At 67.7% G+C, this 57,671-nt stretch carries 40 protein-coding genes and 1 pseudogene (1 of these 41 running past the window's edge); 29 read left to right on the top strand and 12 right to left on the bottom strand.

The genetic code is table 11. The features are described 5' to 3' along the window. Nucleotides 1–107, top strand: a 107-nt coding sequence (locus ASD79_RS24990; protein WP_235524368.1) for a hypothetical protein, incomplete at its 5' end; no start/stop codon positions are given. 22 nt (nucleotides 108–129) lie between these two features. On the opposite strand, the gene ASD79_RS08050 is transcribed toward ASD79_RS24990, so the two are convergent. Together ASD79_RS08050 and ASD79_RS08055 are read right to left on the bottom strand one after the other, a co-directional pair. After that, complete coding sequence (locus tag ASD79_RS08050; RefSeq protein WP_056720521.1) at nucleotides 130–2,466, bottom strand: glycoside hydrolase family 127 protein; 2,337 nt, start codon at nucleotides 2,464–2,466, stop codon at nucleotides 130–132. A 9-nt stretch (nucleotides 2,467–2,475) separates the two neighbouring features. Next, entirely contained in the window at nucleotides 2,476–3,777 is a 1,302-nt protein-coding gene (locus ASD79_RS08055; RefSeq protein ID WP_056720522.1) for a sugar MFS transporter, read from the bottom strand. Between the two features lie 308 nt (nucleotides 3,778–4,085). On the opposite strand from ASD79_RS08055, the gene ASD79_RS08060 reads away from it, so the two are divergent. The 6 genes from ASD79_RS08060 (at nucleotide 4,086) to ASD79_RS08085 (ending at nucleotide 16,339) form a co-directional block, all read left to right on the top strand. Then, nucleotides 4,086–5,642 (top strand): alpha-N-arabinofuranosidase, encoded by a 1,557-nt coding sequence (locus ASD79_RS08060; RefSeq protein ID WP_056720523.1) that lies wholly within the window; start codon nucleotides 4,086–4,088, stop codon nucleotides 5,640–5,642. A 550-nt stretch (nucleotides 5,643–6,192) separates the two neighbouring features. Next, complete coding sequence (locus ASD79_RS23785; protein WP_156400414.1) at nucleotides 6,193–6,552, top strand: hypothetical protein; 360 nt, start codon at nucleotides 6,193–6,195, stop codon at nucleotides 6,550–6,552. A 168-nt stretch (nucleotides 6,553–6,720) separates the two neighbouring features. Then, nucleotides 6,721–9,774, top strand: coding sequence for a TonB-dependent receptor (locus ASD79_RS08070; protein WP_056720525.1), 3,054 nt, complete (start codon nucleotides 6,721–6,723; stop codon nucleotides 9,772–9,774). A gap of 131 nt (nucleotides 9,775–9,905) precedes the next feature. Next, nucleotides 9,906–12,461, top strand: a complete 2,556-nt coding sequence (locus tag ASD79_RS08075; protein ID WP_056720526.1) for a GH92 family glycosyl hydrolase — start codon at nucleotides 9,906–9,908, stop codon at nucleotides 12,459–12,461. 16 nt (nucleotides 12,462–12,477) lie between these two features. Continuing rightward, entirely contained in the window at nucleotides 12,478–13,752 is a 1,275-nt protein-coding gene (locus tag ASD79_RS08080; RefSeq protein WP_056720527.1) for a histidine-type phosphatase, read from the top strand. Nucleotides 13,753–13,816: 64 nt separating this feature from the next. Further along, the gene (locus ASD79_RS08085; protein ID WP_056720528.1) at nucleotides 13,817–16,339 is read left to right on the top strand and encodes a glycosyl hydrolase 115 family protein; all 2,523 of its coding nucleotides are present in this window, start codon (nucleotides 13,817–13,819) and stop codon (nucleotides 16,337–16,339) included. A gap of 99 nt (nucleotides 16,340–16,438) precedes the next feature. Here ASD79_RS08085 and ASD79_RS08090 read toward each other — a convergent pair whose 3' ends face one another. From ASD79_RS08090 to iolG, 5 genes are all read right to left on the bottom strand, one after another. Beyond that, nucleotides 16,439–18,724: a GH92 family glycosyl hydrolase gene (locus ASD79_RS08090; RefSeq protein ID WP_235524363.1), complete on the bottom strand. Its 2,286-nt coding sequence runs from the start codon at nucleotides 18,722–18,724 to the stop codon at nucleotides 16,439–16,441. Nucleotides 18,725–18,764: 40 nt separating this feature from the next. Continuing rightward, entirely contained in the window at nucleotides 18,765–19,784 is a 1,020-nt protein-coding gene (locus ASD79_RS08095) for an ABC transporter permease (protein ID WP_082584849.1), read from the bottom strand. Further along, a complete protein-coding gene (locus ASD79_RS08100) occupies nucleotides 19,781–21,328 on the bottom strand; it encodes a sugar ABC transporter ATP-binding protein (protein ID WP_056720530.1) in 1,548 nt (515 codons plus the stop codon). Before ASD79_RS08100 ends, ASD79_RS08095 begins: the two co-directional genes overlap by 4 nt. Nucleotides 21,329–21,348: 20 nt before the next feature. Then, a complete protein-coding gene (locus tag ASD79_RS08105) occupies nucleotides 21,349–22,332 on the bottom strand; it encodes a sugar ABC transporter substrate-binding protein (RefSeq protein WP_056720531.1) in 984 nt (327 codons plus the stop codon). Nucleotides 22,333–22,536: 204 nt separating this feature from the next. After that, a complete protein-coding gene (gene iolG / locus ASD79_RS08110; protein ID WP_056720532.1) occupies nucleotides 22,537–23,523 on the bottom strand; it encodes an inositol 2-dehydrogenase in 987 nt (328 codons plus the stop codon). A gap of 205 nt (nucleotides 23,524–23,728) precedes the next feature. Between iolG and ASD79_RS08115 the strand changes: the two genes are divergently transcribed. The 12 genes and pseudogenes from ASD79_RS08115 to ASD79_RS08165 all read left to right on the top strand — a co-directional run bounded on the left by ASD79_RS08115 (nucleotide 23,729) and on the right by ASD79_RS08165 (nucleotide 37,049). Then, nucleotides 23,729–24,607: a MurR/RpiR family transcriptional regulator gene (locus tag ASD79_RS08115; protein WP_056720533.1), complete on the top strand. Its 879-nt coding sequence runs from the start codon at nucleotides 23,729–23,731 to the stop codon at nucleotides 24,605–24,607. 116 nt (nucleotides 24,608–24,723) lie between these two features. Beyond that, a complete protein-coding gene (iolC, locus tag ASD79_RS08120) occupies nucleotides 24,724–26,649 on the top strand; it encodes a 5-dehydro-2-deoxygluconokinase (protein ID WP_056720534.1) in 1,926 nt (641 codons plus the stop codon). After that, nucleotides 26,649–28,496, top strand: coding sequence for a 3D-(3,5/4)-trihydroxycyclohexane-1,2-dione acylhydrolase (decyclizing) (iolD, locus tag ASD79_RS08125; RefSeq protein WP_056720535.1), 1,848 nt, complete (start codon nucleotides 26,649–26,651; stop codon nucleotides 28,494–28,496). Before iolC ends, iolD begins: the two co-directional genes overlap by 1 nt. 4 nt (nucleotides 28,497–28,500) lie before the next feature. After that, entirely contained in the window at nucleotides 28,501–29,400 is a 900-nt protein-coding gene (gene iolE / locus ASD79_RS08130) for a myo-inosose-2 dehydratase (protein ID WP_056720536.1), read from the top strand. Nucleotides 29,401–29,433: 33 nt separating this feature from the next. Further along, nucleotides 29,434–29,539, top strand: a pseudogene (locus ASD79_RS24570) (hypothetical protein); the annotation flags it as partial. Nucleotides 29,540–29,557: 18 nt separating this feature from the next. Next, complete coding sequence (gene iolB, locus ASD79_RS08135; RefSeq protein ID WP_056720537.1) at nucleotides 29,558–30,364, top strand: 5-deoxy-glucuronate isomerase; 807 nt, start codon at nucleotides 29,558–29,560, stop codon at nucleotides 30,362–30,364. 80 nt (nucleotides 30,365–30,444) lie between these two features. Further along, a complete protein-coding gene (locus ASD79_RS08140) occupies nucleotides 30,445–31,947 on the top strand; it encodes a CoA-acylating methylmalonate-semialdehyde dehydrogenase (protein WP_162252345.1) in 1,503 nt (500 codons plus the stop codon). Between the two features lie 104 nt (nucleotides 31,948–32,051). Next, complete coding sequence (locus tag ASD79_RS08145; RefSeq protein WP_056720538.1) at nucleotides 32,052–34,382, top strand: alpha-N-acetylglucosaminidase; 2,331 nt, start codon at nucleotides 32,052–32,054, stop codon at nucleotides 34,380–34,382. Next, nucleotides 34,379–35,497, top strand: coding sequence for an acyltransferase family protein (locus ASD79_RS08150; protein WP_056720539.1), 1,119 nt, complete (start codon nucleotides 34,379–34,381; stop codon nucleotides 35,495–35,497). The genes ASD79_RS08145 and ASD79_RS08150 overlap by 4 nt, the downstream gene beginning before the upstream one ends. A gap of 159 nt (nucleotides 35,498–35,656) precedes the next feature. Further along, nucleotides 35,657–36,094: a CBS domain-containing protein gene (locus ASD79_RS08155; protein ID WP_056720540.1), complete on the top strand. Its 438-nt coding sequence runs from the start codon at nucleotides 35,657–35,659 to the stop codon at nucleotides 36,092–36,094. Between the two features lie 212 nt (nucleotides 36,095–36,306). Continuing rightward, nucleotides 36,307–36,684, top strand: coding sequence for a PRC-barrel domain-containing protein (locus ASD79_RS08160; RefSeq protein WP_056720541.1), 378 nt, complete (start codon nucleotides 36,307–36,309; stop codon nucleotides 36,682–36,684). A gap of 176 nt (nucleotides 36,685–36,860) precedes the next feature. Beyond that, nucleotides 36,861–37,049, top strand: coding sequence for a DUF3008 family protein (locus ASD79_RS08165; protein WP_056720542.1), 189 nt, complete (start codon nucleotides 36,861–36,863; stop codon nucleotides 37,047–37,049). A 40-nt stretch (nucleotides 37,050–37,089) separates the two neighbouring features. Here ASD79_RS08165 and ASD79_RS08170 read toward each other — a convergent pair whose 3' ends face one another. Together ASD79_RS08170 and ASD79_RS08175 are read right to left on the bottom strand one after the other, a co-directional pair. Further along, nucleotides 37,090–37,539, bottom strand: a complete 450-nt coding sequence (locus ASD79_RS08170) for a VOC family protein (protein WP_056720543.1) — start codon at nucleotides 37,537–37,539, stop codon at nucleotides 37,090–37,092. Between the two features lie 48 nt (nucleotides 37,540–37,587). Continuing rightward, nucleotides 37,588–38,313, bottom strand: coding sequence for a glycosyltransferase family 2 protein (locus ASD79_RS08175; RefSeq protein ID WP_162252344.1), 726 nt, complete (start codon nucleotides 38,311–38,313; stop codon nucleotides 37,588–37,590). Nucleotides 38,314–38,726: 413 nt separating this feature from the next. Here ASD79_RS08175 and ASD79_RS08180 point away from each other — a divergent pair, with 413 nt between their 5' ends. Next, entirely contained in the window at nucleotides 38,727–39,980 is a 1,254-nt protein-coding gene (locus ASD79_RS08180) for an MFS transporter (RefSeq protein WP_056720545.1), read from the top strand. Between the two features lie 13 nt (nucleotides 39,981–39,993). Here the strand turns inward: ASD79_RS08180 and ASD79_RS08185 are convergent, their stop codons facing one another. After that, nucleotides 39,994–41,670 carry an FAD-binding dehydrogenase gene (locus tag ASD79_RS08185; RefSeq protein WP_056720546.1) on the bottom strand — a complete coding sequence of 559 codons (1,677 nt, stop codon included), beginning with the start codon at nucleotides 41,668–41,670 and terminating at the stop codon, nucleotides 39,994–39,996. A gap of 864 nt (nucleotides 41,671–42,534) precedes the next feature. Here ASD79_RS08185 and ASD79_RS08195 point away from each other — a divergent pair. From ASD79_RS08195 to ASD79_RS08220, 6 genes are all read left to right on the top strand, one after another. Then, nucleotides 42,535–45,489, top strand: a complete 2,955-nt coding sequence (locus tag ASD79_RS08195; RefSeq protein WP_056720548.1) for a TonB-dependent receptor — start codon at nucleotides 42,535–42,537, stop codon at nucleotides 45,487–45,489. Nucleotides 45,490–45,686: 197 nt separating this feature from the next. Next, nucleotides 45,687–46,169 carry a hypothetical protein gene (locus ASD79_RS08200; RefSeq protein WP_056720549.1) on the top strand — a complete coding sequence of 161 codons (483 nt, stop codon included), beginning with the start codon at nucleotides 45,687–45,689 and terminating at the stop codon, nucleotides 46,167–46,169. Between the two features lie 116 nt (nucleotides 46,170–46,285). Then, a complete protein-coding gene (locus tag ASD79_RS08205; RefSeq protein ID WP_235524364.1) occupies nucleotides 46,286–46,951 on the top strand; it encodes an ABC transporter ATP-binding protein in 666 nt (221 codons plus the stop codon). After that, complete coding sequence (locus ASD79_RS08210) at nucleotides 46,948–48,129, top strand: ABC transporter permease (protein ID WP_056720550.1); 1,182 nt, start codon at nucleotides 46,948–46,950, stop codon at nucleotides 48,127–48,129. The genes ASD79_RS08205 and ASD79_RS08210 overlap by 4 nt, the downstream gene beginning before the upstream one ends. A gap of 37 nt (nucleotides 48,130–48,166) precedes the next feature. Further along, complete coding sequence (locus ASD79_RS08215; protein ID WP_235524365.1) at nucleotides 48,167–49,624, top strand: TolC family protein; 1,458 nt, start codon at nucleotides 48,167–48,169, stop codon at nucleotides 49,622–49,624. Beyond that, the gene (locus ASD79_RS08220; protein ID WP_056720552.1) at nucleotides 49,600–50,889 is read left to right on the top strand and encodes an efflux RND transporter periplasmic adaptor subunit; all 1,290 of its coding nucleotides are present in this window, start codon (nucleotides 49,600–49,602) and stop codon (nucleotides 50,887–50,889) included. Before ASD79_RS08215 ends, ASD79_RS08220 begins: the two co-directional genes overlap by 25 nt. A gap of 33 nt (nucleotides 50,890–50,922) precedes the next feature. On the opposite strand, the gene ASD79_RS08225 is transcribed toward ASD79_RS08220, so the two are convergent. Continuing rightward, entirely contained in the window at nucleotides 50,923–53,004 is a 2,082-nt protein-coding gene (locus ASD79_RS08225) for a TonB-dependent siderophore receptor (RefSeq protein WP_056720553.1), read from the bottom strand. 143 nt (nucleotides 53,005–53,147) lie between these two features. On the opposite strand from ASD79_RS08225, the gene ASD79_RS08230 reads away from it, so the two are divergent. From ASD79_RS08230 to ASD79_RS08240, 3 genes are read left to right on the top strand one after another with little or no spacing between them, the layout of a single operon-like run. Beyond that, nucleotides 53,148–53,882 carry an ABC transporter ATP-binding protein gene (locus tag ASD79_RS08230; protein ID WP_156400416.1) on the top strand — a complete coding sequence of 245 codons (735 nt, stop codon included), beginning with the start codon at nucleotides 53,148–53,150 and terminating at the stop codon, nucleotides 53,880–53,882. Then, nucleotides 53,879–55,318, top strand: coding sequence for a DUF3526 domain-containing protein (locus ASD79_RS08235; protein WP_056720555.1), 1,440 nt, complete (start codon nucleotides 53,879–53,881; stop codon nucleotides 55,316–55,318). Before ASD79_RS08230 ends, ASD79_RS08235 begins: the two co-directional genes overlap by 4 nt. Next, nucleotides 55,315–56,673 (top strand): DUF3526 domain-containing protein, encoded by a 1,359-nt coding sequence (locus ASD79_RS08240; protein WP_056720556.1) that lies wholly within the window; start codon nucleotides 55,315–55,317, stop codon nucleotides 56,671–56,673. The genes ASD79_RS08235 and ASD79_RS08240 overlap by 4 nt, the downstream gene beginning before the upstream one ends. Before the next feature lie 84 nt (nucleotides 56,674–56,757). Here ASD79_RS08240 and ASD79_RS08245 read toward each other — a convergent pair whose 3' ends face one another. Further along, nucleotides 56,758–57,671, bottom strand: partial view of a TonB-dependent receptor gene (locus ASD79_RS08245; RefSeq protein ID WP_056720557.1) — the final stretch only. The gene runs 1,912 nt beyond the window's last position; the window shows 914 of its 2,826 coding nt (coding positions 1,913–2,826); its start codon lies beyond the right edge, outside the window — the gene reads right to left on this strand; it ends in the stop codon at nucleotides 56,758–56,760.

The raw sequence follows: 57,671 nt of genomic DNA on the forward strand, positions 1-57,671 counted from the left end.
TCCAGCGGACCATCGTCGGCCAGATGGAGACCGGAGCGGTGCTGGAACCAGCGGTCAAGTACCAGCGCATCGCCCAGACCAAGGGCCTGCCCAGGGATAACCACTAGGACTTGAGACGGGGCGCGCTGGTCAGCGCGCCCGGTTTTGCCTGACTAGTCTAGCCTCGAAGATGGCCGTCCACTGGTCGGAGACCATCTGGAACCGCACGGTGACCTTGCCCCGACCGTTGGTCAGGGCCTGGGGCAGGGGATAGCTTCTAACGTTCAGGGTCGAGGTCCGATCGCCCGCCAGCACCTCGCGCGCCACCTCCTGGCCGTCGACCAGGATCGCGAAGGTCTTCCCCCGCGCCGCACCGTCATAGGTGACCTGCAAGGTCAGCGGACCCGGCGCGGTCGCCATCTGGAACGCGATGAAGCCCTTGTTCAGTATGCGGCTGCGGACGGTCAGATTGCCGCTGTCCTGGGTGCCGGGACTGGCCTTCAGGGCGTGATCGACCTCGGGCTGCTGCTCGCCAAAGCGGATGATATCGGCCGTGCGGTCCTGGATGTCGGCGCGGGCCCTGGCGTCGGCGACCAGAGTCGGTTCGAGCGTCGTCCATTGCGCCTGGGTCAGACGGCGGAAATAGACCGCCGTGCGATTGTGGTGCTGCTCAAAATAGGGACGCAGCACCAAGCCCTGAGGCCGGCCGTGGTCGGCTAGGGCGAACCGCTGTGGCGCGCCGACCGGAACCAATGGCGGGGTGCTCGCCGCATCGACGACCACGGGATCAAAACTGTTCCATGGCTGGTCGGCCGGGCCGAGGTCAGCGGCCAGAACCAGGGGGCCGTTCAGAAAGGCGATCAGGTCTGGATCGTCAGGCATCGCTTCGGTTCGAAGCGACATGGGCAGGGCCAGCGTCAGGCGATCACCGGCGCGCAGGGTGAGCTTGATGTAGCCGCCCTCCGGTGTAGCGGCGCGATCGAGGCCGTTGACCTGCACCGCCGGCTTGGCGCACCAGCCTGGAACCCGCAGCGAAATCGGCGTGGCCGAGCGCGCTTTTGTCACCGTCAGGGTTACTTGGTCGTCGTATGGGAAATCGGTGTCGATCTCGAGCTTCAGGCCCTTCTCGGTCCAGTCCAGGGTGGACGGATAGTAGAGATTGACCAGGACCCGTTCGCCGTCGCGCCAGAAGATGCTGTCGCCCAGCTTGGAATAGTTCTCCATGCCCGTCCCGACGCAGCACCAGAACGAGTCCGTCGGCGTCGAGTGGCCCCGCGCGTAGCCCGAAGCCAGCGGCGAGAAGTAGGTGAACATCCCGGTGTCGGGGTCCTGCTGCGACAGGATATGGTTCAGGTGGGCGCGTTCGTAGACGTCGAAATACCGCGCCTCGCCCGACCAGGCGTAGAGCCGCCGGGTAAGTTTCAGCATGTTGTAGCTGTTGCAGCATTCGCAGGTCTGTTGGCCCAGGCGCGTCGAGAGCTTGCGGGGCGGGCCGAAATGCTCGAACTCCGAATTGCCGCCGATGACGTAGGAGTGGTCGGCGACAACCGTTTCCCAGAAGACCATCGCGGCCTTGGCGGCTCGAGCGTCGCCGCCGGTTTCGTAGAGGCGCGCCTCGCCGATCAGCTTGGGGATCTGGGTGTTGGCGTGCTTGCCGGCCAGGTCGTCGCGGCCCTCGGCCAGCGGACGCACGATGTCCTCGTGCTGAACGCGGCGAGCCAGATCCAGCCAGCGCGGCTGGCCGGTACGGGCGTGGAGTTCGGCGAAGCTCTCGACGATGCCGCCGTGTTCGACGCGCAGCACCGTCTGGACCTGCTGGTCGTCCAGCGCGTCGAACATCCGACCCAGATAGTCAGCCAAGCCGATGGCCACTGTCAGGGCCCCGGGATCGTCGCACAGGACGTGGGCGTCGAGCGTGCCGGCCAACACCTTGTGATAGGTGTAGATCGGCACCCAGCCGCCGTTCAGTCCGCCGGAGGCGTCGATCTTGCCCGCGCGGATTTCCTCATAAACGACCTTGCCGTCGACCGTCTTGCCGTCGCGCTCGACCGTCGTGCCGCCGGCGTAGCCATCGCCGTTCGCGGCCTGGCAGGCGGCCAGCTCCTCGACGATATAGGCCGCGCGCCGCTTGAACTCGGGCTGGCCGGTCTGGGCCCACATCAGCGAGACGGCCGACAGGTAATGACCCAGGCTATGGCCGGCGATGCCGAGGCTCTCCCAGCCGCCGTAGACCGCGCCCTTGGGCGTCAGGCCCGCGCCGGCGCGGAAGTTGTGCAGCAGGCGGTCAGGTTCCAGCGACAGCAGGTAGCGCTGGTTGGTCTCCTGCGCCGTCAGGAAGCGCGATGGCTTCAACCGCACCTGGGAGAGCGGGAAGCTTGTCAGCTTGCCCGCGCTGTCCGTGGCGCGCGCGAGGGTGGGGGCGGGCAGGCCCGCCGCGCCGACCGCGGCGCTAGCCTTCAGAGCCGTTCGACGCGACAGTCCGGTCATGGCGCGCCCTTAGTCGACGTGCTGGTCGGGGAGGGCGTGGGTCGGCTTGGAGCCCCACAGCGCGTAGAACAGCACGTACACCTCGCAGGCCGCTGTCAGCAGGAACGACCGCTGCAGACCGAAGGTGTCGGCCAACCAGCCCTGGACGATGACCAAGGCGCCGCCAGCGATGGCCATGATGAGCAGACCCGAACCTTCCTCGGTCAGCGGCCCCAGGCCCCGGATGCCCAGGGTGAAGATGGTCGGGAACATGATCGAGTGGAAGAAACCAACGGCGATCAGCGACCACATGGCCGCCGGGCCATCGACGAAGGTGGCGATCAGCATCACCGTGAATGCGCCGATCGAGAAGGCGGCCAGGACGTGCTCGGCGGCGAAGCGGCGCATCAGCACGCTGCCCAGGAAGCGGCCGACCATCATGCCGCCCCACAGGATAGCCAGATAGCGCGAGGCCTCCTCGTGGGTGATCGCGGCGATATTCGGTTGCGAGACGAAGTTGATGAACAGATTGGCCACGCCGATCTCGGCGATCAGGTAGATGAAGATCGCCGGCACGCCCCAGACAAGATTGCGGTGCGACCAAAGCGAAAGGCCCTTGCGGGCCTCGCGGGACGCGCGCTGAGTCGCCTGACCGATGGTCGGTAGGCGCACGCGGCCCATGACCACGGCCAACGCCACCAGGGCGATCGCCACGATGACATAGGGCAGGACCACGGACTGAGCGTCGGCGTGGCGCTCCGCGGCGGTCAGGGCGACGCTGGCCTGGGCCGTGCCGCTCTTGGAACGTCCCAGGATCAGGTAGCCGGCGAACAGCGGGGCCAGGGTGGTGCCAAGCGAATTGAACGCCTGCACCAGGTTCAAGCGGGAGGACCCGGTCTCGGGTGGTCCGAGCACCGCGACATAGGGGTTGGCGGCCACCTGGAGCAAGGTGATGCCGCTGGCGATCACGAAGAGCGCCGTCAGGACCAGGGCGTAGGAGGTCAAGATCGCCGCCGGAACCATCATGGCCGCGCCAACCGCCATGCCCAGCAAGCCGACGACGATGGCCTTCTGGTAGCCGATCCGCTCGATCAGCTTGGCCGACGGAAGCGAGGCTACGAAATAGGCGATGAACCAGACCGACTCGATCAGGGTCGTGCGGGTGTAATCCAGCACGAAAACGCTGCGCAGATGCGGCAGCAGCGTGTTGTTGATGACCGTGATGAAGCCCCACATGAAGAACAGGCTGGCCAGCAGGCTCAAGGCCGAGCCGTAACGCTGGTGCGGGGTGTCGGCGGCCACGGTCGGCGCGCTTTGCGGAATGGCGGGCATCGTTTCCTCTTCGTCGAGCGCGGTCGCGCAACTCAGGCGGGCTTGTGCCTGCTCTTAATATTTTGTCCGAGTATATGGTCTCCGTTATTTCGTCAACGCGCGTGGCGCACGCTCAGCAAAGAGCGGGTTTCGGTCAGCAGTTGGGTCCGCGACAAGCTAGGCAGTCCCGAAATAGCGCTTGGCACTTGGTTATTGTAGGACAAAATTAGGCCTGCTACCAAATCACGCCGTGAAGCCTCGCATTGCGATCTGGCGTGCGGCGGGAAGTCCGGGAGCGATCTCCCGCAAAATCAATTGGGGATGAGACCATGGCGAAGGCCAAGACAATCGTGGGCGCGGCAGTCGCGCTTCTGGCAATGGCCGCGAGCGCGCAAGCCGCCGAACTGGCCGCCACAGCGACGCTGAAGGCCGACCAGCCCGGCGCGCCGATTTCCCGCTACGTCTACGGGCAGTTTTCCGAGCACCTGGGCGCGGGCGTCTATGACGGCGTCTGGGTCGGGCCGGACTCGAAGATCCCCAACGTTCGCGGCATCCGTAGCGACGTGGTCGGCGCCCTTAAGGATCTCAAGGTTCCGGTGATCCGCTGGCCCGGCGGCTGCTTCGCCGACGAATATCGTTGGCGCGACGGCGTCGGCGAGCGCGCCAAGCGTCCTTCGCGCAAGAACAACTGGTGGGGCGGCTCGCCCGAGAGCAACGCGTTCGGCACCCACGAATTCATGGACTTCGCCGAGCAGATCGGTGCGGACCCCTACCTCTCGATCAATGTCGGCTCGTCCGATCCGACCGAGATGCGCGAGTGGATCGAGTACATGACATCGCCGGGCGACGACACCCTGGCCCAGGAGCGGCGCGCCAACGGCCGCGACAAGCCGTTCAAGGTGCCGTTCATCGGCATCGGCAACGAAAGCTGGGGCTGTGGCGGCGAGATGACCCCGGAATACTACGCCAATGAGTACCGTCGCTTCTCGGCGTTCTTCCACAAGAACAAGGACAATCCGGCCGTGCGCGTCGGCTCGGGAGCCAACGCCTTCGACACCAATTGGACTGACGTGGTGACCAAGAACGCCGGCCGGTTCATGGACGCGATCTCGTTGCACTACTACACGCTGCCGACCGGCAAGTGGGACAAGAAGGGTGCGGCCACCGGCTTCGACAAGGCCGCCTGGGGCCAAACCTTTGCTCAGACCCTGCGGATGGAGGACCTGCTCACCCAGCACATCGCCGTGCTCGACAAGAACGATCCGGACAAGCGCATCGGTCTCTTCGTCGACGAATGGGGCACCTGGTACGATGTCGAGCCGGGCACCAATCCCGGCCATCTCTATCAGCTCAACACCCTTCGCGACGGCGTGTTGGCGGCGGCGAACTTCAACATCTTCCACCATCACACTGACCGTGTGAAAATGACCAACATCGCCCAGACCATCAACGTTCTGCAGGCGATGATCCTGACCAAGGGCGACCAGATCGTCCTGACGCCGACCTATTACGCGTTCAAGATGTACACGCCGTTCCAGGACGCCACGGCCGTGCCGCTTGAAGTGCAGGCGCCCAAGATCACCATCGGAACCACGACCATCCCGGCGTTCAACGCCTCGGCCGCCAAGGGCAAGGACGGAAAGACCTACATCGGCGTGGCCAACATGTCGCCGGACGACAGCATCAAGCTCAGCGTGTCCCTCGGCGGATTCAAGGCCAAGTCTGTTTCTGGCCAACTGCTGACCGCCGACAAGATGGACGCGTTCAACGCCTTTGGCGCCAAACCCGTCGTCGCTCCGGTTCCCTACAAGGGCGGGCGTCTGGTCGGTGACAAGCTCACTCTCGACATTCCGGCCAAGTCGGTCGTCGTCGTCGCGGTCGAATAGATCGCCTTTGGATATTCTGACGTCTGAGGAAGAGGAAGGAAGTTCGGTCGCCAGCGTCCCGTCTCGATAGGTCTTGTCGAGCCCGGCGTGAACGAACAGGTCCGCCACCCGGACGGTTGGGGGCGGTCTTCAGATGGACTGACCGCCACGCGCCGGAAGTCCTGGTCCTCCAGATAGCCGCCGCCTGCTCAGTGGCGGATCTGGATGGCCACGAGGTTCTCACCCGGCTTCACAAGCCGGGTGAGGCCGACCTTTCTGAGCAGCTTGGAGTGTTGCGAATAGCCGGCCTCGTGGCCATTGATCCAGGCGGGGAGGCCGCGCCGACCTGCAGAATCACGTCCTGGCCGCTCTACCCGGCGGGGATCTCGAAAGTCCGGCGGTAAGAGCCGGCCGGATTGGTCGTGTGGGATCAGCGGCCGGGACCTTGATCGTCTTCCAGGCCGAGGCGTCGCAATTCGGCTTTTCGAAGTCGTCGGGCGTGGCGTCGGACGAAGGCGAGAAGTGAAAAGCCCACTGTCCGTCCAGGAACAGGTAGCGCTCGGACCGGGTCATGTCACCGCTCCAGGGCGGCGCCGGCGGACAGCCTGCCGCGGGCGTTGACCGCCGGGTTTTCCCAGTCGGGATGCGATGGATCGACCTGCACCGGATCGACGCGCGGCGTTTCTTCCGCCTGGGCGGCGAAGCCGATCGCAAGTCAGGCCATGCTCGCCGTTATGCTTCGCTTCATTCGATCCTCCCCTTCATTCAACCCGTGGTTGGCTTGCGCCTGCTTTCCAGGCTCAACGTCAGGCCGAGGCCTTGGCCATCACCGGTTGTGATCCCGTATTTTGGCCAGGCCAATTCGAAATTTCGAAAAAGAATTTCTAGATTGTCTCTGGAAAATAATATACAAAACAAATTGCATATATAAAAAATGACATTGATATCAATGTCTTGGTTGATGATTTAGATGGTGTCGTACGGAGGGGGCTCCCGATGGCATCGATCTAACCGGCCATTCAGGCCGGTTAGTATCGCGAAGAGGTCAGGCCAATAAATCGCCACTTAAGGCGGCGGCCGCAAATGAGGAGGGAACGAATTGCACTCGAAAATCAGCCCAGCGCGCGTCCTGAAGGTCGCGCTCCTGTCGGCCACCTTCATTGGGGGTTTGCCGGCCATCGCCGTGGCGCAGCAAGCCGCCGCGCCCCAGACCGATACGCTCGACGCCGTCGTCGTGACGGGTTTCAAGCAGAGCTACGCCAACGCGGTCCGCGCCAAGAAGACCGCCATCGAAATCACCGATGGGATCTCGTCGGACGGCCTGGGCCGCTTTCCGGACCTGAACGTGGGTGAAGCGCTGCAGCGCATCCCGGGCGTCCAGATCAACCGCGAGGCCGAAGGCCGCGACGCCACCATCAATCTGCGCGGCATGCCGGGTGAGTACGCCCGCACGACGCTGAACGGCCAGTCGTTCGCCTATCCGCCGCTGCTGCGCGACAACCAGGGCACGCCGCTGGGCGCTTTCAACTCCGACATCTTCTCGGCCTTCGTGATCCAGAAGTCGCCGATGGCCAACACCGTGTCGGGCGGCCTCAGCGGCAACGTCGACATGCAGATCGCCCCGGCCCTGTCCCGTAGGGACGGCGGCATCGTGAAGGCGTCGTACGAGTACAACGACCTGGGCGACCTGGGCGCGCCCGCCGCCACCCTCGGCTACAACAAGCACCTGTCGGACAATCTCGCCGTCTTCGGGACCATCGCCTATAAGAAGGAAAAGTTCCGCCGCGATACGGTCCGCCTCAACAGCTACGACTATCTGACGTCGGCGATGACGGGCCTGACGCCGACCCAGTTCAACAGCACCTACGGCCAGTACTTCTCGGCCGCGGCCTGCCCGACCAGCGCGACGTCGTACTGCCGCTCGCTAGGCCAGGCCCTGGGTCTGTCGCAGACGCTGGCCACGCCCTTCATCACCAGCAACACCGGTTCGACCAGCGCCAACGGCATCTGGGCCAACAGCCAGATCCGCCAGTACACCCGCATGAACGTCGGCAAGGTCTGGTCGGGCTCGGCGGGTGTCGAGTGGAAGCCGAACGACAACACCAAGATCGGCCTGATCGGGTTCTCGACCGATCGCGACCTGCCCGACACGACCCAGTATTTCCTGATCAATACCGTCCTGCCGTCGTCCACGGCCGGCGCGGGTACGGTGATCACGCCGACCGGCGCGCCGATCAAGACCAGTGACGGGCGCTATCTGTACGAGAACTACTCGTTCGCCAACATGAACGCGCTCTCCTCGACCCGCCTATACTCGCAGCATCAGAAATCGAAGGGGCTGATCGGCAACATCGACTGGAGCAACGACGACTGGCGCCTCGCCGCCGCCCTGACCCTGTCGTCGGGCTACAACGCGTCGGTCGAGACCGAGGTCGATGTCGCCACCTACACCCGCGCGGGTGGCAATGGCATCTCGGGTTCGCTGACCACCGGCCTCGATGACATCAGCGGCTTCAAGTACACGACCACGCCGACGCCGCAGAACTCGATCACCAACGGCCAGGCCTGGACCTGGGGTGGGCCCGGCGACCCGACATCGTTCTACAACAACGGTTCCAAGGCCAACTCGACCAACCAGATCCAAATCCAGGGCACCGAGAGCTTCGCCAAGAACGACGTGAACACCGCCGCCTTCGATGTCGAGCGCTTCGTCGAGTTCGGACCGGTCAAGAGCCTCCAGGCGGGCGTGCGCCTCGAGCGCGAGAAGTACGTGTCGACCGGCTACCGGGTCTACGCCTACGGCGCCCAGTTGAGCAAAATCACCTCGAGCATGATGGTCACGGCGCCCTTCGTCGATGACTTCATGGGCGGCTCCGCTGGCGACTACAACCGCAACTGGCAGGTGCTGAACATCCACGACTTCCTGGACGCGGTCCGCCCAGTCACGGCCTATCAGGGCGGTGGCCTGTCGAGCCAGGGCTTCAACATCCAGTACGCCGACAGCAGCTACTACGATAAAAACTTCACCAACGAGAACGACGTCAATCAGTTCTACATCCAGGCGAAGTACGACACCGAGATCTTCGGCCACGGCGTGCGCGGCAACTTCGGCGGCCGCTACGAAGACACCAAGAACACCATCACGACCCTGGATCGCATCACCCCGCCGACCGACTCGATCGGCTCGGCCACGGCGTTCAAGACCGACGAATACGTCAACAAGTACCACTACTTCCTGCCATCGGCGATCTTCGTGGCCGACGTCACCGACGACCTGATCCTGCGCGGCGCTTACTACAAGACCTACGTGCGCCCGCACCCGCGCCAGTACTCGCCGTCGACCAAGGTCAGCCCGGCTCCGATCTTCAACAGTAGCCTGAGCTCGGGTTCGACCAGCGTCTATGACGTCTCGGTCGCCATGGGCAACAACAGCCTCAAGCCGTACCTGGCCGAGTCGTTCGACCTGTCGCTGGAGTGGTACAACCGCCCCAACGGCCTGATCTCGCTGGCCTATTTCCACAAGAACATCACGGACCGCATCGCGACGACCACCGACCCGTCGATCATCTGCCCGTCGGACGGCTCGACCTGGGGCTTCGGCGCTCTGTCTTGGGACGGCACCTACTGCAACGCCACCGCGCTGAGCAACGCCACCCGGCAGATCCACGTCAACGCCAGCGGGGCCTACAACCTCGACAAGCCGACCACCGTCGAGGGCGTCGAGTTCAACATCCAGCAGAACCTCGATTTCCTGCCGGGCTTCTGGAAGAACCTCGGCGGCAGCTTCAACTACGCCTACACGACGTCGAAGAGCCCGGCGATCGCCCCGTTCCCCGGCATCTCCAAGCACAACGTCAACGTCATCGGCTACTACGAGACGCCGAAGTACGGCGTGCGCATGGTCTACAACTACCGTTCGGACTATCCGCTGAACGCCAACGGCACCTATACCGGCGCCGCTCGTTCGGTGAAGGCGCGCGGCCAGCTTGACCTGTCGGCGTCCTACAACGTCACCGATCAGCTCACCCTGTCGCTGGACGCCTACAACCTGACGGACTCCAAGCGTTTCGAATACGAGAATGACACCCGGGTGTCGCGTTGGGTCGACTACGACGGTCGCACCTATACCCTGACGGCGCGCGCCACCTTCTGATCTTCACGTCCCCCGTGAAGCCACTTGATAGCCGGTCCATTCGTGGACCGGCTATATTTTCTCCCTTCGAAGGGCGCCGCCCAAACATCGTTCCGACGGCCCTCGTCGGGCACGTAGCCAGAAGGATTTCCATGCCGGGACTTCGCGCGAGACTGTCGCCCCTGCTGGTTCTGACCGCCCTGGCGGCCGGCTCGATCGCTCAGGCCGAGCCCGACCGGTCTCTCTACAAGCTTCCCGCGCTCATTGTCGGCCTCGGCAACGACAACCAAGGCGACACCATTCCCGGGCCTACCCGGCCCAACGGCTCCATTCACCCGTCACCCGAGACCCAGAACCCTAGCAACGCGGGCTACAACGCCGCCGAGCCGATCAGCGGTTTCGCCCAACTCCATTCGCAAGGGTCGGGCGGCGTCACCACTTACGGCACGTTCCTGCTGTCGCCCCAGGTTGGGCAAGCCATCTTCGACGAGACGGCTCATCTGTCGCCCAAGACCGATGAGGTCCTGGCCGCCGACGCCTATTCCGTCCGCCTGTCGCGCTACGACACCCGGGTGGAGGTCACGCCGGCCCACTATTCGGCGATCTATCGGCTGAGTTATCCGAAGACGGATCAGGCGCAACTGGTCTTCGACGTGACGCGCAAGGTCGGCGGGCTGGTCGCCTCGGACCAGGCCGATGTGCGGCTGTTCCCCGCCGACGGCAAGATCGTCGGCCACGTCAAGGCCAAGGGCTACTGGAACCCAGCCCTGATCGACATCTGGTTCGTCGCCAAGTTCAACCAGAAGCCCACCGCCTGGGGCGTCTTCAACAAGCAGGACCGCCAGCCCGGCGCCACCGAGGGCAGGACCGGACCGGACGAGCGCCTGGGCGCCTGGCAGACCTTCAAGATCGCTGATGACAAGCCGCTGCTGGTCAAGATCGCTGTCTCCTTCACCAGCGCGGAAACGGCCGAAGCACTTCTCGATCGGGAGATCCCGGATTGGAACTTCGATCGCGTGCGCCAGGAGACGCAGACCGCCTGGAACGACCGGTTGGGCGAGATCGAGGTCTCGGGTCTGTCGGAGGCGCAGACGCGACGGTTCTACACGGCGCTCTATCACGCCTCGACCCATCCGCGTGACCGCACGCTGGACCAGCCGGCCAAGGATCTCGACCGTCCCAACTGGGACGACCATTACACCCTGTGGGACACCTATCGGACCCTGTTCCCGTTGATGTCGGTGCTGCGGCCCAGCGAATACGCAGCCAATCTCAATTCGCTGATCCACACCTTCGACAAGTTCGGCGCCGCCGACACCGCCATTATCGGCGGCCAGAACTATCATGTCGGCCAGGGTGGGGACGAGGTCGACAATGTGCTGGGCGAGGCGCTGCTGCGCGGCGCCCAGGGCGTGAACTGGAACGACGCCTGGCGCGTGACCCACTTCAACGCTTTCGAGCGTCGCCGCCCGCGTTATCTCGAAAGCGGCTATTTCGGCGTCGGCGACCTCAGTCCGGAGCCGAACAACCAGCGCGCCAAGTCGGGCTCTTCCACCCTGGGTTTCGCGCTCAACGACTATTTCGCCGCTCAGGTCGCCCGGGGAGCGGGCCATCTCGACGAAGCCGACGCTCTGATCAGGCGCTCGCAAAACTGGCGCAAGATCTGGAATCCCGACACCGAGAGCGACGGCTTCAAGGGCTTCCTGATGCCTCGCTATCCCGACGGCCGGTTCCAGGACATCGACCCCAAGCTCGGCTGGGACGGCAAGGTCCACAACAACGTCGGCTACTACGAGGGCACGGCCTGGATCTATTCCTACGGCGTGCTGCACGATCTCCCCGGCCTGATCGAGGCCATGGGCGGCCGCGTGCGCTTCAACGAGCGCCTCAACCACGCCCTCGACGCCGGTTTGATCGACATCACCAACGAACCGTCCTTCGCGACGCCCTGGCTGTTCCACAACCTGGGCCGCGCCGACCTTTCGTCCTACTGGGCGGGCCAGGTGTTCAAGCACTTCACCGACACCGCCTATCCCGGCGACGAGGACGCCGGGGCGATGAGCTCCAACTATGTCTTCAACCGCCTGGGCCTGTTTCCGAAGCTGGGCGGGGACCTCTTCTACCTGCACGGGCCGCGTCACCCTCGCAGCCTGATCCATCTGGAAGGTGGCAAGTCCCTGGAGATCGTCGCCGAGAACGCGGGTCCCGACCGCCCGTACATCGCCGGCGTCAGCCTCAACGGAAAGCCGCTGACCGCGCCCTTCGTTTCGCAGGCGCAACTGCTGTCCGGCGGCCTTTTGAGCTTCACGATGAGCGGCAAGCCGGGCCAGTGGGCCTATGACGGCGCGGTGCTCGGAGCGGAGGCGACCGCGCCGGCCCTGATCGATGGCAAGACCTCCACCGTCTGGACCGCGTCGGCCGGCCAGTCGGCGGTGTTCACCCGTTCGGCGCCGACGTGCCTGAAGGCCTACACGGTGAGCGTGGGCGCGGATCAGGCCGATCCGTCCGCCTGGCGCTTCAGCGGTTTCGACGGCCGGCGCTGGGTGACGCTGGACCAGCGGCGGGGCGAACGCTTCGAGCATCGCCACGCCACCCGGACCTTCGCGCTCGAGGCCAAGGCCTATGTCCGCTATCGCCTGGAACTGACCGCGGGCAAGTCCGTCCAGGTCGCCGAGGTGGAACTGATCGCCGGGACCGGATGCCGATGAGATCTGGAGCCGCGTGATGCGCCTGTCCGTCCGAGCCATCTTGACCGCGCTCGTGCTCCTATCGGCGAGCTCCGCCTGGGCGGCGGCCCCTGGAGAGCGGCTCGAGAAGGTCGTGATCCTCAGCCGACACGGCGTGCGCGCGGCGATGTCCAGCCCGGAGCGGCTCGAGGAGGTTTCCGTCCGATCCTGGCCGCGGTTTTCGGTCCCGCCCGGCCACCTAACGGCGCGCGGCGAGGTCCTGGCGTCGCTGATGGGCGACTATTTCCGTCAGCTCTATGTCGCGGAAGGCCTGCTGGCGCAGGACGATTGCCGCGCGGTCTACTACTGGGCCAACGTCACTCAGCGCACGATCGCCACGGCCAGGGCGGTGTCCCAGACGCTTTCGCCGGGCTGCGCGGTCGCGGTGGGCACGGTGGGCGAGGGGCGGGTGGATCCGATGTTCGAGCCGATCAAGGCGGGCAGGGTCGTCGCCGACGCCAGCCTGGCGCGCGCGGCCGTGGCCGGTCGCGCCGGCGGGGACATCGCCGCCTGGAGCGCCAGCCATCGCGACGCGATCGAGCGCCTGGACGCGCTGCTGATGCAGTGTCCGGCCGGTCCTTGTCCGCCGTCCCCAGGCAAGCGGCGGATCTTCGACGCCAGACCCGGCTTCGCCGAGGGCGAGGACCTTGTCTCACTGTCGGGGCCGGAGGCCTTCGCCTCGGGCGTGACCGAAAGCCTGCTGATGGCCTGGGCCGACGGACAGGACTTCGCTGCGCTGGGTTGGCGGGGTCTCGACGAGGATACGCTGACGCGGATTTTCGCCCTGCATCAGGCGGAATTCGACCTGAGACTGCGGACGCCCTATGTCGCCAGGACCCTGGGCGGTCCCTTGGCGCAAAGGATCCTGGCCACCCTGGAGGCGGGGGCCACGCCGGAACGCGTGGGGCAGGGCGATGCGATCGGACCGCCGGACGCCCGGATCGTCTTCGTGGCGGGCCATGACGGGACGCTGGCGGTGCTGGGCGGCCTGCTGCGGATCGAATGGACCATCGCGGGGTATCAGCCCAACCAGATCGGCCCGGGCGGCGCCCTGGTGTTCGAACGCTGGAGGCGGGCGGACGGCGTTCGCGTGATCCGGGCCCGCTTCACCGGCCAGAGCCTGGGCCAGTTGCGCGAGGCGACGCCCCTGACGCGCGCGACGCCACCTTTGGCCGCGCCGGTGTTTATTCCGGGCTGCAGCCTGGCGACGCCTGAATTCGACTGCCCGCTGGACCGGTTCGAAGCCGTCATGTCGAAAGCTTCGGGACTGTGACCGACGGCTTGGCCGTGCATCATCTCAAGAACAAGATCCGCCACGCGCAGGGAGGCTCGGGCCAATGAGCAAACTCAAGTCGATCTGGCGGAGCGCCCTGGCGCTCGTGCTCTGCCTCGGCGCCGCGCAGGCCGCGCAGGCCGAGGGGCGTCGCGAGACCGAGACGATCTTCACCGACGGTCTCGCGCGGGGCGGCTTCGTGCTGGTCGAGGCGGGACACGCGCCCACGATCGTCGTCGACCCGGCCGACGCCGCCGTCGTGCGCCATGCCGCCGACGACCTGGCGACGGACATCCAGACCGTCACTTCGCAACAGCCGACCGTCTCGTCCGCGCCCGTTGGCAAGACCGTGATCCTGGTCGGCACGCTGGGTCACAGCAAGCTGATCGACCAGATCGTCGCCGCGAAGAAGGTCGACGTCTCGCGCCTGGCCGGCGCCTGGGAAAGCTTCGTGATCGCTTCGGTCGATCGCCCGCTGCCCGGTGTCGACAAGGCCCTGGTGGTGATCGGTAGCGATCGTCGCGGGACCGCCTTCGGGGTCTATGAGGTGGCGCAGGCCATGGGCGTCTCGCCCTGGGCCTGGTGGGCCGACGTCACGCCCCGGCGCCGAGACGCGCTGTTCGTCGGTCCCGGCGTCCACCGCTTCGGTCCGCCGTCGGTCCGCTATCGCGGCGTCTTCGTCAACGACGAGGATTGGGGCCTCTATCCCTGGGCGGCGAAGACTTTCGATCCCGAGCGCGGCGACATCGGTCCCAAGACCTATCGCCGGGTCTTCACCTTGCTGTTGCGCCTGAAGGCCAACACGCTGTGGCCGGCCATGCACCACACGACGGCGCCGTTCAATGCCGACCCGGCCAACGCCAGACTGGCCGAGGAGTACGGCATCGTGATGGGCTCGTCCCACGCCGAGGCCATGCTGCGCAACAATGTCGGCGAGTGGAAGGCCGCGCCCGAGACCTTCAACTACGCCACCAATCCCGAGGGGGTGAAAGCCTACTGGGCCGAGCGCGCCAAGGCCAATGCGGGCTACGAGAGCCTGTGGACGGTCGGCATGCGCGGCATCCACGACACCGGCATGGTCGGTCCCAAGACCATGCCGGAGAAGGTCGCGCTGCTGGACGGGATCATCCGTGACCAGCGCGAGATCCTTGGCAAGACCGTCTCGCCCGATGTCTCGAAGATTCCGCAGATCTTCGTGCCCTACAAGGAGGTGCTGGAGATCTACCGGGCGGGCGTGAAGGTCCCGGACGACGTCACCATCGTCTGGCCCGATGACAATTTCGGCTACATCCGCCAGTTCCCCAGCGCCGAGGAGGCCAAGCGCGCGGGTGGGGCGGGCGTCTACTACCACCTGTCCTATCTGGGCTATCCGCTGGCCTATCTCTGGCTTGGCACGACGCCGCCGGCCCTGGTGCAGGAGGAGATGATCCACGCCTGGGACAAGGGCGCGCGCAATGTCTGGATCGCCAATGTCGGCGACATCAAGCCGGCCGAGATCGGCGCGAGCCACTTCCTGGAAATGGCCTGGGATATCGACCGCTGGCGCGGCAAGACCCAGCGCCAGTACCTGGAGGACTGGAGCCGCCGCGCCTTCGGGCCCGCGCTGGCCGGCAAGACCTCGGACCTGTTGGACGCCTACTATCGCCTGAACTTCGAGCGCCGGCCCGAGCATCTGGAGTGGCAGCCTCGCGCCGAGAACCGCCATCTGAGCAGCTACACGCCTGACGAGGTCAACGACCGGCTCCGCGCGTTCCGCAAGCTGGCCGCCGAGACCAAGGCGACGGCTGCGTCCGTCCCTCCGCCGCTTGCCGACGCCTGGTTCGAGCTGGTCGAGTTCCCGATCCGCGTCTCGGCCGCCGCCAACATGCGGTTCTTCGCGGCCGAGCGGTACAACGAGCTGATCGACAATGACCAGGCGATGGCGCGCTCGGCTGGTGGCGCGGCCGTCGACGCCCAGGCCGAGATCACCGCCCTGACCGACCGTTTCAACAACCAGGTCGCCGGCGGCAAGTGGCGCTGGCTGATGCCGGAAGAGCCGGCCGACAGCCAGTGGCGCATCTATCGCGCCCGCTCGATCCCGCTGCCGGGCGCGGGGCTGACGGCCGATCCGGCCAGGTTCCTGGCTGTCGTCGACGGTAACGCCCCCGCCGTCTCGCCGGTGGTGGAGGCCGAGGCCTTCGCCGCCAACGCTGGCTGGCGCCTGGTCGAGGGCGTCGGCCGCGGCCGCGGGGTGATGCTGGCCGACGCGCCTGGCGCCACCCTGACGCTCGCCGTCGACGTCGCGGGTTCCGACGGCCGCCGCGCGCAACTGGGCGTGCTGCCGATCTTCCCCGACGGCCAGGCCCAGGAGATCGAACTGGACGTCAGCATCGACGGCGGAGCGCCCGAGCGAGTCCGCCTGGCGCGCAAGGTCGGCTCGCCGGCCTGGGCCGAGGGCGTGCTGGACAACCTGCTGAAGGCGATGGCCGGGCCGCCGCTCGCGCCGGGCCGACATACGATCACCGTCGTGTCGCGGACGGGCCGCGTCGGCCTGGATCTCGTTCGCCTGATCCTGCCGGAAGAGGTGGCGACGCACGAGAACCACTGAGGCTTGCATCGGCGGAGTTGGCCCGCCCCCAAACTCCGCTCATCCTGGCATTCGCCGGGATGAGCGGAAATGGAGGGCGCAAGCGGGCGCTGACGCAGGCTACCGCCCGTCAGGCGGCGAAACGAAGGTCCTCGCCCAACCCGACGGAGCCGGACCCATCGTCAGGTCCAGCACGCCGCCCTGGGCCAGTTCGGCGTGGGTGATCCAGGCGCGCTCCAGGAGCTTGCCATTCAGGTGCGCGGCCGTGACGTAGCGGTTGGCTTCCGAGGTGGCCAGGGCCTGGATCGTGAAGGTCTTGCCGCCCTCCAGCGCGATGACGCTGCGCGCGAACACCGGCGAGGCGATGTAGTAGTAGGGCTGGCCGGCGTTGGGATAGAGCCCGACGGCGTTCCAGACGTACCAGCTGGACATCGCGCCGGCGTCGTCGTTGCCCGGCAGGCCCGTGCGGCTCAGGCGGTAGTGCTTGGCCATCAGCTGGCGCACGATCTCCGCCGTACGGTCCGGGCGGCCGGCGTGGATGTAGAGATACGGCGCCAGGATGTCGGGCTCGTTGCCCTGCGAGTAGTGGCCGTCGAACAGCTGGTCCAGCCAGGCGACGAAGCCATCGCGCCCGCCGGTCTTGGCCATCAACCCGCTCACGTCCTGGGGCACGTAGGTCGAATACTGCAGGGAATTGCCCTCGTAGAACGGCGCGTCCCACCACGGGCCCGAGCGGTCGGGATATTCGTAGGTGCAGCTGTAGTTCTCGACCCAGTCGCCGTTCGGGTAGCGGGGACGGATGCAGCCCAGGCTGTCATCCCAGAGGTTCTTCCAGTTCGCTGACCGCCCGAGGTAACGTTCGGCGTCAGCGGTCTTGCCCAGGGCCTTGGCCACCACGCCGATGGCGTAGTCGTCATAGGCGTATTCCAATGTGCGCGAGGCCGAACGGGTCTGGGTGAACGGCACGTAGCCCAGCTTCAGGTAGTCCTTCAGGACGCGACCCTGCTGGAACGGCCGGTCGGAGTCGACCTCGCCGTTCTTGCGGATCGCCTCGTAGGCCAGGGCCCGGTCGAAGCCACCCAGGCCCTTGACCATGGCGTCCGCGATCAGGATGTCGCCGTTCGACCCGCCCTGGGTCATGCCGTTGGCCCCGGCGATACGCGAATCCGGCATCCAGCCCGTGTGCTTGTAGGTGTCGATCAAGGAGCGGATCATGTCCCGTTGCCGCTGCGGTTGGATCACGGTCAGCAGCGGATGCAGCGTCCGGAAGGTGTCCCACAGGGTGTAGAAGTCCTCGTAATGGGGCTCGGCGGAACTCCACCAGACATTCTCGCCGCTGACGTCGTGCGGCATGGTGTGGGAGCGATAGAGGGCCGAATAGAAGATGCGCCGCTGCTCGTCCGAGCCGCCCTCGACCCGGATCTTGGCCAGGGCGTCGTTCCACCGTGCCCGCGCGGCCTGACGATAGGCGTCGAAATCCCAGCCGGGCATTTCCTCGGCCAGGTTGGCGCGAGCCTTGTCGGCGCTGATGAAGGACACGGCCAGCTTCATCCCCACCTGGCGATCGGTCGTGGTGTCGAAGGTGAGATAGGCGCCGAGGCGATTGGAGAACTCCTGCTCGGTGTCGTACTCGATCATGAGGCCCTGGCGGTTGGCTGGGCTCCTGACCTGCGCGCCGCCCTCGGAGCGGCCTATGCCAGGCGCGGTCTTGAACCAGCCCTGGCCGGCCTTCCAGGCGCCGAAAGCCTTGGCGGGGCGGTCGACGACCGCATGGAAGTACAGGGTGTAGGGCGCCGGATTCCAGCCGCCCTCGACCGTGACCTCGCCGGCCAGGGTCTGGGCGTCGATCAGCTCGACCTTGGCCAGCCTCACCCGCTGCCCGCGCCCCCGCATGGCGACGACCGAGCCGACGTCGAAGATCAGCTGGCTCTCGGCGGTGGCCGGATAGGTCAGTCGCTGGAAGCCGACGCGACGCGAGGCGGTCAGCTCGACCTTGATTTTCTCGGCGTCGCTGTTGCCCAGGCCCACGCTATAGTAGCCCGGCGAGGCCTGTTCGGCGGTCTTGCTGAAATGCAGGTGGTTGACCCGCAGTGGCCCCACGGCGGGCGTGACCCGGAAGTTGCCGTACTTGCCCGAGCCGCCCGTGCCGCTGACGTGGGTGTAGCTGAAGCCGATGATCGGGCTCTTGGAGTCGTAGCCGTTGGTGTCGGCGTTGGTGGTGTCGGGGCTCAGCGACACGAAGCCGAACGGCACGCCGGCGCCCGGCACGGCGTTGCCGCCGGTGACCCCGCCGCCGTCGACGCCGACGAACGGATCGGCCAGGGTCGCCAGGTCGGGCGCGACGGCCTGGGCCCGCGCCGAGAGCGGAAGCGTGGCCAGGGCGGCGCCGAGAAGAAGGACGCTCATGGAGCGCATCGGCGCGGTTCTCATGGCCGGCGGCTCTCGATCAGGCCTTGTGGGTGCGGGCGTAGTGGTCGAAGGCCACCGCGGCGACGATGATCAGGCCGATCACCACCTGCTGGAAGTACGAGGTCACATGCATGATCACGAGGCCGTTCGACAGCACCCCGATCAGCAAGGCGCCCAGGATGGTGCCGCCGACGCCGCCGGAGCCGCCCGTGAGGCTGGCCCCGCCGATCACCACCGAGGCGATGACGCGCAGCTCGTAGCCCGTGCCGCCCACGGCCTCGGCCGAACCCAGGCGCGCCGACAGCAGGAAGCCCGACAGACCGGCCAGGGCGCCGATCACCGCGTAGACGCTGGTCACGATGAAATCGACGTTGACGCCCGACAGGCGGGCGGCCTCGGCGTTGCCGCCGACCGCATAGACCTGCCGACCGTAGCGGGTGTAGCGCAGCACCAGGTGGCCCACGGCGGCCACCAGGGCGAAGACCACCACTGGAACCGGCACGAACAGGATGTGGCCCGTGCCCCACCAGCGGTAGGCGGCGTCGAAGCCCGAGATCGGGCCGCCGTCGTTCAGGATCAGCGTCGCGCCGCGCCAGACGGTCATGCCGCCCAGGGTGACGATGAAGGCTGGCACATGCAGCCAGGTGACCGCCTTGCCGTGGATGTAGCCGCCGGCCAAGCCGACCAGGCTGGAGAGGGCCAGGGCGATCAGCCAACTGGCTGGCGAGGCGCCGAGCACGGCCGTCACCACATAGGCGGCCGCGAGCGAGGCGAAGGCCAGCAGCGAGCCCACCGCCACGTCGATGCCGCCGATCAGGATCACATAGGTCATGCCGACCGCGATGATCCCGTAGATCGACACCTCGCTAAGAATGTTCAGCGCGTTGCGAACGGTCAGAAAGCGCTCGTTGACGGCGCCGAACACGGCGATCAGCAGCAGCAGGAACAGGATTGTCCGGTGCTTGCGCGCGAAGGCCAGGAGGCTGAAGCGCCGACCAGGCGGCGGAGCGGCCCGCTCGGCGGCCGGATCGGGGGAAAGCGTCGGGGAGGCGGTCATGCGGGACGGTGTTCCATTCCTGACGGCGAAGACCGGCCGGCGCCCGTCGCCATGTAGGCCATCAGACCTTCTTCAGTGGCCGTTTCGGCCTCGAGGTTGGCGACGATCGCGCCTTCGCGGAAGACGATGATGCGATCGCTGACGGCCATGACCTCGGCCAGCTCCGAGGAGATGACGACGATGGCCACGCCCTGGGCGGCCAGGTCGGACAGCACCTGGTGGACCTCGGCCTTGGCGCCGATGTCGATACCGCGGGTGGGCTCGTCGACGATCAGCACGCGCGGGGCGAGGGCCATCGAGCGGCCCAGCAGCACCTTCTGCTGGTTGCCGCCCGACAGCTTGCCGATCGGGGTCTCCTGACTGGCCATCTTGATCCGCAGCTTCTGGCGATAGATCTCGACGAGGTCGCGCTCGGCGCGTTCGTCGACCCACTGGCCCAGGCGGCTCAGGGGCTTGAGGCTGGGCAGGCTGAGATTGTGGCGGATGGAATGGTCCAGGAAACAGCCCTGCTGCTTGCGGTCCTCGGGCACCAGCATGACGCCGGCCCGGATCGCGTCGCGCGGCGACTTCAGCTTCAGCGGCTTGTCGTCCAGCCGGATCTCCCCCGAGGCCAGGGCGTCGGCGCCGAAGATCAGGCGAGCGAGATCCGTGCGGCCGGCCCCGACCAGGCCGGCCAGGCCGACGATCTCGCCGGCGCGCACCTCCAGCGAAATGTCCTTCAGATAGTCAGGCGCGGTCAGGCGAGGGTGGCGGGGCGTCACGGCCTCGACCTTCAGCACGACCGGGCCGGGCGGGCCCGAACGGACGCGGCGGACGAACTCGACGGAGCGACCGACCATCAGCCGGACCATGTCATCGACCTCGACGTCGGCCACATCGCCGCTGGCCACATAGCGGCCATCGCGCATCACTGTGTAGCGGTCGCACATGGCCTTCACTTCGGTCAGGCGGTGCGAGACGTAGATGACACTGACGCCGCGCGCCTTCAGGTCGGCGATGATGGCGTGCAGGCGGTCGACCTCGCGGCTGCTGAGAGCCGCCGTGGGCTCGTCCATGATGATCAGCCGAGCGTTCAGCGTCATCGCCTTGGCGATCTCGACCATCTGCTGCTCGGCCACGGTCAGGCGGCTGACCGGCTCGTCGGGATCGAGCGGCAGGCCCAGTTCGCCCAGCAGAGCCTGGGCGTCGGCGCGCAGTCGCCGCCAGTCGATCAGGCCCAGCCGCTTCGGTTCGCGGCTCAGGTAGATGTTCTCGGCGACGCTGAGCTCGGGGAACAGATTGAATTCCTGGTAGATCGTCGCGATGCCCAGCTGCTGGCGGCGCAGGGGCGTGTCACGCGGATCCAGCGGCTGTCCGTCGAACGTGACCGCCCCTTCGTCGGCCGCATGGGCCGCCGAGAGAATCTTGATCAGGGTTGACTTGCCCGCGCCGTTCTCGCCCAGCAGGGCGTGGATCTCGCCGCGCCCGACCTCGATCCGGACCTGGTCGAGGGCGCGCACGCCGGGAAAGCTCTTGCTGACCTGGCTGACATCCAGAAGAGTCATCGTTTCATCCGCCGCCGAGACTACTTCACCTCGGATATGCGTGAAGCCTCGGCGAGATTGGCGCTGGTGATCAATATCGGGGTGAGGCTGACGGACTTGGGCGCCGCGCCGGTCTTGATCTTGGCCACGGCCTGGCGAAGGGCGGTGCGGATCTGCTGGCCGGGGTTCTGCTCGACCGAAGCCACCATCTCGCCGGCCCTGATCCGGGCCAGGGCCTCGGGAATGGCGTCGAAGCCCAGCACCTTGATCTTGTTCGGACCGAAGCCGGCGGCGCGCACGGCCTCCAGCGCACCCATGGCCATGTCGTCGTTCAGGCACAGGATCACGTCGGGTGGGGTGTCGTGCATCGAGGTCAGCACGTTCTGGGTGACGGTCAGGGCCTGGTCACGCTTGGAGTTGGCGGTCTGCTCGGTGACGATCTTGAACGCCGGGCCGCCGGCCGCGAGGCCCTCGTGGACGCCCTTGACCCGCTCGATCGAGCTGGAGCTGCCGGGGTCGTTGGTGATCACCACGACGCGCGCGCCGGCGGGGTAGGTCTTGACCACCCAATCGGCCATCGCACGGCCGCCGGCCACGTTGTCGGCCCCGACGTGCGGCACGGGCGTCTTCGCGCCGGCGATGTTGCGGTCGACCGAGATCACCGCGACGCCCTGTTCGACCAGTTCGTCGGCGGCGGTGGCCAGGGCCTTGGAGTCGGTCGGGGCGACGATCACCACCTTGGCGCCCTGCACCGCGGCGGCCTCGAGGTCGGCGATCTGCTTGGAGGAGTTGTTCTGGGCGTCCATCACCTGGACCTTCACGCCCAGCTTGGTGGCCTCGTCCTCGAGCTCGCGACGCATGGCCACGAAGAAGGGCTGGGAGAGGTCGTTGAAGCTGACCACGATTTCGGAGGCGTTCTGGCCGCCGCGCGCGCATCCGCCAAGCAAGCCGCCGGCCACCGCCGTCAGCCCAAGTCCCGACACCAGGCCAAGGAAGCGTCGGCGTGATGTCAGGGGGCGGATCATGGCGTTTCCCTACTCTCTAATGGCATGGTTATCGGATGCGGAGCATCGCCTTGGTTGCCTGACACAAGAGTGGAAGATAAATTCCATGTCAAGAATATCGGGGAAAGAACGTTTCATTTTTGCCGTGACGACACCGGCGGGCGAGCAGGCTTTTCGAGAGGCGTCCGCTCGCCTCGCCTGTCACGCCGCGTCCCGGCTCGGAGGCTACAGCCTCACGACCTGGCTCGTCCTGGCCGACTGGCCGGCCGCCTCGGCCAGGGCCAGGGCCTCAACGCCATCGACATAGCCGATCAAGGGGAGGGTTTCGCCACGAACGATCTGCGCGAAATGTTCCATCTCGCGGCGGTAGGCCTCGGCATAGCGGTCGAGGAAGAAGTTCTGGAACGCGTCGCTGGCCACGCCGCCCTTGCCCCAGACCGAGACCGTGCTCTCCATGACGTTGTCGGCGCGGACCAAGCCCTTCGAGCCGAACGCCTCGATGCGCTGGTCGTATCCGTAGCCGCTGCGGCGGCTGTTGCTGATAACGCAGATCTTGCCCGAGGCGGTGCGCAGCAGGATCTTGGCGGTGTCGACGTCGCCGGCCTCGCCGATCGCGGGATCCACCAGGCAGCTGGCGGTGGCGAAGACCTCCGTCACCGGTTCATCCAGCAGCCAGCGGGCCATGTCGAAGTCATGGATGGCCATGTCCTTGAACAGGCCGCCCGACACCTTGACATACGAGACCGGCGGCGGGGCTGGGTCGTGGCTCGTGATGTGAACCGTCTCCAGGGCGCCGACCACGCCGGCGGCCAGGCGCGCCTTCAGGCCCTGGAAGTTGGGGTCGAAGCGACGATTGAAGCCCAGGAACAGCCTGACGCCCCGACCGCCCAACGCCGCGGCGGCCGAGCGGGCGCGGTCCAGGTCTTGGTCGATCGGCTTCTCGCAGAATACGGCCTTGCCCGCCGCCACGGCCTTCAGGCTGTAGTCGAGATGGGTGTCGGTCGAGCTTGCGATGATGACGCCGGCCACGGACGGATCGTTCAATGCGGCGTCGAGGTCGGAGACCTGCGCGCCCGTCTCCGCGGCGAGGTCCTCGGCCGCCGCGGCGACGGGGTCGACGACATGCTTCAGGCGCAGGCCCGGCTGGTTGGCGACGTTCTTGGCGTGGATGCGACCGATGCGGCCCGCGCCCAGGATGGCGATGTCGTGCATGGGAACCTTCGTACTCTCAAGGGATTGAGCGCCGGCGCGGCCATCGCTGCTCTCTCGTCCAGCTCGTGCGGTGGTCGCGATTTCGCCTTCCTGTAGCTTGGAATAAAAATTCCCTCTATAGCTAAAGCGGAATTCCTGATCGTGATCGGAACCGTGGTGTCCGGGCACGGGATGGATACTCTAAATTTGGATCGTCGAGCCCCAGATGACGGAAGAGACCATGGCGGCGAATGCGCCGGCCAGCGCGGACGAACTGAGGGCGGCGATCCTCGATCGTTACGAAACACTCAGCAAGCGCCTGCAGCAGATCGCCCGCTACGCGCTGGATGAGCCCAACGGAATGGCGCTGGAAACCCTGGCGGTGATCTCCGAGCGGTGCGGCGTGCAACCTTCGGCCATCGTCCGTTTCGCCAAAACCTTCGGCTATCCCGGCGCCAGCCAGATGCAACGGCTGTTCCGCGACGGTCTGCTGTCGGCTCACACGGGGCTGGGTTACGGCGAGCGCGTGCGCCACTTCAACGAGGCGGTGGCCAGAAAGCCCAACGGCGGCGGCGCCGAGGTGTTGGCCGAGTTCGTCGAGGGCAATACCCTGGCCTTGGAGAACTTGGCCCAGACCGTCAGCGAAGAGGACATGTCCAAAGCCGTGAAGCTGATCGACGAGGCCGAGACGGTTTATGTCGTCGGTTTCCGCCGCTCGTTCCCGGTGGCCTCGTACTTGGCCTATTCGCTGCAGCAGGTGAACAAACGCACCCTATTCATCGATGGCGTGGCGGGCCTGACCAGGCAACAGGTCCAAACCATCGGGCCGAAGGATCTGCTGATCGCCGTCAGCTACCACCCGTACGCCGAAGAGACGGTTCAAGCCGTCGAGATGGCCGTCGAGCGGAGCGCGAAGGTGCTCTCCATCAGCGACAGCCTGGTCAGCCCGATCGCCAAGCCGGCCAGCCTGGTCCTGCATGTGCGCGAGTCCGAGGTGAGGACCTTCCGCTCGCTGGCCGCCTCGATCTGCTTGGCCCAGGCCCTTGTGATCGGCTTTGCCTTCGAGTCCAACAAGGCAAAAGGGAAGGGCCGCAAGAGCGGTTGAACCCCGCGATTCAGTCCGGACCGAAAATGAAATGCGCGTTGCGAAAATTTCTAATTTGGAATATGCGTTACATAATGCCAGCGGGAAGGCTGGCCCGACAGTAGCGTGGAACCGGCATGGCGCAGGACGCAAAGACCCTTGATCTGATCGCCATCGGCCGCTCCTCGGTCGACCTCTACGGTCAGCAGATCGGCGGTCGGCTGGAGGACATGGGGTCGTTCGCCAAGTACCTGGGCGGCAGCCCGACCAACACCGCCTCGGGCGGGGCCCGCCTGGGCCTGAAGACCGGCCTGCTGACCCGGGTCGGGGCTGACCACATGGGCCGCTTCATCCGCGAGCAGCTGGCTCGCGAGGGCGTCGACGTGGCGGGGGTGCTGACCGACCCCGAGCGGCTGACCGCCCTGGTGATCCTGGGCATCCGCGACCGCGACACCTTTCCGCTGATCTTCTACCGCGAGAATTGCGCCGACATGGCGCTGGAGGAGGGCGACGTCGATCCGGCGTGGCTGGCCTCGGCGGGCGCGGTGCTGATCAACGGCACGCACCTTTCCCAGCCCGGCGTCTACGCCGCCAGCCTGAAGGCCGCCAAGGCGGTCAAGGCGACGGGCGGCCGGGTGGCTTTCGACATCGACTACCGCCCGGTGCTGTGGGGCCTGACCGGCAAGGACGCCGGCGAGAACCGCTTCGTCGAGAACCAGGACGTCACCCGCAAGCTGCAGGAGGTCCTGACCCTTTGCGACCTGATCGTCGGCACCGAGGAGGAGATCCACATCCTGGGCGGCGCGACCGACACCGTCACCGCCCTGCGCGCCATCCGCGAACGCACCGATGCGCTGCTGGTTTGCAAGCGCGGCCCGGACGGTTGCGTCGCCTTCCCGGGCGCGGTGCCCGACGCGCTCGACGAGGGCGTCAGCGCCCGCGGCTTCAAGGTCGAGGTGTTCAACGTGCTGGGGGCGGGGGACGCCTTCATGGCCGGCTTCCTGCGCGGCTGGCTGCGCGGCGAAGCCATCGAGACCAGCTGCGAGTGGGGCAACGCCTGTGGAGCCATCGTCGTGTCGCGCCACGGCTGCGCCCCGGCCATGCCGACCTGGATCGAGCTGGAGCAGTTCCTGGGCGAGCGTGAGCGGCCATTCCGCCTGCGCGAGGACAAGGACCTCGAGCACACCCATTGGGCCACCACGCGCGAGGGCGTGCAGGAGGAACTGACCGTTCTGGCCATGGATCACCGCAGCCAGTTCGAGGACCTGATCGCCGAGACCGGCGCCGACGCCGCCCGCATTCCGCGCTTCAAGACCCTGGCCCTGCGCGCCGTCGAGACGGTGGCCGGCGGTGACCACCGATTTGGCGTGCTGCTGGACGGTCGGTTCGGCTTCGACGCCCTGGCCCAGGCTGCTGACCGGCCCTACTGGATCGGCCGTCCGATCGAGCTGCCCAGGTCGCGGCCGTTGCAGTTCGAGAGCTCGGCCGACGTGGGGACGGAGCTGACCGAATGGCCGCTGAACCACGTGGTCAAGTGCCTGGTCTTCTATCATCCCGACGACGAGGTCGCGCTGCGCGAGCAGCAGGAGCGCCAACTGCTCCGGCTGTTCGACGCCTGCCGCAAGACCCGCCACGAACTGCTGGTCGAGGTGATCCTGCCCCAGGGCATGGATAGCGACAGCCGCACCGTGGCCCGCGCCATCCGTCGCCTCTACGCCGTCGGCGTGCGGCCCGACTGGTGGAAGCTGGAGCCCGTCTCCGACCCCGCCGCCTGGCGCGAGATCGAGATCGCGGTCAACGAGAATGATCCGCTGTGCCGGGGCGTGGTGCTGCTGGGCCTGTCGGCGCCGGAGGCCGAGCTGCTGGCCTCGTTCGAGGTCGCCGCGCCCTTCGCGATCGTCAAGGGCTTCGCCGTGGGGCGCACCATCTTCTACGACGTCGCCCGGGACTGGCTGAGCGACCGCATCGATGACGACGCGGCCGTGACGGCCCTGGCCGGCAAGTTCACCGTGCTGGTCGAGGCCTGGCGCCGGGCCCGCGCTGCTGGAAAGAGGGCCGCGTAATGGCCGCCATCCGTCTCACCGCCGCCCAGGCGACCGTCCGCTGGTTGAGCCAGCAATATGTCGAGACCGCGCGCGGCGAGGTTCCGTATTTCGCCGGGGTCTGGGCGATCTTCGGCCACGGCAATGTCGCCGGCCTGGGCGAGGCCCTGCACGGCGTCCGCGACGTGCTGCCGACCTGGCGCGCCCACAACGAACAGGGCATGGCCCACGCGGCCATCGCCTTCGCCAAACAGTCGCGGCGCGAGCGGGCCATGGTCTGCACCAGCTCGATCGGCCCCGGCGCGACCAACATGGTCACCGCCGCCGCCCTGGCCCACGTCAACCGCCTGCCGGTGCTGTTCCTGCCCGGCGACGTCTATGCCAGCCGACGCCCGGATCCGGTCTTGCAGCAGGTGGAGGACTTCGGCGACGGGACGATCAGCGCCAACGACTGCTTCAGGCCAGTGTCGCGCTATTTCGACCGCATCATGCGGCCCGAGCAAATTCTCGACTGCCTGCCGCGCGCCCTGGCGACCATGCTCGACCCGGCCTCCTGCGGCCCGGCGACCCTGGCCTTCTGCCAGGACGTCCAGGCCGAAGCCTTCGACTATCCGGAAGGCTTCTTCGCCAGGCGGGTCTGGCGTATTCGCGCGCCCCAGCCCGACCCGCGCGAGCTGGATGACCTCGTCGGCCTGATCCGGGCGGCCAAGGCGCCGCTGATCGTGGCCGGAGGCGGGGTGCTCTACGCCCGCGCCGAGGCGGCGCTGGCGGCTCTGGCCAGCGACACCGGCGCGCCGGTCGCCGAGACGCAGGGCGGCAAGGGTTCCCTGGCCTGGGATCACCCGTGCAACCTGGGCAGCGTCGGCGTCACCGGCAGTGCGGCCGCCAACGCCGCCGCCGAGGCCGCCGACCTGATCGTCGGGATCGGCACGCGGCTGCAGGACTTCACCACCGGTTCGCGGGCGCTGTTCGGCGCGCCGGGCCGCAAGCTGGTCCAGGTCAATGTCGCTGTTCACGACGCCCACAAACATGGCGCCGTCAGCGTGGTCGGCGACGCCGGGGCGGTGATCGCGGCCCTGGCCGAGCGCCTGGCCGACTGGAAGGCGCCCGCCGCCTGGGCCGACGAGGCCACTGGCCGCATCGCCGGTTGGAACGCCGCCTTCGACGCCGCCACGGCGCTCGACGACCGGCCCTTGCCGACCGACGCCCAGGTGCTGGGCGCGGTGTCGCGGTCGGCGTCCGATGACGCGGTGGTGGTCTGCGCGGCCGGCGGGCTGCCAGGCGAACTGCACAAGCTTTGGCGCACGAAACAGCCCGGCGGCTATCACGTCGAATACGGTTTCTCGTGCATGGGCTACGAGATCGCCGGCGCCGTGGGCGTCAAGATGGCCGCGCCGGACCGCGAGGTCCATGTGATGGTCGGCGACGGCAGCTACCTGATGCTCAACTCCGAACTGGCCACCTCGGTGATGCTCGGGACCAAGCTGATCGTCACCGTCCTCGACAACCGGGGCTATGGCTGCATCAACCGTCTGCAGGCCGCGACCGGCGGCGCGCCGTTCAACAACCTTCTGGCCGATACGGTCCACCAGACCCTGCCCGACATCGACTTCGCCGCCCATGCCGCCAGCCTCGGCGCGCGGTCGGAGAAGGTCCGAAGCCTCGTGGAACTGGAGGCGGCGCTGCAACGCGCCAAGGCCAGCGACCGGACCTATGTCGTGGTCATCGACACCGACCCGATGTCGACCACGGAAGAGGGCGGCGCCTGGTGGGACGTGGCGGCGCCCGAGGTGTCGGTGCGTCCGACGGTCAACGCGGCGCGGGCCGACTACGAAAACAAAATCAAGCAACAGCGTACGGGAGACTGACGTCATGGCCATCCGTTTCGGCGTGAGTCCCATCGCCTGGATCAACGACGACATGCCCGAGCTGGGCGGCGACACCCCGCTGGAGAGCGTGCTGGCCGATTGCCAGGCCATCGGCTTCGCCGGCGTCGAGCTGGGCGGGGTGTTCCCTCGCGACCCGGCGGTGCTGAAGCCGCTGCTGGCCCGCTACGGCCTCGACCTGGTCGGCGGCTGGCACAGCGGCAACCTGCTGGTCCAGTCGGCCGACGACGAGATCGCGGCGCTGCAGAAGCACCTGGCCCTGCTGAAGGCCATGGGCAGCACCGTCTTCGTCCATGCCGAGACCAGCAACGCCATCCACGGTGACAAGTCCAAGGCCCTGTCGGCCACCCCGCGCCTCGACGCCGAGGGATGGAAGGAATTCGGCGCCCGCCTGACCAGGGTGGCCGACTATATCCAGTCCCAGGGGCTGAAGTTCGCCTACCACCATCACCTGGGCACCGTGGTCGAGCGGCCCGAGGATCTGGAAGCGTTCCTGGCCAATACGGGTTCGTCGGTGGGTCTGACGGTCGACACGGGTCACGCGGCGCTGGGCGGGCTGGATCCCGTGGCGATGATCCGAAGCTATCCGCACCGCATCGCCCACGTGCACTGCAAGGACATTCGCGGCGAGGTCTTCCGCAAGGTGATCTCCGACCAGGGCGGCAGCTTCCTGGACGGCGTGCTGGCCGGCATGTTCACCGTGCCCGGCGACGGCTATCTCGACTATGCGGCGGTGATGCGGGCCCTGGCCGAGATCGGCTATTCGGGCTGGATCATCGTCGAGGCCGAGCAGGACCCGGCCATCGCCAATCCCCGCGAGTACGGCGAGATCGGTCTGGCGACGCTGAAGCGCGAGGCCGCGGCGGCCGGCCTGAAGGCGGCGTGATCATGGGTGTTCACATGACCGGTCCCCAAAGGTTGTCATCCCGGCCGGAGCGCGTAGCGCGGAGAGCCGGGACCCAGGGGCGACCACGAAGCGCCGGCCCCTGGGTCCCGGACAGCCTCTGCGAGGCTTCCGGGATGACAACGACGGGGAGGCCGCGATGAGTCCTCTCCTTGTGCGCCCCCACGCGCCGGATGCCTCGGGCGCCGTGCTCGAGGTCACGCCCCAGAGCGCCGGCTGGACCCACGTCGGCTTCAAGGTCGTCAAGCTGGAGCCCGGCCAGTCGCTGGGCGGCGGCGAGGTCGATCGCGAGACCTGCCTGGTGGTGATGTGCGGCAAGGCCTCGGTCACGGTCGGCGGCCAGGACTTCGGCGCGATCGGCGGCCGGGCCAGTGTGTTCGAGGACGCCGCTCCCGGCGCGGTCTACGCCCCGGCCGGCGCGGCCTTCAGCGTCACGGCGGTCACCGCCGTGGAGCTGGCCCTGTGCTCGGCCCCGGGCAAGCCCGGCCACGAACCTCGCCTGATCGCGGCCGGCGACATGCCCCGGGAGGTGAGGGGGCAGGGGACCAATGTCCGCCACGTCCGCAACATCCTGCCCGAGACCGCTCCGGCCGACGGCCTGCTGGTGGTCGAGGTGATCACCCCCGGCGGCCACTGGTCCAGCTATCCGCCGCACAAGCACGATACGGCGGCCGACGGCGAGGAGACCGCGCTGGAGGAGACCTATTATCACCGCCTGGACCCGCCGCAGGGCTTCGCTTTCCAGCGCGTCTACACCGACGACCGCAGCCTGGACGAGACGGTCTGCGTCCAGGACGGCGACGTGGTGATGGTGCCGCGCGGCTACCACCCGGTCGGGGCCCCGCACGGCTACGACCTCTACTACCTCAACGTCATGGCCGGCCCGCACCGCAAGTGGATCTTCCGCAACGACCCGGCCCACGACTGGATCGCCCGCAAGGCCTAGTCATTTAGATCTTTGTTCTAACGCATTTTCTTCACGCGAACCGGCATCCACCTCGCTCGAAAATGCTCATGAAGGAGCGCGTGATGCGCACTATTCCCCACTTCGTCGGCGGTCGCGCTGTCGAGGGCAGGTCTGGCCGCTTCGGCGACGTCTTCGATCCCAACACCGGCCGGGTGCAGGCCCGCGTGGCCCTGGCTTCGGCCGGCGAGCTCGACGCGGCGATCGCCAACGCCGCCGCCGCCCAACCGGCCTGGGCCGCGACCAATCCCCAGCGCCGGGCGCGGGTGATGTTCGAGTTCGTGCGCCTGCTCAACGCCAACATGGACGAGCTGGCTCACCTGCTGTCGTCCGAGCACGGCAAGGTCATCGCCGACAGCAAGGGCGATATAATGCGCGGCCTGGAGGTGATCGAGTTCGCCTGCGGGATTCCACACTTGCTGAAGGGCGAATACACCCAGGGCGCCGGGCCGGGGATCGACGTCTATTCGATGCGCCAGCCTCTTGGCGTGGTGGCGGGGATCACTCCGTTCAACTTCCCGGCCATGATCCCGATGTGGATGATGGGGCCGGCCATCGCCTGCGGCAACGCCTTCATCCTCAAGCCGTCGGAACGCGACCCGTCGGCGCCCGTGCGCCTGGCCGAACTGATGATCGAGGCCGGCCTGCCGCCGGGAATCCTCAACGTCGTGCACGGCGACAAGGACTGCGTCGAGGCCATACTCGACCACCCGACCGTCAAGGCCGTCAGCTTCGTCGGCTCGTCCGACATCGCCCAATCGGTGTTCTCGCGGGCCGGCGCCAACGGCAAGCGGGTGCAGGCCATGGGCGGGGCCAAGAACCACGGCGTCGTGCTGCCCGACGCCGACCTCGACCAGGCGGTGGCCGACATCGTCGGCGCGGCCTACGGCTCGGCCGGCGAGCGCTGCATGGCCCTGCCGGTGGTCACCCCGGTCGGCGAGAAGACCGCCATCGCCCTGCGCGAGAAGCTGGTCGCGGCGATCGGCGGGCTTCGCGTCGGGATCAGCACCGACAAGGACGCCCACTACGGCCCGGTGGTTAGCGCCGCCCACAAGGCGCGGATCGAAAGCTACATCCAGATGGGCGTCGACGAGGGGGCCGAACTGGTGGTCGATGGCCGGGGGTTCAGCCTGCAGGGCCACGAGGACGGCTTCTTCGTCGGTCCGACCCTGTTCGACCATGTCAAGCCGGGCATGACCTCCTACAAGGATGAGATCTTCGGGCCGGTGTTGCAGATCGTGCGCGCCGAGAGCCTGGAGGAGGGCGTCGCCCTGGCCTCGCGCCACCAGTACGGCAACGGCGTGGCGATCTTCACGCGCAACGGCGACGCCGCCCGCGAGTTCGCCGACCAGGTCGAGGTCGGGATGATCGGAATTAACGTGCCGATCCCGGTGCCGGTCGCCTATCACAGTTTCGGCGGCTGGAAGCGCTCGGGCTTCGGCGATCTCAACCAGTACGGCATGGACGGGGTGCGGTTCTACACCCGCACCAAGACCGTCACCCAGCGCTGGCCCAAGGGCGGGGCGGTGCTGGACCAGAGCTTCGTCATCCCCACCATGCGGTGACGAGCCGGGCGTGCGGCGCCAAGCGCCGTCGCCCGACTGGCGCCTTCAGGCCGCCGAGCGGTCGCCGGATTTCATTCATTTGACGTCCTCACGAGCAGGTTCCGATGTCCTCCAGGCCCTCGCGTCGCCAAACCCTGAAGCAAGCCGTGGCCGCCCTGGCCGCGGCCGCGACGCCATCCTTCGCCGCGGCGACGGCGGACGAGGCGAGGGGAGTCGAGGCGGCCCAAGGCGTGCTGGCGCGCCGGCTCGGGGCGCGGGCGGCGGGCATCGCCCTAACCCTCGTCCCGTCCGCGAGGCCGGCGGGCAAGCCCTGGTACAATGTGCAGGCGCGGGGCGGCAGGGTGATGATCACGGGGGACACGCCGGTGGCCTTGGCCCGCGGCGCCTACGCCTATCTGAAGCAGGCCGGGGCGGCTTCCGTCAGCTGGGAAGGTGACCGCATTGCCCTGCCGGCGCGGTTTCCCGACGCCGACACCGGACCGGTCATCAGTCTCTTCACCCATCGCGCCTACCTCAACACCTGCACCTACGGCTACACCACACCCTGGTGGGGGTGGGACCGCTGGAGCCGCGAGATCGACTGGATGGCGGTTCACGGCGTCGACATGCCGCTGGCCATGGAAGGTCAGGACCATGTCTGGCGCGCGTTGTGGCGCGAGCTTGGTCTGAGCGAGACCGAACTGGCCGACTATTTCTCCGGGCCCGCCTTCACGCCCTGGCAGCGCATGGGCAATATCGAGGCCTACCGCGCGCCTCTGCCCGCGAACTGGATCGACAAGAAGAAGGACCTGCAGGTCCGGATCCTGGGAAGGATGCGGGCGCTGGGCATGACCCCGATCCTGCCGGCCTTCGGCGGCTACGTGCCCAAGGCCTTTGCTCGGAAACACCCGAAGGCCCGTATCTACCGCATGCGGCCATGGGAGGGGTTTCACGAAACCTACTGGCTGGATCCGGCCGACCCGCTGTTCGCGAAGATCGCCGGCCGCTTCCTGGCGCTCTATACCCAGACCTACGGGGCGGGGGCCCACTACCTGGCCGACTCGTTCAACGAGATGCTGCCGCCGATCAGCGCCGACGGCGCGGACGCGCGCGACGCCGCGTATGGCGACGGCGTGGCCAACACGGCGGGGACCAAGACCAAGGTCGAGGTCGACCCCGCCACCAAGGCCCAGCGCCTGGCCGCCTATGGCAAGGCCATCTACGACTCGATCCGGCAAACCCGGCCCGACGCGGTCTGGGTGATGCAGGGCTGGCTGTTCGGCGCGGACTCCCACTTCTGGGAGCCGTCGGCGATCTCGGCCTATCTTAGCCTCGTCCCCGACGACAAACTGATGATCCTCGACATTGGCAACGATCGGTATCCGGACGTCTGGCGCAACGCCAAGGCCTTTGGCGGCAAGCCATGGATCTACGGCTACGTGCATAATTATGGGGGCAGCAACCCGGTCTACGGCGACCTCGACTACTACCGTCGCGACCTGGCGGGCATCGCGGGCAATCCCGACGCCGGCAAGCTGGCGGGCTTCGGGATGTTCCCCGAGGGGCTGCACAACAATTCGATCGTCTACGAGGCCGTCTACGACCTGGCCTGGGGCGCGGGACAGCCGTCGCTGCCGGCCTGGCTCGGGACCTATGCGCGCGCGCGCTACGGCCGGACCACGCCCGAACTCGATGCGGCCATGGCGCTGCTGGTTCAGGCGGCCTATTCGACCCGCTACTGGTCGCCGCGCTGGTGGAAGAGCAAGGCCGGCGCCTATCTGTTCTTCAAGCGGCCGACGGCGACGATCGGCGAGTTCCCGGGTCATCCTGGTGATCGCGCCAAGTTGGACGCGGCTGTCCGCGCGCTAGCCGCCCAGGGGGCCGCCTTCGTTGACCAGCCCTTGTTCGTGCTGGACCTCGTCGACGCGGCCCGACACCTGGCCAGCCTGGAGATCGACGGCCAACTGCAGGCCGCCGTGGCCGCCTATCGCCGGGGCGACCTTGTCGCCGGCGACCGGTCGCGCGGTGAGGTCGAGGCATTGGCCTTGGCGATCGACGCGCTGCTGGGCGTCCAGCCCGAGACCCTGGCGACCTGGATCGACGACGCCAAGGCTTACGGCGATACGCCGGCGGACGCTGCCGCCTATGTCGCCAACGCCAAGGCTCAGGTCACCGTCTGGGGCGGCGAGGGCAATCTCAACGACTATGCGTCCAAGGCCTGGCAGGGGCTCTATCGCGACTTCTACCTGCCGCGCTGGTCGCGGTTCCTCGACGCGCTGAAGGCGGCGGGGGCAGGGGCCTTCGACGAGGCCGCTGTCACTCGCGACGGCGTCGCCTGGGAGCGTGCCTGGGTCGCGGCGGATGTCGTCTATCGCCGCCAGCGACCCGCCGACCCTGTCGGCGGGGTCAAGGTCCTGATCGCGCGCCTGGATCAAGCCCGGGAGAAGAACGGTTGACTACCCCCGCTCCACGTTTCCTGTCCCTGGATGTCTTCCGGGGCCTGACGGTCTGCCTGATGATCGTCGTCAACACGGCGGGGCCAGGCGCCGAGGCCTACGCCCCGATGGTCCATGCCCCTTGGTTTGGGTTCACCGCGGCGGACGCGGTGTTCCCGTCGTTCCTGTTCGCGGTCGGCTGCTCGATGGCCTTCGCCTTCTCGCGGCCGATCCCGACGGGGGATTTCATGTCGAAGGTGCTGCGGCGCGCGGCGCTGATCTTCCTGCTCGGCTTCCTGATGTACTGGTTCCCGTTCGTCCGGAAGCTGGACGGGCACTGGACGCTGATCCCGTTCGCGGACACGCGGGTGATGGGCGTCCTGCAGCGCATCGCCCTTTGCTACGCGCTCGCCGCCTTCGCCGCGCGCTGGCTGTCGCCACGCCTGATCGTCGTCCTGTCGGTCGTGCTGCTGCTGGGCTACTGGGCGATCCTGCTGGCCTTCGGCGATCCGGTCGCTCCATTGTCCAAGCTGGGCAACGCGGGAACCCATTTGGATCTCTGGCTGCTGGGCAAGAATCACCTTTATCGCAAGGACGGCGGCTTCGATCCCGAAGGTCTGTTGGGAACCTTGCCGTCGACGGTCAACGTGCTGGCCGGCTATCTCGCCGCGCGCTTTCTGAAGGAGACGTCCGACGCTCGCCGGGCCACGATCGGCATGGCCCTGACCGGCCTGGCCCTGATCGCCGGCGGTCTTGCCTGGGGGCTGGTCTTTCCGATCGCCAAGAAACTGTGGACCAGCAGCTTCGTCCTGCTGACCGTCGGCCTGGACCTGGTGTTGCTGGCGGCCCTGATCGCGGTGTTGGAAGGCCGCAAGCCCAATGCGGCGATACGCTTCTTCCAGGTGTTCGGCCTCAATCCGCTGGTGATCTACCTGTTCTCCGAGCTCTTCGTGACCGTGTTGGGCATGGTCGAAGTCGCGCCGGGCAGGGGGCTCTACGCGTGGATTGGGGTCCACGTGTTCCAGGCGCTGGCGCCGGGCGCGCTGGGCTCGCTGCTATGCGCGATAGGCTACATGCTGGTCTGCTGGCTGCTGGGCTACGTCATGGATCGCCGCCGCATCGTCGTGAAGCTGTAGAAGGTTCGCACCCATGTCCGACAGGGCGCGCCACTCCGGTACAGCTTCTGGGCCGGATCGCACTCACATTCGAGGGAACAGCCTCGTCGAGACATCCGTTCTGTTCGCGGAGCCGGCGGGAGGTGTCCAAGGGCCGGGCTTCTTGCAAGGGAGGTTCAGATGCGTGTGAGCGACTGCATGACCCGGGGTGTCGAGATCACCAACCCCCAGGAGACGATCCGTGACGCCGCCAGGATGATGGTCGAGTGCGACGCTGGCGCCCTGCCGGTGGGCGAGAACGATCGGCTGGTGGGTGTGATCACCGACCGAGACATCGCCGTCCGCGCCGTGGCGGAGGGCAAAGGTCCCGACGCCAGGGTTGGCGACGTGATGAGCGCCGAGGTGAGATACTGCTTCGAGGACGATGACGTCGACGAGGTGCTGCGCAACATGGGCGAACTCCAGCTGCGGCGGCTGCCGGTTCTCAGCCGTGACAAGCGCCTGGTCGGCATCGTGTCGCTCAGCGATCTGGCGGCGATCCGCGCGGCCGGGCCCGTCGGAGCGGCCTTGGCCGATATCGCCCGCCCCGGCGGCGAACACTCCCAGACTCGGCACTGACGCCGTCGCGGGCTCCCTGACGGTCGTTGTCCCCGCGGGCGGTGACTCCACGCGGGTCGGATTCCCACGATCCGACCCGCCGCGCGACCGTCATCAGTTGTGGGCGGCCCATGCCGCCGCAGGCCAAGGGAACGGGCGTTCGGCCTGGGTGTTTTCGACAGGATGGAAGGCGGCTCCAGGCTGCCTTGAACCTGGCCGCAAGGAGGGCCGAAATGACCTCTGAGCCATCCAAGCACAACCTGATCACCAGCGACCGGGTGAACGGGACCCCGGTGTTCGACCTCACCGGTGAACGCATCGGCCATGTCGATAACCTGTCCGTCGACAAGACGTCCGGCCAGGTGCGGTATGCCCTGCTCTCGTTTGGCGGCTTCCTGGGGATCGGCGAGCGGTTCCATCCGCTGCCCTGGGCCGTGCTGACCTACGATCCTGACCAGGCGGGTTATGTGGTGTCGCTCGACAAGACCCAGCTTCAGGCCGCCCCGTCCTACACCAAGACGGAACTCGAAGCCTTCGGAGCCGGCGATCAGAGTTATCGCGAAAAGCTCCTCGACTATTACGCCCGCTACGGGGCCGCGCCCTACTGGTGAACGCCAGGTCTCGAAGCCCGAACGGATAGCTCGCTTCCGGGCCGCGCACTCCCTCCAAGACCGCCGTTCGAAGGTATCTGGGAGCGAGCGGCGGCGACCGGTTCCCGTGTTCGGAACGGGGACCTTCGCGACGGTTGAGGCGTTTTGCAGCTGGATCGCAGATCAGGAGCCATCCCATGCCCGCCAAATCCGCTGCTCAACAAAAGGCCGCCGGCGCGGCGCTGTCGGCCAAGCGAGGCGAGACGCCAAAGAGCAAGCTCAAAGGCGCCTCGAAATCCATGCTGTCGATGAGCGAAAAGCAGCTCGAGGAGTTCGCCCATACCAAGCGCAAGAACAAGCCCGAGCACGTTTCGAAGGCGCATTAGGTCGGGGTCAGGCGTCTCGGCGGAACCCCCTCGCAGATCTTCATCCCGCTCCGCCCGCCGGACGCCAGTCCTGGCCAGCCATGGTGTTGACCATCCACGGGATGCCGAACCGGTCGGTCAGGCTGCCGTAGCCGGGCGACCAGAAGGTCTCGGCGAAGGCCATGCCGACCTTGCCGCCTTCGGACAGGGCCTCGAAGACACGTTTCGCCTCGGCGGCGTCCTCGGTATGGAACGTGACGTCGAAACCGTTCTTGGGCTTGTCGATGTTCGGGGCGTACTCGGGCGGCATGTCCGCGCCCATCAGGGCCTGGTCGCCGACCTCCAGCCAGCAGTGCATCAGCCAGTCCTTGTACTTGGGATCGACCGGCATGTCGGCCGGGCCTTCACCGAACGGGAAGGCGGCGGTGACCTTTCCGCCCAACACGCGGGCGTAGAAGTCGAAGGCTTCGCGGCATTCGCCCTGGAAGCTCAGGCTGGTGACGATCTTCACGGCGTTTCTCCTTGGTCTCGGTTTTTGAAGGTCGACGATTCAAGCTGGTCAGGGTCGGCGGACCATCGACCAGCGCCGGGCGGCGGCTCGGCGTCGTCGCAAGACCAGATTCAACAGCGCGATGTTCTGGCTGACCAGACCGACGGGCGACAGGACGCGCAGGGCGTCGCCAACCATCTGACCCTCGGCCAGCGCGCCCCGGACACGACCGATCTTGCGGTGCTTGCGGATGTTGGTGACGCGAGGCCAATCGACGACCTCGATGTGCAGGCCGGCCTCGATGATCCGCTGGTTGATGAAGGCCTCACCGCCCCAACGCGGCAGCGCTTCCATGACCGCGATCTGATCTCGAACCAGCCAGGCGGGGATCACGCGCTCGCCGGATACGAAGTCCAGTCCGATCAGCCTATAGAGCGGCAGGCTGTTGCGACGCAGGCTGATGCTGACCTCCGCGCGGCCGGCCACGATCGGGGCGGCGAGTCGGTCGATCTCCTGGCGTCCGAGGCCGGAGAGATCAGCGTCCAGGAACATCAGCAGTTCGCCGGTCGCCGCGGCGACGCCCCGGCTCATCGCATAGGTCTTTCCGCGATTGGCGCCGTAGGTGATCACGCGGACATTGGGGTGGGTCTTCAACAGGGCGTCGACGCCGTCGGTCGAACCGTCGTCGACGACGATCACTTCCTTCAGAGCGGGGTGTCCGTCCACGGCCGAAAGGATGTCCCGCAGCCGATCGCCCTCGTTGTAGACGCAGACGATGCAAGAGATGTTCGCCATGCCCTCGGTCCTGGCCATGTTCGCCAGGACTCAAGCTTTCCGCCGAGCGAAGGTTCCGCGACCGGTCGTGCGCCGCGCCGTCGAAAGAGACGGCGACCTTGGGAATGGCCGGCGAAGCTCCACGAATTGGGATCCTTGAAGTGAGCCTTGAGCCGCGCTGCTGAGTCGGTGGGCGCCCGGACGGCCAGACAGAAATGCTGGTCGCGCCTTGCGGAAATTTGCGCGCCCTGAGCCCGGCGAAGCGCCCGGCGCGCGCCTATCTCTGCGTCAGACGGGCGAGGTCGATCCTCGCCGGCGGCGGGATCCCCGACGCCAACTTCAATTTCCCGGACTAACGGCCGGTCAACGCCCCTTCGCCAGAGCACGACACGTCAACAACCGGGCCGTTGAGCGCCCGAGCACCGGAGACCGCCATGGATGGTTCCACGATCGCCAAACAGGACCAGGGCGTCTCGATCCCGGAGACCCAGGTCGGGTCCAACGCCGGGCCGCCCGCCGCCTGGGCCGCGATCGGGGCCCTGACCCTGGGCGTCTTCGCCCTGGTGACCTCCGAGTTCCTGCCGGCCAGCGTCCTGACGCCGCTGGCGGCCGACCTGGGCGTCAGCGTCGGCGCGGCGGGCCAGGCGGTCACCGCCACCGCCGTCATCGGCGCCATCGCCGCGCCCCTGACGCCGGTGCTGACGGGGCGCTTCGACCGGCGACTGGTGATGTGGAGCCTGATGGCGCTGCTGTGCGCCTCGAACCTGCTGACGGTGTTCGCCGTCAACCTGCCCATGCTGCTGGTCGCGCGGATCCTGTTGGGCGCCAGCCTGGGCGGCTTCTGGTCCATGGCCGCGGCCCTGGCCATGCGGCTCGTGCCGGTCACGGCCCTGCCCAGGGCGATGTCGATCGTCTTCACCGGCGTGTCGGTGGCCACGGTCTCGGCCGCCCCGGTCGGGGCCTATGTCAGCGACACCTTGGGCTGGCGCGCCGCTTTCATCATCGCCGGCGTGGTCGGGGGCCTGGCGTTGCTGGCCCAGGTGCTGACCCTGCCCAGGCTGGCGCCGACGGCGCCGCCGCGACTGCGCGGCCTGTTGCAGGTGGCGCGCCGTCCCAGCGTCGCGGTGGCCCTCATCGGCGTCCTGCTGGTGATCTCCGGCCACTTCGCCGGCTTCACCTATGTTCGTCCCGTGCTCGAGCAGGTGACGCGGCTGGGCGTCGGCGCGATCTCCCTCGTCCTGCTGGCCTTCGGCGTCGCCGGGTTCTTCGGTAATTTCGCGGGGGCTTTCCTGGCGGAACGCGATCCGCGCCTGGCGGTGCTGGGCGGCGCGGGCCTGGTCGCCGCCTCGGCCCTGGCGATCGTGACCCTGGGCGCCTGGCCTCCCGTGGTCGCGATCGCCCTGGCCGTCTGGGGCTTCGCTTTCGCCATGCTGCCGGTCGGCTTCCAGGCCTGGGCGACCTCGGAGGCCTCCGACCAGGCTGAGCTGGCGGGCGGCCTGCTGACCTCGACCTTCCAGGTGGCCATCGCCATGGGGGCGATCTTCGGCGGCGTGCTGGTCGATCACCTGGGCGCGGTCAGCGCCTCGGCCTATGCCGGCCTGGCCGCCGCGTCGGGTGTTGTCCTGGTGCTGGCGGCGCGGCGAGAGCGCCCCGTCGCGACGCCGGTCCCTTGCGAGGCTTGCCCGTAGGGACGGGGGCGGCTCAGACCATGCCCGCCAGGGCGCGTCCCGCCGCCCGGCCCGAGAAGATGCAGCCGCCGAGGAAGGTGCCTTCCAGCGCGTTGTAGCCATGCATCCCGCCACCGCCGAAGCCCGCCGCCTCGCCCGCGGCGAACAGCCCCTCCAGCGCCGCGCCGCTGGACGTCAGCACGCGACCCGAAAGGTCGGTCTGCAGTCCGCCCAGCGACTTGCGGGTGAGGACATGCAGCTTGACCCCGATCAACGGTCCCGCCCTCGGATCGAGAATGCGGTGGGGCGTCGCCGTGCGCGCCAGCCGGTCGCCCAGGGCGCGGCGGCTGTTGTGGATGCCCATGACCTGCAGGTCCTTGGTGAAGGGATTGGCCATCTGGGCGTCGCGGTCCTCGATCTGGCCGCGGATCAGCGCCGCGTCCAGCAAGGGTTGCTCGGTCAGCGCGTTCATCCTCCCGACCAGGGTCTCCAGCGTGTCGGCGACCACGAAGTCGGCGCCATGACGCTTGAAGGCCTCCACCTCGGGCGGCGCGCCCTTGCCCAGGCGTGAGCGCAGCAGGCCCAGCACCCGGCGATTGGTGATGTCGCCGTTCTGCTCGGACCCTGAAAGGGCGAACTCCTTCTCCAGGATCTTCTGGGTGACGATGAACCAGGAGTGGTCGTGCTCGGCCAGGTCCGGCGTGGTGCGGAGGTGGCGCAGGGTCGCGACGGTGTCGTAGCCGGGCAGGGCGGGGAAGGGCAGGCGCCGGCCCAGGGCGTCGAACCACATCGCCGAAGGGCCCGGCAGGATGCGGATGGCGTGGCGGGGCCAGATGGGGCTCCAGTTCCGTACGCCCTCGACGTAGTGCCACATGCGATCGCGGTTCACGAGCCGGGCGCCGGCCGCGCCGGCGATGTCCAGCATCCGCCCGTCGACATAGGCCGGGACGCCGGTGATCATGTTTCGCGGTGGCGCGCCCAGCCGGTCGGGCCAGAAGCGCCGCACCAGGTCGTGGTCGCCGCCGATGCCGCCGGTGGCCAGGACGACCGCCTGGGCCTTCAGGGTGTAGCCGCCGACCACCTCGCGACTGGATGGCGCCCCGCGCCCCGCGTCGTCCGGCGTCAGGATCGCCCCGGCGACCCCCGTGACCCGGCCGCCCTCGACCAGCAGCTCGTCCACCCGGCGCCGATAATGAAAGGTCAGCAGGCCACCGCCGGCGGCCTCCCGAGCGCGCTGGGCGAACGGCTCCGACACGCCGGTGCCCGTGCCCCAGGCGACATGGAAGCGTGGCACGGAGTTGCCGTGGCCGAAGGCCTGGCCGCCGCCGCGTTCGGCCCAGCCGACCATGGGGGTCAGCTTGATCCCGTGGCGGCGCAGCCAGTCGCGCTTCTCACCGGCGGCGAATTCCACATAGGCGCGCGCCCAGCGCACCGCCCATTCATCCTCGGGCAGGGGGCCGTCCAGCCGATCCCACCCGGCGCTGCCCCGCCAGTCCCGCCAGGCCAGGTCGAAGCCGTCGCGCACGCCCAGGCGTCGTTGTTCGGGCGAATTGACCAGGAACAGGCCTCCGAACGACCAGAACGCCTGGCCCCCCAGATTGGCGGCGTTCTCCTGGTCCACCAGGGCGACGCGCTTGCCCGCCTGGATCAGTTCGTTCGTCGCGACCAGTCCCGCCAGTCCGGCTCCGACGACAATCACGTCAGCGTCCATGGTCTCCCCCTCGCAAGGCCCGGTGATAGTGGCTATTTTGACATCTATGTAAATATCTGATCGGCGTGAAAATTCTGGGTGAGCCCCTCTGTTCGGGACCGGGGAGGGTGATTGGCCCGGCCCTTGGGGTGGTTTCCGGCAGGGCGATATCGTGGGCAAGGCGCGCGCGGCGGCTCTCCCTGACGTTGTTTTGTATCGACGCAGGCTATGTATTTACATTTAAGTGAATATTTGGACGAGATTGACGATGTGTTGGCTGTCCGGCCCCGGCCACCAGTCTGAGCCGCACCTCGCGGCCTTCAGCGAATGTTTCCGGCGCTCCGCGCGGCCATGATGCTCCGCCTCGCCCGGTCGGGCGTCGGCGCTTTTCACGGCTTGGCCTCCAACGAGAGGTTGCAACAGCTGGCCCGGCCCATGCATCGTCAGCGGTGCGCTCACCAGCTCGCCATCCTTGACGGTGCTTTGAGCCGTCTGATTGGCGTGGTGTTTCGATCTGCTCACGCCTGGCGGCGCCCAGAGTCTTCGGGCTCCTGGCGCGTCTTGCCTTGAAAGGCCCCCCGGGCTGGAAGCCGTCGGTTTCGACGGGCCGAAGCACCTCATCCACGGACCCTTGTCGATGACCGGTCCGCGCGCCCAGGGGCGGTTCCTGGAGCCGCGATGTCGCCAACCAGGACGGCGCGAAACTTCCCCAACGTCACTAAACACCAATGTAAGTAATGTATTGACAGGGTGGTGAATAGATGGATGTTTGGCGACGCAAAGCCGTCGGCGTTTCGCCCTGCCAGACGGACATAGATCAAGGGCGGAGGAAACGTTCATATCGGTCCAGCTGAGGAGTTGGGCCGGGTCTGGGGAGGATTCCGCATGGCTTCATCGGCCTGTGTTCGCGCGCGTCTGGCTGTCACCGCGTCGGTCGTCGCTCTCGCCGTCGGGGCGGGCTCGGCTTGGGCGCAGGAGGTGACGCAACTCGACGACGTCATCGTCACGGCCCAGAAGCGCGAGGAATCGATCCAGGACGTGCCGATCGCCGTGACGGCCCTGTCGTCCGAAAACCTGGACACGCTGAAGATCGAAGGGGGCTCGGAGCTGGTGCGGGCCGTGCCGAACGTGACCTTCTCCAAGGCCAATTTCAGCATGTACAACTTCTCGATCCGCGGGATCGGGACCAAGGCGATCTCGGCCAGCAGCGACCCGGCCGTCGCGGTCAGCTTCAACTCCACGCCGCTGATCCGCAACCGGCTGTTCGAGCAGGAATATCTCGACGTCCAGCGGGTCGAGGTGCTGCGCGGGCCGCAGGGCACCCTGTACGGTCGCAACGCCACCGGCGGGGTGGTCAACATGATCCCCAAGCTGCCGGGTCATGAGTTCGAGGGCGTGATCAAGGGCGAGGTCGGCAACTACGACTCCCGCCGGATGTCGGGCATGATCAACGTGCCGCTCGGCGACACCTTCGCCGTGCGCGCCGCCGGCTCGATGACCAGGCGCGACGGCTTCGACTACAACAGCTTCAACGACACCCACGTGAACGACCGCGATCTGTGGTCCACCCGCCTGTCGGCGGCGTGGGAGCCAAGCAGCCGCTTCCGCAGCAACCTGATCTGGGAGCATTTCGAGGAAGACGACAACCGCTCGCGCACCGGCAAGCAGCTGTGCACCACCGACCCCGGCCCAACGCGGGCGGGCAGCGTCACCATCACCTCGCCGATCATCCGCAACCGGCTGAGCCAGGGCTGCCTGCCGGGCTCGCTGTATAGCGACGCGGCCTATGGCGTGCCCAACGGCGGGGCCTTCGCCCACATCTTCCTGGCGTCCCTGTCCTACGGCCAGAACGCCCAGGGCCGACCGGTCCAGGCCGTGCCCCTGGGCACGGACCCCTATGCGGGCCTGACCCAGTCCCGGAACTTGCGCGAAATCGCGACCAGCTACGATCCGATCTTCCGTGTGAAGAACAACGTGGTGCAGTTCAACATGGAGTTCGACCTCAGCGACAAGCTGAAGCTGGTCTCCCAGACGGCCTATGCCGAGGACGCCTACTACTCCTCGCAAGACTACAACCGGTTCGTTTCCAATCCGATCTTCAGCAACTCCGACGGCCTGTTCGACGTCCTGGGCCGACCGATCGTCGCCCCGACCACGCCGACGCCTGGCGGGTACTACACCGATCCCCAGCTGGGCATGTCCAACCGGATGGTCTCGGCCGACCTGAGCCGGTCCGACAACCGCCAATGGACCCAGGAGTTGCGCCTGCAGTCGGACTTCGATGGGAAGTTCAACTTCAGCCTCGGGGCCAACTATCTCGACTTCAAATCCCAGGACGACTATTTCGTATTCAACAACGTCTTCACGTTCCTGGCTGAATATTACTACAATGTCGCCGTCGGCCTGCCGACCAATCTTGGCCGGCAGACACAGCCCTGCACGCCACAGACGACGAAGGAATGCATCTACGTCGATCCCACGCCGATGAATCAATTGGCCGGTGACGGTCACAACTACTTCCGCAGCAAGAACGTCATCCACACCCGGTCCTGGGCGGTGTTCGGCGAGGGCTACCTGGACCTGTCGCCCGAGTTCCGGCTGACGGCGGGGCTGCGCTACACCGACGACCGCAAGGTCAGCACCCCCTATCCCAGCCAGCTGCTGCTGGGCGCGGATCGCGGCAATCCGGGGCCGTCGTCGGGCGGCTATGTCAGCCGGGACTATCCGGCCCTGCCCGACATCGATCAGCGGTGGGACGCCGTCACCGGCCGACTGGTGCTGGACTGGAAGCCCAAGCTCAGCTTCACCGACGAGACCCTGGTCTACGCCTCCTACTCGCGGGGCTACAAAGGCGGTGGGTCCAATCCGCCGCGCGTCGACATCAATCCGACGGTCATCCAGTATCAGCCTCTGCCCGAGACGTTCGAGCCGGAATACGTCAACGCCTTCGAGATCGGGACCAAGAATTCGCTCTATGGCGGCAAGGTGAGGCTGAACGCCACGGCCTTCTATTACGACTACACCGACTACCAGGTGTCCCAGATCGTCGACCGCATCTCGTTGAACGAGAACTTCGACGCCCGCAGCATGGGGCTGGAACTGGAGACGGTCTTCCGTCCCAACCGCGCCTTCCGGGTGGACGCCAATTTCGGCTATCTGAAGACGCGGATCGGCGACGGCGAAAGCTCCATCGACGTCATGAACCGCACCCAGGGCAATCCCGACTGGATGGTGTTGCGTCCCTGGCTCCAGGTGCCGTCGAACTGCGTCGCCCCGACCAAGTACGTGCAGACCATCCTTTCGCGACCGTTCCCACCGGAGATGACGGTCGTCGCGCTTCAGGCCCTGTGCGGCGGGTCGCTGCGGACGGGGACGTTCAATCCGAACTTCCCGTCGAGCGTGCCCTTCTGGCGCCTGTTCGGCTTCAACTATGACCCGCTGACCGAGGCCCCGAATGGCGGGCGAGGGTTCAAGGCGGACCTGAGCGGCAATGAACTGCCCAATGCGCCGAACTGGACCGCCAACATCGGCGCCCAGTACACCTTCTTCCGGGGCCCATGGAGCCTGACGTTCCGCGGCGACTACTACTATCAGGGCAGCAGCTATGCCCGCGTCTACAACACCGAATACGACCGGTTGAAAGCCTGGGACAACGCCAACCTGTCGGTGACGCTCGAGCGGCCCGACCAGGGCCTGGTCTTCCAGGCCTACGTCAAGAACCTGTTCGACAAGACGCCCATCACCGACACCTTCACCAACAGCGACGACACCGGCCTGACCGCCAACGTCTTCACCCTGGATCCACGTCTCGTGGCGTTCAGCGTGTCCAAGCGCTTCTAGCGCACCGCTCGGCGACTCGCCGCCCCGCATGGCCGGGGCGGCGGCTTTTTTCGCGACGCCCTCCAAGGGCGCCGCGCGATGATGCGTTGTTCATATAAGTCATTGTTTTTTATTGAGAATTTAATTTGACTCCCTCTGCTGTTAGTAGTTGCATCGCTCAGACCTCCAATGAGAGGTTGCAATAGGAGGAAGACGACATGTTGAAGAGCGCTTCTATTCTGTCCGCCGCCGTGTTGGCCGTGGCCGGCCTTTCCGCCCCCGCCTCGGCCTCGGCCGCGACCATCAGCCCCTCCGGCGCTTTCACCCTCACCGGCACGCTGACCCTGCAGCAGTCGACGACCGTCAACTGCAACGTCACGCTGAACGGCACCGTGGCCCCCGGCGGCGCCTCGGCCACCATCACCGGCGGTTCCTTCGCCCCCGGCGACTGGCAATGCGGCTGGCTGATCTCGCCCACCGGCTTCAACTGGACGATCACGCCGAACGGCGGCACTTCGATCACCATCACGGGCATCGGCGCCACCTCGATCCTCGGCAACTGCAGCGGCAACATCACCACCAACTGGACCAACGGTTCGCCGGGCAAGGTCACCTTCGTGGGCGCCTCCATCCCGGGCTCGCCCGGCGCCTGCACCATCAACGGCACCCTCACCAGCTCGCCGTCCCTGACGGTGTCCTGAGCCGCCTGATGGCGCGGTCGAATTTCGACCCTTCCATCCCTGACCTCGCCGGGAGCCTTCGGGCTCCCGGCGTTTCTTGCTTTGAGGGCGCGCCGGCCGCGCTGGCCCTGGTCGGCGTGTCGAAGGCCTATGGGGCCGGCCCCACGCGCGTGCCGGTGCTGCACGACATCTCGCTGAACATCCCGGCCGGCGGTCTTGTCGCCATCGTCGGCCCGTCCGGCTCGGGCAAGAGCACGCTGCTGAACCTGATCGGTCTTCTGGACCAGCCCGACAGCGGCGAGATCCGACTGGACGGACAGCGGGTCGCCTTCCGGTCGGCGGCCGAGGCGGCGCGACTGCGCAACCGCATGATCGGCTTCGTCTTCCAATCCTTCCAGTTGTTGCCGCGCCTGACGGCCTGGGAGAACGTGGCGCTGCCCCTGCTGTATCGAGGCGTGCCGCGCGCCGAACGACGCGTTCGCGCCCTGGCCATGCTGGAGAGCGTCGACCTGGCCGATCGGGTCGACCATCGGCCCTCGGCGCTGTCGGGTGGTCAGTGCCAGCGCGTCGCCCTGGCCCGCGCCCTGATCGGGGAGCCGCGCCTGATCCTCGCCGACGAGCCGACCGGCAGTCTGGACACCGCCACCGGCGCGACCGTCATGGATCTGCTGCGGGACTTGAACCGACGGCTGGGGACGACGATCGTCATGGTCACCCATGACCCGGACCTGGCGGCGCGCTGCAACGCCCTGATCGAGATTCGGGATGGGCGCATCCGGACCCAGCGCGAGGAGGCGACATGACGACCAACGCCGCGCCGACCGCCCTGTTCGTCGAGGCCCTGGACAATCTGAAGGGGCAGGGCCGACGCTCGCTGTTGGCGTTGCTGGGGGTGGTCATCGGCTCGGGCGCCATCGTCGCCCTGCTCAACCTCGGCCACATGGCGCAGCTGGAGACCCTGAAGCGGTTCCGCCAGACGGGGGTGGACATGCTGCAGGTCGTGGCCCAGCCGACCGGCGCCGAACCGGTCGGGCTCGACCTCGGGGCGCTGAAGGCCGCGGCCGCGTCGGAACCCGGGGTCGTGCGGGTCACACCGCTGGCGACGGCGCGGCTCCCGGTTCGGGCCGGCGCCCGTCAGATCGACGCGATGGTCGCGGCCGTGCCGCCCGCGATGGCCGAGGTCGCCGGGTTGCGGGCCGCGACGGGGCGACTGCTGGGACCGATCGACGATTGCGGCGCGGCCGCCCTGGTCGGCGCGCGGCTGGCCAACGACCTGTCCGGACCGGGCGCCGCCCTGGCGCCGGGCGCCTTGATCACGGTCGGCGACTACGGCTTCACGGTCGTGGGCCTGTTGCGGCCCGTGCCGATGGAGGCGCTGAGCCCCGTCGACTACGACCAGGCCGTCGTCATCCCGCTGGCCTGCGCGCGCCGCGTGGCCGGGCCGGACCCGACGGCCGCCCTGATCCGCCTGCGCCTCGAGGCCGATCCCGAGGCCGTCGGACGTCGCCTGACCACGCGGTTGAGCCGTCCCGGCCTGAGCGTCCAGGTTCGCGACGCCCGGGCCATGATCCGGGCCATGAACGCCCAGGCGGCGGTTCATTCCCGCCTCTTGACGGCGATCGGCGCGATCTCCCTTCTGGTCGGCGGGATCGGGGTGATGAATGTCATGCTGATGACGGTGATGGAACGGCGGCGCGAGATCGGCCTGCGCGCCGCGATCGGGGCGACGCCCGGCGACATCCGGTTGATGTTCCTGATCGAGGGCGTGGTTCTGTCGCTCAGCGGCGGCGCCCTGGGGGCGGCGCTGGGCGTGGCGGCGACGGCGATGATCGCCAGGATGTCCGGCTGGACCTTCGACCTGGCCCTCTGGGTGCTGCCGCTGGGGCCGGGCATGGCGGCCGTGGTCGGCCTGATCTTCAGCCTCTATCCCGCGATCACCGCGTCGCGCGTTCATCCGATCGAGGCCTTGCGTGCGGACTAGTCGGGTGGCGTGGGCGAGCTTCTTGGGCATATGCGGCGTGGCGACGGCTTCGGCGGCGGGCGCCCAGTCCCAGGGCGTCGTGGGCGTGCCGTCCTTCAGCGTGTCGCCGGTCGCTGGCGTGCCTTCGCCCTCCGCCACACCGGTCCCGTCCGGCGCCGCGCTGAACCTCGGCCTCGAGGAAGCCGTGGCGCTGGGGTTGCGCCAGAACCGCGCCATCCGTTCGGCCTATCTGCAGCGCGCGGTCGAGCGGTTCGATCTCTTCGTCGCCCAGCGCGCCTTCGTTCCGGTGGGCGGGGTCGCGGCCGAGGTGGTGCGACGTCGCTCCGCGAACGGAACAACCCAGACGGAGGCGGTGGTTACGCCTTCGGCCGGCTGGCGCACGCCGCTGGGAACGACCGCCGCCTTCGTGTGGGACCGGCGCGAGCGGCTGGAGGGCGGCGGGGGCGGGGCCAGGAAAACCTTGTCCCTGAGCCTGCGACAGCCGCTGCTGCGCGGCGCCGGCCTCGACGTCAACATGGCCCCGGTGCGCGTCGCCCGCTTGCAGGAGGAGATCAACCGCCTGCGCCTGAAGGCGACGGTGTCGGACACCGTCACGGCCGTCGTCTTCGCCTATCGCGGCCTGATCCAGGCGCAGGAGCAGGTGCGTCTGGCCGAGTTGTCGCTGGAGCGGACCCGCGCCTTGCTCGAGACCAACCGGGCCCTGATCGACGCCGGCCGAATGGCGGCGGCCGATATCGTGCAGACGGAATCCGGCGTGGCGAACCAGGAGGTGGCGGTGCTGGAGGCCCGTCGTCAGCGGGCTTCCGCCCAGGTGACCCTGCTTCGGCTGCTGGCGCTCGACCCGCGCACCAATGTCATGGCGTCCGACGACATCGCGGCCAGGCATGTCGAGATCGACCTGAATCTGGCGGTCGAACTGGCGCTGGAGGCGCGGGTCGACGTCCTGGCCCAGCGCAAGTCGATCGAGCAGGCGCGGCAAGCCGCCGCCGTGGCGCGCAACAATCGCCTGTGGGACCTGTCGGTGGTCGGCTCCCTGACCCGGCAAGACGGCGACTGGGGGCCGGGCGTGCTGTCGGGGCGCACGGATCGCACGATCGGCCTGACGCTGGGTATTCCGATCGGAGACTATTCCGCCCGCCAGGCCGACCTGGCCGCCTCGACCAGCCTGAAGACCGCCGAACTCTATTACGAGGACCTGGCGGCGGCCGTCGAGGCTCAGATCCAGGACGCCGTCCAGACGGCCGAGAGCACCTGGCGTCAGCTGGAGGCCGCGCGCCGCGCTCGCGACCTGGCCGAGCGGGCCCTGGAGCTGCAGCAGGAAAAGCTGCGGGTGGGGCGCGCCTCCAACTTCGAGGTGCTCTCCTTCCAGTCCGACCTGAGGGCCGCGGACAGTCAGGAACTGTCGGCTCGGATCGCCTACCTCAACGCGCTGACGGCGCTGGACCAGCAAATCGGGAGCACGCTCGAGACATGGCGCATTTCCTTGAACGACTAGGGGCGCGATGGGGACGGCGGCTGCTCTATGCCGGCCTGGCCGTCGTGGTCGGCGGCCTGCTGGTGGTGGGCATGACGCGCGGCCGCGACAAGGCGACCGGCGACGTCGCGGCGGAACAGAGCGCGGTGGCGCGGCGAGGGCCCTTTGTCCTGTCCGCCAATTTCACGGGCCGGATCGCCCCGGGGGCCCGGATCGATGTGACGGCGCCGTTCGACTCCCGCGTGGCCGAGGTCCGCTTCACCTACGGCGACCAGGTCGAGGCGGGGCAGGTGCTGGTCGAGCTTGACCCCGCCGATGTGGGCCGCGGTCGCGCCGAGGCCGAGATCGCCTGGCTGAGGGCCGAGGCGGAGGCGTCGCGATTGGATAACTGGGAGCAGGGGCCGGAGGTGAAGCGCGCCGCGCGCGCGGTCACGACCGCTGATGCCGAACTGGGCGATATCGAGGCCAAGCTGGCGGAGACCAGGGCGCTGCTGGATCGTGGCCTGGTGCCGCGCAGCGAGTACGACACGATCGTGCAGCAGCGGCGCCAGCGACAGACGGCCGCCACGGCGGCGCGCGAGGATCTCGCCGACACCGCGCGGCGAGGACAGGGCGGCGAGCGGCGGATCGCCCTGTTGCAGAGGGGGGTGGCGCGTTCGCAGTACGCGGGCGTCGGGGGAGCGTCCTCGGGCCCCGTCATTCTGGCGCCCCAGGCCGGAGTCGTCGTGCGTCCCGACGACGGGACCGAAGGCGGCGCCAAAGGCGTGCATAGCGGCAGCCGGGTCAGCAAGGGCCAGCTGTTGGGCGTCATCGCCAGCACCTCCGGCCTGGACGTGGTCTTCAAACTGGATGAAGCGGACCTGGCCGCGGTCAAGACCGGGCAGAGGGCGGTGGTGACGGGCCCCGGTTTTGGCGGAAGCCCCCTGATGGGGACAGTGCTCAGCGTGGGGGGCGAAGCGGAGGCGACCTCGGCGGGAGGAAAGGCGACGTTCGAGGCGCGCGTGCGTCTCGATCGCCTGTCCGAAGCGGCCGCGCGCGACGTCCGCATCGGCATGACCGCCAACATCGCCATAGCGACCTACCAGAATCCGGCCGTCGTGACCGTGCCGCCTCAGGCTGTCCAGGGCGCCGCGCCGCAGGCCTATGTGATGGTGCGATCGAAGGCCGGGCGCGGACCGCGGCGCAGGCCGGTCGGGATCGGCCGCGTCGGTCCAGCCGCGGTGGAGATCCTGTCAGGACTGGAGCCCGGCGAGACGGTGGTCTGGGGCGCTCCCGCCGGCGGTTGATCCGAAGCGACGGGACTGTTGGCCGCGTCCGGATCAGAAGGCCAGCTTCACACGCCCGGTGATCGTCCTTGGCGCACCCGGGGTGATCCACACGTTGCTGTACGAGCTTTCGAGATAGTAGGCGTCCAGCAGGTTCTCGGCATCCAGGTGCAGGGAGAGTTCCGGCGTTACGCGATAGCTGAGGTTCAATCGCGCGGTGACGTAGCCGGGCAGGGTGAAGCCCGAGTTGACGTCGTCGCCCTGGCGTCCGCCGACATAGACCAGCCCGCCGCCCACGCCGATCGCGCCGGGACCTTCGCGGGCCGAACGCCAATGCGCGTGGACCGCCGCCGAGTGGCGCGGGATGTTGCTCAAGGCGCTGCCGACCAGGTCCGGCCGCGTGTCCTTGGTGATCTCCGTGTCGGTGAAGGCATAGACCCCCGTCAGGGTCAGCTGGTCTCCGATCTTCAGATTGGCGTCGAACTCCACCCCCTGGCTGCGGGCTTCGCCGACGGCGATGAAGAAGCCGCTGTTGGCCGCGTCGTTGGCCAGGATGTTCTTCTTGTCGATGCGGAAGACCGACAGGGTCCCGGTCAGGTCGCCGTCGCGCAGGGCGTACTTGGCGCCGCCTTCCAGGGCCTCGCCTTCCTCCGGCGCGAAGGCCAGGCCCGCCGCGTCGGCGCCCTGGTTGTAGCGGAACGACTGGCCCCAGCTGACATAGGCCGACAACTGGTCGGACGCCGCCCAGGTCAGGGCGGCGCGCGGCGAGGTCCGGGCGGGGCTCTGATGGCTGGCGGTATGGCTGCGGTAGTTGGTGGTGGTCTGCTGGATCCAGTCATGGCGCAGGCCAAGCAGGACCGTGAAGCGGCCGGCGGTGACGAGGTCCTGGGCATAGACGCTCTGGCCGCGCAGCTCTTCCAGCAGGTCCTGGTTCAGCGTGGCCACCGGCTTGGCCTGGCCATAGACCGGATTAAAGACGTCGATGGCGTAGGGCGCCGCCGCCGTCGGGCTGTAACGCAGGAAGACTCGCCGCTGGTCGTAGGTGAAGGCGTCGCCGCCAACCCGCAACTGATGTTCAAGGCCCACCAACTGGCGCCTGACGCTCAGTTCCGCACGGCCGGAAAAGTCTTGCCAATCATAGTCGTGGACGCGCAACTGGCGGCGAAGCTGGGCGCCGACCAGGCTGGCATTGTGGGTCGACTGACCCTTGAAGAAGCCGTCGCGATACTGGACGCCGCCTTCCAGCGACACGCCCTCGACCAGGTCGAAGGCGGCGGAGACCTGGTGCTGCAGGCTTTGCTGGTGGATCTTCCCGTCATTGGGCTCGCCCAGGAAGCGATCGCGGGGCAGGGCCCTGCCGTCGCCGTTCACCGCGACCAGGCCCCGGTCGTGGACAAAATGAACGTCCATCGCCTCGAACTGATAGAGCAGGCGGGTCTTGTCGGTCGGCGTCCAGGCCAGGGACGGGGCCAGCACCAGGCGGTCGCTGCCCGCGTGGTCGCGGAAACCGTCCGTGGTCTGATAGGCTCCCACCAGCCGCGCCGACACCGTTCCGCTCATCGGCCCGCCCACGTCGCCAACCGCCCGCCAGGTGTCGAAGTCGCCATAGCCCAGCTCCGCCGAGGCGTGGGCGTGGCGCAGGGGCGTCTTGGTGACGATGTTGATCGAGCCGCCGGGCTCGCCCTTGCCCGATAGGGCCGAGGCCGGTCCCTTGAGCACCTGGAAGACCTCGACCGTGGCGACGTCGCGGCGCGGGTTGAAGCCGCGATTGGCGGTGAAGCGGTTGACCAGCAGGTCGGGCCCCTGGTTGATGTCGCCGGAGAAACCCCGGATCGCATAGGCGTCCCAGGCGCCGCCGAAGCTGTTCTGGCGGGCCATGCCGCCGGCCAGGTCGAACAGGTCCGACAGGTTGGCCACGCCCATTTGGTCGATCAGCTGGCGGTCCAGGACCCGCACGCTCTGCGGAAGCCTGAGGGGCGAGACATCCAGGCCGTTGATGCTGGCGTTGGCCCGCCGGGCGGTGACCGTGACGTTCTCCACGACCGTGTCGGCGACCTCGACGTCAACCTCGGCCGCCGCGTTGGTCGAAAGGCCGACCGCCGCGCAACCCGCCATCAACGCGGTGCGAAAATCCATGAACCTCATGCCGTTCCCCGAAACCCGATACGCGGATCGATCCGCGATTGACTCGCAATGTGTATGTTACGTTATAACGTAGTAATTGAGATCGACGTGGGTTCGCAACCGCCTTCACGCCGACATGCGAGGGGATCGGTATCTTGACCACCACATCCGCCATGGCGCTCGAGGCCGTGGGGCTTGAGCAGAACTACGGGACCCAGCGGGTTCTTCGCGGCCTGACTTTTTCCGTGAGGGCGGGGGAGATCTACGCCCTGCTGGGCGGCAACGGCGCGGGCAAGTCGACGACCCTGAACCTGTTTCTGGGACTGGCGCGGCCGACGGCCGGTTCCGCGCGGGTCTGCGACGTCGAGGTCGGGTCGGATCCCGCGGCGGCGCGGGCGCGCATCGCCTACGTGCCCGAGAATGTCGCGCTCTATGAGCACCTGACCGCGCGCGAGAACATCGACTACCTGCTGACCCTGGCCCGGGCCGACACGGCGGGCGCCCTGATCGAGGAGGCGCTCGACGCCGTGGGCCTGGTCCGCGAGGCCTGGGATCGGCGGCTCGGAGGCTACTCCAAGGGCATGCGCCAGAAGGTGGCCATCGCCCTGGCCATCGCCCGCCGCGTGCCGGTCCTGCTGCTCGACGAGCCGACCGCGGGCCTGGACCCTCGGGCCACGGCGGATTTCCACCGCCTGCTGGAGACCGCCCGGATTCGCGGCGTGGCGACCTTGATGGTGACCCACGACCTGCTGGGCGCGGCCGAGGTCGCCGACCGCATCGGCTTCCTGGCCGAGGGCCGCATCGAAGCCGAACTCATCGCCGAGGGGACGGAGCGTTTCGACGTTCGAGCCCTTCACCAGCGCTATCTCCAGGCGGGAGCCGCGGCGTGAGCGGGCGGCCAAGCCTGGTCGGCCGGGTCGCGCGCGAGGAATGGCGGGCCCTGGCGCGCAATCGGGTCGCGGTGGTCGCCGGCTTGATCCTGGCGGTGCTGCTGGCCGGTTCCGCGCTTCTGTGCGTGGAGCAGCGCAACGCCATCGAGGCGTCGCGCGAGCGTCATCAGGCCAGTTCCGACCGCCAGTTCGACCTCCAACCCGACCGGCATCCGCACCGCATGGTCCACTACGGCCAGTTCGTGTTCCGGCCGCTCTCGACCCTGGCCTTCTTTGACCGTGGGGTGGACAGTTTCACCGGCCACACGGTCTTTCTCGAAGGCCACCGCCAGAACAGCGCCAATTTCAGCGAAGCGCGGCAATCCTCGCTGTTGTTGCGCTTCGGCGAGCTGACACCGGCCTTCGTGCTCCAGACGCTGGCGCCGCTGCTGGTGATCTTCCTGGCCTATGGCGCGGTGGCCAGCGAGCGGGAGCGCGGCACGCTGCGCCTGCTGGCCGCCCAGGGGCTGGGGGCGAGCGACATGCTGGCTGGCAAGCTCCTGGCCCATGGCGGGGCGGCCGGCCTGATCCTGGCGCCGGCGGCGCTGGCCCTGCTGATCGCCGCGCTGCTGGGCTGGGCTCCGCCCGGGCCGGCGGTGCTGCTGCTTGTCATCTACGGGCTCTACCTGGCGATCTGGGCGGTGATGGCGGTCCTGGTCTCCTCCCTGGCGCGGCGTTCGCGCGACGCCTTGATCCTGCTGGTGTCGATCTGGATGGTGCTGGTGGTGTTGATCCCGCGCACCCTTCCCGAGGCGGCGGCGCGCTTGCGGACGCAGACGCTGACGCGGATCGAGACCGACATCGCCATCCACGCCGACCTCAACAAGATCGGCGACAGCCACGACCCCGACGACCCCTATTTCTCGGCCTTCAAGGCCAAGATCCTGGCCCAGTACGGCGTCCGGCGCGTCGAGGACCTCCCCGTCCAGTGGGCCGGCCTGGTTGGCATGGAAGGCGAGCGCCTGACCAGCCAGCTCTTCGACCGCTACGCCCGCGAGGCCTTCGCCCGTGAGCAGGCTCAGAACCGCTTCGTGCGCGGCTTTGGGGCCGTCAGCCCGGTGATCGCCCTGCGTCAGGCCTCGATGAGCCTGGCCGGCACGGACATCGAGAGCCATCAGGACTTCCTCGATCAGGTCGAGCGCTACCGCTACGCCTTCGTCCAGTCGCTCAACCGGATGCAGGTCGAGCAGATTCCCAACCAGGGCGCCGGCGAGGATCCGCGCATCGCCGCCGCCAACTGGAAGCGCGTGCCCAGCTTCGCCTACGTCGCGCCGGACGTGCTGCGCCTGGCCGGCGGCCGTATCGCGGCCAACCTCGCTGTTCTGATCGTCTGGCTCGTCGCGCTGCTGGCGCTCTGCGCGCCCGTCGCCCGCCGACTCCGCGAGGACGCCCGATGAACCGCTTTCGATATGAGCTGCGCCTACTGCTGCGGTCGCGAGTCGCCGCCGCCGCGCTGACACTGCTGCTGGTGCTGTCGGCGGTCGCGGTGGGCGCCGGCCTGTCGGCCAGCGCGCGCCAGACCGCGCTGATCGACCGGGTGGCGACGGCCCAGGCGCGCGACTTCGCCGCCGCCACGACCCAGTATGGCAAGCCCGACGGCGAGGCCGGCTACGCGGCCTACTACACCTTTCATCTGACTTCGGATCGTCCCTCCAGCCTGGCCTTCGCCGCCATGGGGCAGCGCGATATCCAGCCCTATGTCCTGCGCGTGCGGCTGCTGGGCCTCCAGGCGCAGCTCTACGAGACGGAGACGGTGAATCCGGAACTGGCGTTGCCGGGGCCGTTCGATTTCGCCTTCGTGCTGATCTACCTCGCGCCGCTGGCCGTCATCGTCCTGATGCACGACCTTGTCTCGGGCGAGCGGGAGGCTGGGCGCCTGCGCCTGCTGAGCGCCTTGCCGGTGACGCCGGGACAGCTGTGGCTGCGCCGAGCCGGCGTGAGGCTGATGCTGGTGCTGCTGGCTCTGCTCGGGCCTTTCCTGGTCGGCGCGCTTGTGGCCAAGGCCCCCATCTGGGGGGTGGCGATCCTGAGTCTGGTCGCCATTCTCTACGTCGCCTTCTGGGCGGGCCTTGGCCTGATGGTCGGCGCCTGGGGCCGTCGGTCCGCCTTCAACGCTGCGACGCTTGTCGGTTGTTGGATCGTCCTGGTCCTGCTGGTCCCGGCCCTGGCCAACGCCGCGTTGTCGCGCGCGATTCCGGTCGGTCGCGGCGTCGACCTGACCCTGGCCCAGCGCGAGGCGGTCCACCACGCCTGGGACGTTCCCCGCGAAGCGGTGATGGCGCCCTTCGTCGCCAAGCATCCGGAGTGGAAGGACAAGGCGCGGGTCGGCGGCGGCTTCCACTGGAAGTGGTACTACGCCATGCACGAGATGGGAGACGACGGCGTGGCCGGTCAGGTCGCCGCCTATCGCGCTAGCCTGGCGGCCCGGCAGGCCTGGACCGAACGCCTGGGCTGGCTGTCGCCGGCCGCCGCCGCCCAGAGCCTGGTCCACCGCGTCGCCGATAGCGACCTGCAGGCCCATCTGGCCTATCAGGACAACGTCACGGCGTTCCACCGTCACCTGCAGGACTTCTACTACCCCTATCTCTTCAGCGAGCGGCCGTTCACGCGGAAGGACTTCGCCAGGGCGCCTGTCTACGCGCCGCGCGGTTCTTCATCGTCGACGCCGGTCGTTCCCCTGCTTGCCCTTCTGGTTCTGTCGCTGAGCGCTTGGGCTGGGGGCGTGGTCGGGGCGCGGCGCACCGTGAGTTGATCCGACAGGTCGTTTCGTGAAAACGGCGTCGGCTGGAGGAAGCCGACGCCGTGACCAAGGCGCAGTACAGGGAAGAGGCGCGCCCTAGAAGTTGTAGCGAAGACCCACGAAATAGGTCCGGCCGCTGTGGGTGTAGACGTTCAGTCGGTTGCTATCGTCGACATACTGGTCGTTGAACTCGTCGGTCAGGTTCACGCCCTCGACGCTCAGCTTGAGGTTCGGGCGGATGTTGAAGCTGGCCTGCATGTCGACGTTCAAGGTCGAGTTGGTGCCGTGAACCGAGTTGCCGTCGTTGCCCGGCACCTGGGTCAGGTAGCCGCCGCGATAGGCGACCGAGCCGCGGACGCTCCAGCGATCGGTCTCGTAATAGAGCGTGGCGTTGGCGGCGTTCTTCGACAGACCGATCAGGGGGGCGGTGACGGTCGTCGCGGTCGCGCCGATGCCTGACTGGTATTGCACCTTCGAGCTGACATAGGTGTAGTTGAGGATGTAGCCGAAATGGCTCCAGGCTCCCGGCAGGAAGGTCAGCGGCTGCTGCCAGTTGATCTCGAAGCCCTTCAGGTTGCCGCCATCGGCATTGACGGGCTGGCTGACGTTGAAGATGTCGGTGGGCAGGGCGCCGGTGCCGGCGATCAGCGAGTCCGGCAGGCCCAGGGTATTGTAGGCCACCTGGGCGGGCAGGGTGGCCACGAAGGTGTCGATCTTCTTGTAGAAGAAGCCGCCCGCCAGCATCGCCCCCTGGGCCGGGTACCATTCCAGCGACAGGTCCAGGTTCTTGGACTGGGTCGGGTTCAGGTCGGGATTGCCCGAGGTGAAGCTGCGGTTGGCTCCCTGGACGTTGACGTCGGCCCCGGGCGACAGCGAACCGATGCCGGGACGGGAGATGGTCTTGGCGGCGCTGATCCGGGCGACGACGGTGTCGGTGAGGTCGGCGGCCAGGTTGAAGGACGGCAGGCTCATATTGTAGTCGCGCCGCACGTTGACCAACCGCACCGCGC

The organism is Caulobacter sp. Root655 (assembly GCF_001427665.1).
Taxonomy (GTDB): Bacteria; Pseudomonadota; Alphaproteobacteria; order Caulobacterales; family Caulobacteraceae; genus Caulobacter.

Bases quoted from the DNA above. Each gene is read 5' to 3' on its own strand.
- ASD79_RS08090 (WP_235524363.1), bottom strand. From the start codon at position 18,724: ATGAGCGTCCTTCTTCTCGGCGCCGCCCTGGCCACGCTTCCGCTCTCG.
- ASD79_RS08095 (WP_082584849.1), bottom strand. From the start codon at position 19,784: ATGACCGCCTCCCCGACGCTTTCCCCCGATCCGGCCGCCGAGCGGGCC.
- ASD79_RS08225 (WP_056720553.1), bottom strand. From the start codon at position 53,004: ATGGATTTTCGCACCGCGTTGATGGCGGGTTGCGCGGCGGTCGGCCTT.
- ASD79_RS08160 (WP_056720541.1), top strand. From the start codon at position 36,307: ATGACCTCTGAGCCATCCAAGCACAACCTGATCACCAGCGACCGGGTG.
- iolC (WP_056720534.1), top strand. From the start codon at position 24,724: ATGGCGCAGGACGCAAAGACCCTTGATCTGATCGCCATCGGCCGCTCC.
- ASD79_RS23785 (WP_156400414.1), top strand. From the start codon at position 6,193: ATGTCACCGCTCCAGGGCGGCGCCGGCGGACAGCCTGCCGCGGGCGTT.
- ASD79_RS08105 (WP_056720531.1), bottom strand. From the start codon at position 22,332: ATGATCCGCCCCCTGACATCACGCCGACGCTTCCTTGGCCTGGTGTCG.
- ASD79_RS08085 (WP_056720528.1), top strand. From the start codon at position 13,817: ATGAGCAAACTCAAGTCGATCTGGCGGAGCGCCCTGGCGCTCGTGCTC.
- ASD79_RS08240 (WP_056720556.1), top strand. From the start codon at position 55,315: ATGAACCGCTTTCGATATGAGCTGCGCCTACTGCTGCGGTCGCGAGTC.
- ASD79_RS08115 (WP_056720533.1), top strand. From the start codon at position 23,729: ATGACGGAAGAGACCATGGCGGCGAATGCGCCGGCCAGCGCGGACGAA.
- ASD79_RS08145 (WP_056720538.1), top strand. From the start codon at position 32,052: ATGTCCTCCAGGCCCTCGCGTCGCCAAACCCTGAAGCAAGCCGTGGCC.
- ASD79_RS08210 (WP_056720550.1), top strand. From the start codon at position 46,948: ATGACGACCAACGCCGCGCCGACCGCCCTGTTCGTCGAGGCCCTGGAC.
- ASD79_RS08165 (WP_056720542.1), top strand. From the start codon at position 36,861: ATGCCCGCCAAATCCGCTGCTCAACAAAAGGCCGCCGGCGCGGCGCTG.
- ASD79_RS08180 (WP_056720545.1), top strand. From the start codon at position 38,727: ATGGATGGTTCCACGATCGCCAAACAGGACCAGGGCGTCTCGATCCCG.
- ASD79_RS08155 (WP_056720540.1), top strand. From the start codon at position 35,657: ATGCGTGTGAGCGACTGCATGACCCGGGGTGTCGAGATCACCAACCCC.
- iolG (WP_056720532.1), bottom strand. From the start codon at position 23,523: ATGCACGACATCGCCATCCTGGGCGCGGGCCGCATCGGTCGCATCCAC.
- ASD79_RS08050 (WP_056720521.1), bottom strand. From the start codon at position 2,466: ATGACCGGACTGTCGCGTCGAACGGCTCTGAAGGCTAGCGCCGCGGTC.
- iolE (WP_056720536.1), top strand. From the start codon at position 28,501: ATGGCCATCCGTTTCGGCGTGAGTCCCATCGCCTGGATCAACGACGAC.
- ASD79_RS08055 (WP_056720522.1), bottom strand. From the start codon at position 3,777: ATGCCCGCCATTCCGCAAAGCGCGCCGACCGTGGCCGCCGACACCCCG.
- ASD79_RS08220 (WP_056720552.1), top strand. From the start codon at position 49,600: ATGGCGCATTTCCTTGAACGACTAGGGGCGCGATGGGGACGGCGGCTG.
- ASD79_RS08185 (WP_056720546.1), bottom strand. From the start codon at position 41,670: ATGGACGCTGACGTGATTGTCGTCGGAGCCGGACTGGCGGGACTGGTC.
- iolB (WP_056720537.1), top strand. From the start codon at position 29,558: ATGAGTCCTCTCCTTGTGCGCCCCCACGCGCCGGATGCCTCGGGCGCC.
- iolD (WP_056720535.1), top strand. From the start codon at position 26,649: ATGGCCGCCATCCGTCTCACCGCCGCCCAGGCGACCGTCCGCTGGTTG.
- ASD79_RS08080 (WP_056720527.1), top strand. From the start codon at position 12,478: ATGCGCCTGTCCGTCCGAGCCATCTTGACCGCGCTCGTGCTCCTATCG.
- ASD79_RS08060 (WP_056720523.1), top strand. From the start codon at position 4,086: ATGGCGAAGGCCAAGACAATCGTGGGCGCGGCAGTCGCGCTTCTGGCA.
- ASD79_RS08195 (WP_056720548.1), top strand. From the start codon at position 42,535: ATGGCTTCATCGGCCTGTGTTCGCGCGCGTCTGGCTGTCACCGCGTCG.
- ASD79_RS08175 (WP_162252344.1), bottom strand. From the start codon at position 38,313: ATGGCGAACATCTCTTGCATCGTCTGCGTCTACAACGAGGGCGATCGG.
- ASD79_RS08200 (WP_056720549.1), top strand. From the start codon at position 45,687: ATGTTGAAGAGCGCTTCTATTCTGTCCGCCGCCGTGTTGGCCGTGGCC.
- ASD79_RS08100 (WP_056720530.1), bottom strand. From the start codon at position 21,328: ATGACTCTTCTGGATGTCAGCCAGGTCAGCAAGAGCTTTCCCGGCGTG.
- ASD79_RS08075 (WP_056720526.1), top strand. From the start codon at position 9,906: ATGCCGGGACTTCGCGCGAGACTGTCGCCCCTGCTGGTTCTGACCGCC.